Below are 56833 nucleotides of genomic sequence, written 5' to 3'. Positions count from 1 at the left end.
TGCCGACAAGCTGACGGAAGCCGGCGCGGAAACGGTGATTTCCCGCATGGTCGATCTGCCGGCCGTGATTGCCGCCATGGCCGAATGGGAAGGCGCGCTTTAAATAGAGCATCGGACCGAAAAGTGGGAACCGGTTTTCGGAAAAATCCGATGCAAAAACAAAAATCTAGAGCATTGTTCCGATTTCGATTTTCGGCACGATGCTCTAGTGCGGGCCGCATCCATCAGAACGGCCTAACCGCCTGCGGCAGCCTGACCGTGAGCGCCTTTGGCAGAACGGTGATCCGCAACGCCCCCGGCTGGATCACCTCTCCATCCGCCTCCGCCGACAAAGCTGGCACCGTCGTCGGTTCGATCTCGATCACCGTGCCACGATCCATGACCGTTGCCGGCCGATCGCCCTTGCCGGCTCCTGAAAAGGCGGCAAAGGTCGAGAGATTGCCGAGCAGGCCGCGATGGCGGCAAATAACGACCTCAAGCAGGCCGTCATCGAGCATCGCATCGGGCGCTGCCGCAACGCCGGCGCCAAACCAGCCGCCATTGCAGAAAGCCGCAACCAGAACCGGACCGTCATGGATACTGCGGCCGTCGACCGATATCCGCAGGCTGCCACCACGATAGCCGAAAATGCGCTGGAGCGCGATCAACCGGTAGCGCAGCGATGCCGGCAGGCGGGACTTGCCGCGTGAGGCTTCGACGGCCTCGACCATTTCCCCGGACACGCCCGCGCTGGCGATATTGATGAAATGACTGGCGCTGACCGTGCCATCCTGGCCCCGACACTGCAAAAGGCCGACATCGATACGGCGCGGGGTGGCCGTGGAAATCGCCTGCAGGCGCTGTTCGACACTGTCCGGCCAGCGAAAATTACGGGAGAAATCCGATCCGGTGCCGCCGGGCAGGAATGTGAACGGCGTCTGCGGAAAGGACGAGGTCAGCACACCCTCGACCACCTGCCCCACGGTGCCGTCGCCGCCGACCGCCAACACAAGATCGGTGGCGTCAGTGACCGCAGCCCGCGCCTGGGCTGCCGTGCGGCCGCGCTCGGTTTCGACGAGGGCATAGCCGGGAAATACCCGTGCCAGCGCCTCGGCGATCTGCGGCCATGCGCCAGCACCGCCCGCAACAGGATTGCGAATGACCGTGACCTTCACCCCAGACCCCTTACGCCTGCCCTACCCTGCTACAGCGCCGTGCGTTTTATAAAACGCACGAAGGACGCTGTAACACTTTAAATCTGCTGCATAATTTTCTCCATAAATCGATTCCGATTTAAGGAATTATGCAGCAGAACCCGCCCAAGCCCAGATGCGCAAGTCGGCTTTACTTATGCTTCTTAGGCTTGGCAGCGGCCTTCGGCGGGCCTTCATCGAAACCGACGAAGATCTGGGTCGAGGTCGACGGATTGGCGGCTATGCTCACTTCATGGGTGAAGAGGAACTGTGCCGGCTGGTCGGCGCTGGCCAGGTTTGCGGTAAACGGCACCAGTTGCGAGGACACGACCGTGTCGCCGTTCATAACGGCCACCCGGATTGGCAGCGACAGCGAGCCGGCATGACCCTGCGGACCGGCGACAAGCCGGCCGGCCACCTGGACCTTGACGGTCATCGTGCTCTCGTTCTGGGTGCAGGCGCGGGTTGTTTCGGCAAGCGACGCCTGGAACACCACGTCCTGTGGGTCCTTGGAGCCCGGCTTGGCATAGGTGCGATAGTAGGCCGTGCCGTCGCGCAGCGAGATCTGCGGGCATGTCCCCTGCACGACCGCGCCACCCGATGCGGCGGGCGCATTGGCGGTGTTGGCGCCGGACACGGGGGCCGTGGCATTGGAACTGAACAGGCTGCCGCCGGTTGAAGGGCCTGAACCGCTGGTGCTGCAACCAGCCAGAATGACAGCCAGGGAAACAGCGGCCGTGCCGCGCATTAGAGATTGAAACACCAGGTCACACCTTCTGCATCATGACGTCGAACCGCTTGGGCACCGTTGTAGCACCGTTTGGTCATCGGCTGGCCATCGCTGGCTTACTGCCGGATTTCCTGTCGAAAAACTGCTGTAATCAGCCTTTCCTTATCGGTTGGCGATGGTCTATACCAGCGCCGTGGCAAAAAATCGATGCACTGGCGTGGGCTTTGTTGCAATTTTCAGCAAAGCAGCGTCAAGACTTGGGATCATCGATGGCCGCGACCTGTTGCAAGACCGAGGATATTGGCATGGACTTTATTTCCACTCGCGGCGAAGCGCCCGCTCTGACATTCTGCGATGCGCTTCTGGCCGGACTTGCTCGGGACGGCGGTCTTTACCTGCCCCGCGAATGGCCGAAAATGACCAAGCGCGATATCCGGGCGCTGCGCGGCAAGACCTATCAGGAGGTCGCCTTTGCCGTATTGAAACCCTTTGTCGATGGCGAAATCGAAGACGCCGCGTTGAAGGCGATGATCGACGGGGCCTATGCCACTTTCCGCCATCCGGCCGTGGCACCGCTGGTGCAAACCGGGCCGAATGCCTTCATTCTCGAACTGTTCCACGGCACGACGCTGGCCTTCAAAGACGTGGCGATGCAATTGCTCGGCCGGCTGATGGATCATGTGCTGAAAGCCCGTGGCGAACGCGCCACCATCGTCGGCGCCACCTCGGGCGACACAGGCGGTGCCGCCATCGACGCCTTTGCCGGGCTGGACAATGTCGATATCTTCATCCTGTTTCCCAAGGGCAAGGTCTCGCCGGTGCAGCAGCGTCAGATGACCTCGAGCACAGCCGCAAACGTGCGGGCAGTCGCTATCGAAGGCAATTTCGACGATTGCCAGGATCTGGTCAAAGCGATGTTCAACCATGTCAGCTTCCGCGACAGCGTGAAGCTGTCGGGCGTCAATTCGATCAACTGGGCGCGAATCATGGCCCAGGTTGTCTATTATTTCACGGCGGCGCTGGCGCTGGGCGGCCCTGACAGGAAGATCTCGTTCACCGTGCCCACAGGCAATTTCGGCGATATTTTCGCCGGTTACGTCGCGCGCGAAATGGGTCTGCCGATCGACAAGCTGGTCATTGCCACCAATGACAACGACATTCTCGCCCGCACGCTGAAGACCGGGCGCTACGAGATGCGCGGCGTCAAGGCCACCACCTCGCCGTCGATGGATATCCAGATCTCGTCCAATTTCGAGCGGCTGCTGTTTGAAGCCTGCGGCCGCGATGCCGGTGAGATCCGCCGGCAGATGGCCTCGCTGAAGCAGTCGAGCGCCTTCGACATCGGGCCGGAGACGCTGAAAAACATCCGCAAGGTGTTCCGCGCCGGCCGTGCCACCGAAAAGGATGTGGCGAAAACCATCCGCACGACTTTGGCCGAAACCGGCTATCTGCTTGATCCGCATACGGCCTGCGGCGTGGCCGTCGCGGCCAAGTTTGAAAAGCCGCAAAGCCCGATGGTGACGCTGGCGACCGCGCATCCCGCCAAATTCCCGGCAGCGGTAAAATCGGCATCGGGTATTGACCCCGCGCTTCCGACGTGGCTTGCTGATCTTATGGACAGGGAGGAGCGTTTCGACGTCCTGGCCGGCGAGCTCGACGTGGTGGAGGCTTTCATCTCCGCTCATTCGCGCGCTCGTGCATAAGTCCTGAAATCGTTCGCGATTTGAGTGAACATTATGCAGCCGACGAAAGGACGCTATGGGAAACGCGGAAAGACGGACCATGAATGTTGAGTGCACCCGCCTGCCTTCGGGGCTGACGGTCGTTACCGAGAAAATGCCGCATCTGGAAAGCGTCGCGCTGGGTGTCTGGGTCAAGTCAGGCTCGCGCGATGAGACCGCCGAGGAGCATGGCATTGCCCATCTTCTCGAACATATGGCCTTCAAGGGCACCAGGCGGCGCAGCGCTCGCGCGATCGCCGAGGAAATCGAGAATGTCGGCGGCGAGCTGAATGCCGCGACCTCGACGGAGACCACCTCCTATTACGCCCGGGTGCTCAAGGATGACGTGCCGCTGGCCGTCGATATTCTTGCTGACATCCTGACCGATTCGGCCTTTGCCGATGAAGAACTGATACGCGAAAAGCATGTAATTCTGCAGGAAATCGGCGCGGCCTGCGACACGCCTGACGATGTCGTGTTCGACCGCTTTGCCGAAACTGCGTTTCGCGACCAGACGGTCGGGCGCGGCATTCTGGGCACGCCTGAGACCGTCGACGGTTTCACCAGCGACCAGATCCGCTCCTATATGGCGCGCAACTACACCACCGACCGCATGTTCGTGGTGGCCGCCGGCGCCGTCGATCACGACAGTTTCGTGCGCCAGGTCGAAGACCGGTTTTCGACGCTGCGCACCAAGCCAGATGTCTCGCCGCTCGTCACCCCTGCCCGCTATACCGGCGGCGAGGTGCGCGAAAGCCGCGACCTGATGGATACGCAGCTGCTGCTCGGTTTTGAAGGCCGCGCCTATCACGCGCGCGATTTCTATGCCTCGCAGGTCCTGGCCAATATTCTGGGCGGCGGCATGTCGTCCCGGCTGTTCCAGGAAGTGCGCGAATTCCGCGGTCTGTGCTATTCGGTCTATGCCTTCCACTGGGGCTTTTCCGATACCGGTATTTTCGGCATTCATGCCGCCACCGGCGGCGAAAACCTGCCGGAACTGGTGCCTGTGATCATTGAGGAACTGCGCAAGGCTGCTGTCTCGATCGACCAGCAGGAAATCGACCGCTCGCGCGCCCAGATCCGCGCGCAATTGCTGATGGGCCAGGAAAGCCCTGCCGCCCGCGCCGGCCAGATCGCCCGGCAGATGATGCTCTACGGCCGGCCGATCTCCAATCCGGAGCTGATGGAACGGCTGGAAGGCATTACCGTCGAGCGGCTGACCGATCTTGCCGGCCGGCTGTTCTTTGATGGTGGTCCGCCGACTCTGTCGGCTATCGGCCCGCTGGAGCAGTTGGCGCCGATGGACGATATCGTGTCGGCCCTGTCAGGTTCCGGTCTGACGGTGCCAAAGGCGGCACGGCGCTGACGCAGCAAGCGCATTGGGGCTGAGGGTCGAGGCCACTCGGTTGGGGCCATTTGGTGGGGATGACGAATGACGCGGTCAGTGTTCGGGTTTCTCTCGCGTCAGCCGGATCGTCCGGAACTGCGTGATGGCACCCGGCTGCTGCGCCTGCCCCGCAATAGCGATTATAACCAATGGTATCGGCTGCGCTCGGAAAGCCGCGCCTTTCTTCAGCCGTGGGAACCGCTCTGGCGCCCGGACGAGCTGACGGAAAGCGCCTTTCGCGCAAGGGTCATGCGCAATACCCAGGAATATGCCTGCGGGCTGGCGGTGCCGTTTTTTCTGATCCATGAAGCCGACAACCAGCTGATGGGCGGGCTCACCATCGGCCTCATCAGGCGTGGCGTCTCGCAGGCCTGCATGATTGGATATTGGATGGGCGAGCGATTTGCCGGCCAAGGCCATATGTTTGCCGCACTTCAAATGGCAAAACCGTATATCTTCAAGGAACTTGAGTTGCATCGTATCGAGGCGGCCTGTATTCCTGACAATGATAAAAGCATTCGGCTGCTGGAACGGGCAGGTTTTGAACGGGAAGGTCTGTTGCGCGGTTATTTGAACATCAACGGGCAGTGGAGAGATCACGCGATCTACTCGCTTTTGGCAGACGTCGGTCCTACTGCCGGCAAAAATTTCTATTCATGATTATTGTCACATCATCATCCTCTACCGACGCCGCTCCGTTGGTCCGACGCCAGCCGGTATCGTCAGCTTCCGGCGTTGCGCGTTGCGCCGCCATGCTACGACCGCTTCTGATGCTGATTGCGCTGCTGATCGTTGCACCGGTACTGGCCTCCCGCCCGGCGCTGGCAGCAGAGCCGGTGAAGATCTCCCGCGACGACACGGCGCTCGACCTCACTGCAACGACGGAAATTCATCTCAATCAAGGTGAGGCGTTCCAGGTCTCGACCGCCGCTGGTGCCGATGGCATCCGCCGGCGCATTGAAGTGCGCGCTACCTCGCCACAGCACCAGGGCGATTGGGCGGTATTCGCGCTCGCCAATGTCTCGGACGAACAGCTGGAGCGGGTGATCGTCGCGCCGCATTACCGCCTAGTCAATTCCAAGGTGTTCTGGCCGGATCTCGGCTCGCAGCGGATCATTTCGATCACGCCCAGCGAAGGCTTTTCGCTGGACCGGGTGCCGAGCGACGACGCCGACGTGTTCCGCATCACCCTCAATCCGGGCGCTGTCGTGACCTTCGTTGCCGAACTGGCAACCCCGAACCTGCCGCAGATCTATCTGTGGGAGCCGGACGCCTACAAGGACACGATCAATTCCTTCACGCTCTATCGCGGCATCGTGCTCGGTATCTCCGGCCTGCTCGCGGTGTTTCTGACCATTCTCTTCGTAGTGCGCGGCACCTCGATGCTGCCGGCCGCAGCCTCGCTTGCCTGGGCGGTACTGGCCTATATCTGCGTCGATTTCGGCTTTCTCGGCAAGCTGATCAGCATTACCACGACCAGTGAACAGATATGGCGAGCGGGCGCCGAAGTCGGACTTGCCTCCGGCTTCGTGATCTTCCTGTTTACCTATCTCAATCTCAACCGATGGCATGTGCATCTGGGCTATGCGACCTTCGCCTGGATTCTTGGTCTGGCGCTGCTGTTCGGCGTGGCGATCTACGATCCCTCCATTGCCGCCGGTATCGCCCGCCTGTCCTTTGCGCTGACGGCGACCGCCGGTATCGCGCTGATCATCTATCTCGGCTTCAACCGCTACGACCGCGCCATTCTGCTGGTGCCGACCTGGACGCTGATCATCGTCTGGCTGATCGCGGGGTGGATGACCGTGACCGGGCGTCTCTCGAACGACATCATCCAGCCTGCCCATGGCGGCGCGCTGGTGCTGATCGTGCTCTTGATCGGCTTTACCGTCATGCAGCACGCCTTTGCCGGCGGCGGCTATAACCAAGGCCTGTTTTCAGACCTTGAGCGGCAATCGCTGGCGCTGACCGGGGCCGGCGACATCGTTTGGGACTGGGACGTGACCCGCGACCGTGTCGTGACCATGCCCGACATTTCCACCCGTCTCGGTCTGAGCCAGGGCGCCCTGCATGGTGCGGCCCGCAACTGGATTCCGAGCCTGCATCCCGATGACCGCGACCGGTTCCGCGCCACGCTCGACGTGCTCCTGGAGCACAAGCGCGGTCGGCTCAACCACGAATTCCGCATTCGCGCCGATGACGGCCATTTCCACTGGCTGCATATCCGCGCCCGGCCGGTTTTGGGCGCAAATGGCGAAATCATCCGCTGCATCGGCACCATCGCCGATGTGACCGAGCAGAAAAACACCGTCGACCGGCTGTTGCAGGATGCGATCAACGACAACCTGACCGGCCTGCCCAACCGCGAAGTGTTTCTCGACCGGCTGCAGACGCTGCTCACCGTGACCGCCACCGCCGACAGCGTGCGTCCGACTGTCATGATCGTCGACATCGACAATTTCGGCCGGGTCAACGACATGCTCGGCATATCGGCCGGTGACAATATCCTGATCGCGCTGACGCGCCGGCTGCGGCGGCTTTTGAAGCCGCAGGATACGCTGGCGCGGCTGTCCGGCGACCAGTTCGGGTTGATCCTGATTTCCGAGCGCGATCCGGCAAAGGTCGGCGACTTCGCCGATGCGATCAGCAAGGCGATCAAGGTGCCGATCAATTTCGCCAATCGCGAGATCGAACTGACTGCCTCGATCGGCCTCGTCTCCTGGGTCGATCAGCAGGAAAGTGCGGCCGGCCTGCTGTCGGATGCCGAGCTTGCGATGTATAGGGCCAAGCGCGGCGGCGGCAACAAGGTCGAGCCTTTCCGCCCGGCCTTCCGCGGTACCGTGTCTGAAAAGCTGCAGCTGGAAACAGAGCTGGCGCGCGCCGTCGAGCGCGGCGAACTGACCATGGTCTATCAGCCGATCGTAAGGCTGGAAGACGAGGAACTGGCCGGTTTCGAAGCCCTTATGCGCTGGGAACATCCCAAGCGCGGCACGATCTCGCCCAACGAATTCATACCGCTTGCTGAAAGCTGCGACCTGATCATGCCGCTTGGCATGTTCGCGCTCGAGCGGGCCGCCACCGATCTGGTGGAATGGGAAAAGCAGACTGGGGAGGCGCCGATCTTCGTCTCGGTCAACCTGTCGAGCGCCCAGTTGATCAACAACACGCTCTATACCGACATCCGCAGTCTGCTCACGCGCGTGAACTGCAATCCGTCACGGCTGAAACTGGAACTGACGGAATCGGTGGTGGTCGAAAACCCCGAACAGGCGCGTCTGGTGCTGGAAAAACTGAAGGATATCGGGCTTAGCCTCGCACTCGACGATTTCGGCACCGGCTATTCCTCGCTGTCTTACCTCACCCGCTTCCCCTTCGACACGCTGAAGCTCGACCGCGAATTGGTCGCTGGCGACAGCGAAAAGCGCTCGATCCTGCTGCGGTCGGTGATCGCAATGGCCAATGAAATGGGCATGGACGTCGTCGCAGAAGGCGTGGCAACCGAACAGGATGGCGACGACCTTGCCGCAATGGGCTGCCAATTCGGCCAGAGCTTCCTTTATGGCGCTCCAATCGGCCCGGAAGCGGTGCTGCGACTGCTGAAGGATCAGCAGCAGCGGGCGCGGCGGGCGTAAACCGTTACGCCATCCAGTCGCTTGAAAAGCCGAATTGCTCCTGAAGACCGGCCTCGCCGGCGCGGGTGATCCGTAATGCCCGGCTTTGCGGCTGTCGCGACACCCAGGAGAGCGACAGCATGCGCTCCATCAGGGCTGCACCGAGATGGCCTGCCAGATGCGGTCGGCGTTCGCTCCAGTCGAGACAGGTGCGGCACAACGGGCGGCCACGCGGTGACGTCGCAGACAGATCGATGCCGAAATCGCAAAAGAAGCGCTGGCCGGAAGATGTCACGGTCACGGCACCCTCGCCGATAGCGATATGGGCCATGGTCTGCAAACGGTCAGCCAGGGTCACGCCGAGGCGCCCGGCAATGTGGTCGTAACAACTGCGGGCCGAGCGCAATGCCAGATCTTTCGGCCCCACCCTATGCCGCCTTGGCGGTCCATCGGCAGCAAGGGCCATGACGCTTTCGAGTGCTGCGGCCGTGGAAGGACCGGCCAGCCGGAAATAGCGATGTCGGCCCTGCTTTTCGACGGACAGCAGCCGGCCGTCGACCATTTTTGCGAGATGGCCGCTGGCGGTCTGGGCGGTGATCCCGGAATGCCGGGCCAGTTCGCCCGCCGTCAGCGCCTGACCGGCCATCAGGGCAATCAGCATATTGGCGCGGGCGGGATCGCCGATCAGGGCGGCAATTTCGGCCAGGGTATTTGCAGAAGCGATGTTCGACATGAGAAGAGGATAGGCCGATCACTGCGCCCTGTCATCCCGCGACACTTCGGTAAAGGCCGAAGCATCGGTCGCGGCAATCGGTCTAACAGAGGCAGCGATCCCATCATTTTCAGAAAGCCCGCCATGACCTCGCCGACCCTTGCCAAAGACCTCGCCTTGCTGCTGCTGCTCGCCACCGTCTGGGGCGCCGCCTATAGTTTTATCCGTGTCGGGGTCGAGACAATTCCACCGATCACCCTGATTGCGGCCCGTACCCTGCTGGCTGGGGCGCTTCTGCTGGCGATCCTGAAAGGGCGCGGTCTGCGGCTGCCAAGAGACATGGCCACCTGGCGGCGCTTCCTCATCCAGGCCTGCCTGAACAGCGCCCTGCCCTTCACGCTGATCGCCTGGGCGGAATTGCATGTCGAGGCGGGTCTTGCGGTCATCCTCAATGCGCTAACGCCGATCTTCACCTTCTTGATCACCGCCGGTATCACCCGGCATGAAAGCCTCGGCCCCCGCAAGCTGATCGGCGTGGTGCTCGGCATTTCCGGCACCTGCCTGATCATCGGCTTCAACGCCTTCCATTCCGCCGGCACCGACCTCATCGCTCAGCTCGCCGTGGTGCTGGCCTCGGTCTGCTATGCGATGGCCGCGATTTTCGGGCGCAATTTTAGGGGGCTCGATCCGATGATGCCCGCAGCCGGTTCGCTGATCTCAGGCGCGGCGATCCTCATTCCCTTCAGTCTTGTCATCGACAGACCATGGACGCTCTCGGTCTCATTCGCCTCTATTGCCGCCCTGCTGGCGCTATCCGTCTTTTCCACGGCGCTGGCGTTCGTGATCTATTTCAGGCTCGTGCACCGGTTGGGCTCCGTCGCCACCACGTCGCAGGCCTATCTGCGGGTGCCGATCGGGGTCGGAATCGGCGCGGTGTTCCTCGGGGAACGCTTCAGCCCGACCGTTCTCGCCGGTCTGCTGCTGGTCGTCGCAGGCGTCTTTGCCATGAGCGTGCCGGCACCGGTGCGGCTTTCGCAACCTTTGGACTGGCTGCGCGCAAGACGGCACCCTGCCCCCTGATCAACCCCGACCGAAGCCAAGCCCAGATCAGGCGTGGCCAGCTTCCGGCGACAGTGTCGCGGGGCTGATGCCGATAAGAGCCAGCGCCCGGTCGTATTTGTCGTCGAGAACAGGGTCAAAAATCAGGTCTTCCGAAGCCGGGCAGTTCAGCCAGCCGTTATTGGCGATCTCAGCTTCAAGCTGACCGGGTCCCCAGCCGGCATAGCCGAGCAACATGGTAGCGCGGGCCGGGCCGCGTCCGTCGGAAATGGCGCGCACGATATCGAGCGTTGCGGTCAGCGAAATGTCGTCGGTGATCGGGATGCTGCTATCGCTGAGGTAATCGTCGGAATGCAGCACAAAGCCGCGCCCTGTTTCGACCGGACCGCCGGACTGGATGGGAAAGTTGCGGGCGTGGTCCGGCAGCATGATCGCGTCGTTCTGGTCGATCAGGTCGAGATGTAGCAGGATATCGGCGAATTTCACCGGCTGGGTACGGTTGATGATAAAGCCCATGGCGCCAGCACCCGTATGGGCGCAGACATAGACGACACTGCGGGCAAAATTGCCGTCTGCCATGCCAGGCATGGCGATCAGAAACTGGCCGTCGAGGAATCCCCGCTCCCGACCGGAATTCAAAGTCGAAAATGCCATGCTGCCTCCGTTCTGTTCGCTCTGCCGATCGATCGGAAAAGAACATCACACGCCGCGCGCACCGATACCGACACTGTTTGGACGCTTCCGGCTGCGCTGCACATTATCATTTTGCTGTTGTGTCATTCTGCTGCCGGCGCAAGTCAGATGAATAAGATGAGCCATCACCGCCGATCAATCAACCGAAAATGATAAAACTGTAAAAAGCGTGATTGGCAGCGCCCTTACGGCCTGTCTAAATAGCGGGATGATCCAAGCTGTCCTCTCCTTCCGCTCCGGTCCAGCGCTGCGCCCGGCCTTTTGCGCCCTGGCGCTGCTGATTGCAGGCCTCGTGTCGGTGCTTGCGCCCGATGGCGCCCATGCGGCCACCTCGGCCTGGGCGGTGAGCGATGGCGGCCGGATGCGGCTGGTGGTGCTGCCGCCAGCACCCGACGGCAGCCGCCAGGCCGGTTTGCAGATCGAGCCGAACGATGGATGGTTCACCTATTGGCGCGAGCCTGGCGACAGTGGCATCCCACCGCAACTGACCGTCTCCGACGATGCAGGCTTTACCGCTTCGCCGCTGACCTTTCCGGTGCCCAAGCGCATGGATATCGGCAGCGTGCGCGATGTCGGCTACGACCATGCCGTGGTCTTTCCCTTCACCTTGCGCAGCCATGGCGAGACCTGGCAGAACCCGCTGAGGCTGATGGCCTTCATCGGCATGTGCCGCAATATCTGTATTCCGTTCCAGGCCGAACTCAACATCGATCTCGGACACGAGGAAACCACCGATGTCAGCGAAGTGAAGCTGATCGAAAAGGCGAAGTCCAAGCTTCCGGCCTCGGCATCGGACGATTTTCATGTCGATGATTTTCACATGGCCCAAGACCTCTCCAGCCTCGATGTCTCGCTTGTCGTGCCCGATGGCTCCAAGGACGAACCGCGCATTCTGGTGACCGGGCCGGAAGGCTATTTGTTTACGGAATACACCGTGCTGTCGAACAAGGGCAATCAGCGGTCGCTGCGCGTTACCCTGCCGAAACTGCCGCGCAATTATACCGTGGATGGCAAGACCTGGCATATTCTTGTCGCCGCCGGCAACAAGCGGGCGATGGAAGCACCGCTTGCCTTCGCAACAAGCCGCCCTATAGTGCAGCCCTGACAGCCTCCCCCTCCCAGACCGCTGGCGGCCCCTGGGATTCGAGGAGGCTTCGACAGGATCCATCAGGAGGACGATTTTATGACGATTGCAATTGGCGAGACAATTCCGGCTGCCACGTTCAAAGAAAAGACGGCCGACGGCCCAGTAGAAATTTCCACCGAAACCCTGTTCAAAGGCAAGAAGGTCGTCTTGTTTGCCGTACCTGGCGCCTTTACGCCCACCTGCACGCTCAACCACCTGCCCGGCTACCTCGAACACCGTGATGCGCTCCTCGCCAAGGGTGTGGACGACGTTGCCGTCGTCTCCGTCAACGACTGGCACGTCATGGGCGCCTGGGCGCAGCAGAGCGGCGGCATGGGCAAGATCCATTTCCTCGCCGACTGGGATGCGAGCTTCTCCAAGGCGCTCGGCCTCGACATGGACCTGTCCGCCGGCGGTCTCGGCGTGCGCTCCAAGCGCTATTCCATGCTGGTCGAAGACGGCGTGGTGAAGAGCCTTGATATCGAGGAAAACCCCGGCCAGGCGACCGTATCTTCGGCCGAAGCCATGCTGGAACGGCTGTAAGCTTTTCTTCATCGCCGGCATTACCCGCCCCGGAGGCTAGAGTCTGTCAGGTTCATATTGAACCACACAGACTCTAGCTTCTTTTGTTTTCGTTTGTCTTTTCGGGAAAACCGGTTTCCACTTTTCCCTGACAAACTCCAGGCTTCCGGGGCTTTTTGTTGCCGATCATTATTGCATGCACCCTTTCAAGAAGCCCTTGCCATCGTTTCGCCGTTATTGTTATATCGTTACACGTAACGTTATTACATATGAACTTGATGGAGTGAGGTCTTGCAGGATGACGATCCGATCTTTCCAAGTTTGCTGGCGCGGTCTGCCGCCATGCGTCTTGGTTTTGCCGTCGTGCTGATCGGCGGTACCTGGCTTGCCATCCAATGGGCGGTGGCGCTGCCATGACGGCCAAGACAGCGAGCGGCGACATGACCGGCTCGATCATCCGACTCGACAATCTGACCGTGGCCTATGACCGGCACCCGGCCGTGCATCACGTCAACGGCGTGATTGCGCCCGGCAGCCTGACGGCGATTGCCGGACCAAACGGTGCGGGAAAATCGACCCTGCTGAAGACGATCATCGGCGAGTTGCGCCCGGCCGAGGGCAGTGTCCAACATCAGTTGAAGCGAACAGAGTTCGGCTATCTGCCGCAGGCGGCCGAGATCAACCGGCGCTTTCCAATCAGCGTGTTCGACACCGTATTGCTCGGCGCCTGGAGCCGCAGCGGCGCATTCGGCAGCGTCTCCAAAGCCGATCGGGAGCGCGCCCGTGAGGCGCTGCAGACGGTCGGGCTCGAAGGCTTCGAAAAGCGCTCCATCGGCGCGCTGTCGGCTGGCCAGTTCCAGCGGGTGCTGTTTGCCCGGCTGCTGCTACAGGATGCCAAGGTGATCCTGCTCGATGAACCCTTCACCGCCATCGACGCCCGCACCACCCGCGACCTGATCGACATTGTCGGCACCTGGCACGGCGACGGCCGCACTGTGATTGCCGTGTTGCATGATTTCGATCAGGTGCGCAGTCATTTCCCGCAGACCCTGCTGCTGGCCCGTGAGCTGGTCAGTTGGGGTCCGACCGAAGAGGCGCTGTCGCCCGCCAATCTGCTGAAGGCGCGGGCCATGGCCGAGCGCTGGGACGAGGATGCAGAGACCTGCCAGCCTGCGGATCGCAAGACGGCGAGGCCAGCGGCATGACAGCCTATGACCTGCTGATTGCACCCTTTGCCGATTACGGCTTTATGCGCCGGGCGCTTGTCGCTGCCGTTTGCCTTGGTCTCGGCTCCGGCCCGATCGGCGTGTTCCTGATGCTGCGGCGCATGAGCCTGATGGGCGATGCCATGAGCCACGCGGTCTTGCCGGGAGCTGCCATCGGCTACCTCGTCGCGGGATCGCTGTCTCTCACCGCCATGGGGCTCGGCGGGCTGATCGCCGGCCTGTCCGTCGCGCTGCTTTCAGGCTTTGTCAGCCGCTCCACCGTGCTGCAGGAAGACGCGAGCTTTGCCAGCTTCTACCTCACGTCACTGGCGCTTGGCGTGCTGATCGTATCGCTGCGCGGTTCCAATATCGACCTTCTGCATGTGCTGTTCGGCACTATACTCGCCATCGACGGCGATTCCCTCGTGCAGATCGGCGCGATTGCGTCCTTCTCCCTGCTGGCGCTTGCCGTGATCTACCGACCTCTCGTTGCGGAATGCCTCGACCCGGGCTTCTTACGCGCCATCGGCGGGCGCGGGCCGGTCTATCATTTCCTCTTCCTGTTTCTGGTCGTGCTCAATCTGGTCGCCAGCTTCCAGGCGCTCGGCACTCTCATGGCCGTCGGGCTGATGATGCTGCCAGCGGCGATTGCCCAGCTTTGGTGCCGCAGCCTGCCCGGCATGATGGTTGTGTCTGCGGCGAGCGGCATTGTCGCCAGCTATCTCGGCCTGATCGGCTCCTACCATCTGGAGCTTGCCTCCGGTCCGACGATCATTCTCGTTGCCGCGATCTTTTACGGCCTTTCCATTCTGTTTTCCCCGTCCGGACTTATCCGGCAGCTTCTTCCCAGCCCCCATCTCAAAGCCTGATTCAAAGCTTTCTTCCCAGGAGACACGCATGAACCGCAAACTACTGTTTTCCGCCGCCCTGCCGCTGCTGATGGCCGTCACGTCCGCCCCGGCCTTTGCCGAAACGCTGAAGGTGGTCGCCTCCTTCACGGTTCTGGCCGATGTCGTCAAGCAGGTTGGCGGCGACCATGTCACCGTCTCCAGCCTGGTCGGACCTGATGGCGACCCCCATGAATTCGAGCCGTCGCCTGCCAATGCCAAGGCGCTGAAGGCAGCCGATGTCACCTTCGTATCCGGCGAAGGCCTGGAAGGCTGGATGGACCGGCTGATCACCGCGTCGGGCTACAAGGGCAAGCCGGTCGTTGCCTCCGAGGACATCAGCACACGCACCATGGAAGAGGACGGCAAGACCGTTACCGATCCGCATGTCTGGAACAGCCCGGTCAATGTGAAGGTCTGGGTCGGCAATATCGAAAAGGCGCTTGCGGCCGCAGATCCCGCCGATGCCGAAGCCTTTAAGGCCAATGCGGCGGCCTATGACAAGAAGCTCGACGAGCTGAATGCCTATGCCCACTCGAAATTCGATGCCATTCCGGAAGCCGACCGCAAGGTCCTGACCAGCCACGACGCCTTTGGCTATTTCGGCCGCGAATACAAGGTCAGCTTCCTGTCGCCGCTGGGTCTCTCGACCGAGAGCGAAGCCTCGGCTGCCGATGTCGGCAAGCTGATCGAGCAGATCAAGGCCGAGAAGGTGAAGACCTATTTCTTCGAAAATTCCAACGATCCGCGTCTGGTCAAGCAGATCGCCAAGGCGACCGGCGCAACCTCGGGCGGTGAGCTGTATGTCGAGGCGCTGTCCAAGGCCAAGGGCCCGGCCGCGACCTATGAGAAGATGTTCCGCTACAACGTCGACAAGCTGGCTGATGCCATGCGCAAATCAAGCTGACCTCACCACAGTCAGTCTTGACGGGCCGCCTCAGACCCGTCGCCGGCAGGGAGCTCCCCCAGTTACCAGCCCGGCGGCAGGATCTGAACGGACCGTGGGCCGCCCCGATACCCTACAATATCCGGGGCGGCCCGCCTCCTATTCCTGTCAATCACGATTCCAGGTTGAAAATTAAAACGCCCGACAAGCCGCCATCGACGGCGGCGATGATGCGATCTGCAACCGACACATGGTCCGGATGCTTGATGTAGTAATCGCGCACTTGGGGATTTTCAAAGGTGATGATGATCCCGTCGGCAAAGCCACCATTCAGCCCCTCGGGCGAAACATCCGGACCGCAATTCACATCCAGCATGCCCGGCACGACATCTTTCAGGGCGGCAATCGCGTCATAGATCGACTGCTTTTCAGCGTCGGTGACAGAGGCCTTGAAACGCAGCAAAACGCAGTGATGGATCATCGGGAGACTCCTGTTTTCCGCATTTCCACGCGGAAACCCTGTTCCCACTTGCCTTGGAAATGCTCTGGTCGTGTTGGTCTATTTCATTTGCCGCGAAACCGCGATGCGTCTGCGGCAGATATCACCATCTATCACAGCCGGTCGCTCGCTAATGTCAGGGATCAGGCGCGCAGGCTGGCGCCGAGACTGCCCTTTTTGAAGGGCTCCATGCCCTTGCGCGCCAGTTCGTCGGCCCGCTCGTTTTCGGGATGACCAGCATGGCCCTTGACCCAGTGCCAGGTCACCTTGTGACGCTGGTTGGCGGCATCGAGCTGCTGCCAAAGCTCGCCATTCTTGACCGGCTTCTTGTCGGCAGTCTTCCAGCCGTTTTTCTTCCAGCCGAAGATCCACTTGGAAATGCCGTCCATCACATATTTGCTGTCGGTGTGCAGATCCACTTCGCAGGGGCTCTTCAAAGCATTCAGCGCCGTGATCGCAGCCAACAGTTCCATGCGGTTGTTGGTGGTATCCGCCTCGCCGCCGCAGAGTTCCTTTTCCGTCTCGCCATAGCGCAGCACCGCGCCCCAGCCGCCGGGACCGGGATTGCCGGAACAGGCGCCGTCGGTGAAGATGTCGACATGTTTCATTGCGGCCATCCGTATTCACCCGCCGTGATCACGGCCTGGTGGAAGCGCAGCTTGCGCAGATATTCGAGCGGGTCTTTCTTGACCACAAGGGCACCGGCTGGCGTTGTCAGCCAGTCATACAGCCGGGTCAGCAGGAAGCGTAGCGCCGAACCGCGGCAGAGCACCGGCAGAGCCGCGACTTCCGCCTCCGACAGGGACCGCACCGAGAGATAGCCCTCGATCATCGCCTTGCCCTTGGTGATGTTGTAGCTGCCGTCCTTCTCGAAGCACCATGCATTAAGGCAGATCGACAGGTCATAGGCATAGGCGTCATTGCAGGCGAAATAGAAATCGATCAGGCCCGAGACGGCATCGCCGAGAAAGAAGACATTGTCGGGAAACAGATCGGCATGAATGACGCCTTCCGGCAGATGCTGCGGCCAGCAAGTGACGAGATGCGCAAGCTCGGCGTCGATCTCGGCCTGCAGACCGGGGGAGACCTCGTCGGCACGCGCGCGCGCCTTGGCCCAAAGCGACTGCCAGCCAGGGAGATCGAGCGCGTTGCGGCGGGTGAGTTCGAAGCCCTCGCCAGCAAGATGCAGCGCCGCCGCCGCTTCGCCCACGGCCCGGCAATGCACCGCCTCCGGCTTGCGCAGCCACATGCCTTCCAGAAAGGAAATCAGTGCCGCCGGCCGGCCAGCGAGTTCGCCCAGCAAGGCGCCATCCTTGCGCGGCAGCGGCAGCGGGCAGCTCAGCCCCTTATCAGAGAGATGATGCATCAAGCCGAGGAAAAACGGCAGATCGCCCTTCTCCACCCGTTTCTCGTAGAGCGTCAGGATCAGCGCGCCCTTGTCGGTATGCAGCAGAAAATTGGAGTTTTCCACCCCCTCGGCAATGCCCTTGAAGGACAACAGCGCGCCGGTGTCGTACTCGGCCAGAAAGGCCTTCAGCTCGACCTCGTTGATATCGGTATAGACTGCCACAGATCAGGTCCGCGTTGGGTGAATGGTTCCGCAGGGATACAATGGCAAGCCAGCCAGTGCCAGCCCCGGAATGGGGCGAGGCACAGAAATTCGGTAGCACCGATAAACGGGTTATGCCACGTTGTGGGGTGTCAGAGGACCATGGGCGGGACGTTTGACAAACGCCAACAACACAAGACCAAACAGCGCAGCATAAAAAGTAAGCCAGAAGCCATCGATATAGGACAGCACATTGGCTTGCGCCTGAACGCGCTGGGTAAGCGACGTCAAGCCTCTCATCTGGGCCGTCGCCTGCCCAAAGGCCTGAAATTTATGGGTCAAGGCCGCCAGTGCCGATGTTGTGGTCTCTGTTCCGCGCTCGACGTTGAGGCCGGTCAAAAACGAGTGCAGTTGCTCGCGCTTTCGCAGGAAGGTCGTCATCAGCGCATTGGCCACTTCGCTCCCCAACAGGCGCACCACTTGGATATAGGCAGCAAGGGCTGCGGCCTGCTTGGGGTCGCCGCTGGCAACGATCATGGTGATGATCGGCAGGAATGTTAGAATATGGCCAGCCCCCTGCAACACAGCAATGGTATGGAAATCGTCACCGCTCCATTGAGAGGTCAAGCTGGTCCCCAGCAGAGCCGCAATTGCAAAGCAGCAGAGACCTATCATCAACACCCACCGGCCATCAGTTCGGTGCAATGCCCAGACGGCAACCGGGGTGATGATGATCAAGGGAACACAGCACCAGAGCACCAATGTCGCACCAATCTGCTCCGGCCGCAAAGCGACAATATTGGTCAGGTAATTCGGAATCAGCGCGCTGTTGGATTGGGAGGTGAACAGATAGAAACAGGCGATCAACAGCAGCAGCACAACATTGCGTGCACCAATGGCACTGACATGCGCCCAAGGAAACTCCACCCGGTATTCATTGATCACGAAGGCGACCAGCAAGACACCGCCGCCCACAAGGCATGAGACCACAAAACTGCTCGCCATCCAATCAAGACGATTGCCCTGATCGATGCCCGTAAACAGCATAGCCATGCCACAGCCCAAGAGCAGCATGCCGCCCCAATCGGCTCGACGCACGAAATCCTGATTGACGCGCTCATGCGGTGCGCCAAGGATGGCAAACACCGCCATCAGCGGAGCCAGCACCACATCCTGCCAGTATAGAAATTCCCAACCGACATGCTGAACATAAAAATCCAGCAATGCCGTTCCGGAATTGACCGTGAACGCCGAGCGGAACGCATAGACGGCAATGGCAGAAATCCACCATTTGGGGGGCAGATTGCGAAAGATAATCATCAAGGTGGCAGGCACGAAAATGCCCAACAGCGTCCCGTGGATGATATGCAGCACGGCCAGCACATCCAGCGACAGCTGAAACGGGATGATCAAAGACACACCGGCATAAATCAGGGCAGGCACCACAGTCACCCGGCGAACACCATAGGTTGCAACCAGCCAGGCAACGCAGGGAGCCACAAGAATTTGCGGCGCGGTGGACAGTGTATTGATCCAGGAGGATTCATCCACGCTCAAGCCAAAAGCCCCACGCAGATCAACCAAGCCAATACCAAACATGCGGCTGTGAAAGCCAACAATAAAGGGGCCAAGCAGCACCGCGAATACCGCGAAAATCGGATGATGACTGCGCCTGCCTGTGCCCTGCAGCGAGAAATCGGCGGTAGCGGTGTTCATGGTTATTCTTTCCCGGCGCCCGAAGCCGACACAGAAACAGACACCACGGCCGACATGCCCGCAACCAGATCATCAAGAGCGTTGCGATCATCAAAATCCAGCCGAATGGGAACCCGCTGGACAACCTTGGTGAAATTGCCCGTGGCGTTATCAGCTGGCAGCAAAGCAAATTGTGAGCCGGAAGCAGGCGCTAGGCGGCTCAAATGGGCTTTGAAGGCTCTGCCGGGCAGAGCATCAACCGTTACCGTTGCGCTCTGGCCTTCCTTCATCCGACCAATCTGCGTCTCCTTGAAATTGGCGATCATGTAAACGTCGGGCAGCGGCACAATGGTAATCACATTGGTGCCGGTCGTGACGTAATCACCCGCCTGCACCTGTCTCTCACTGACCACACCATCAAAAGGTGCCAGAATTTTCGTATAGGATACCGACAAATCGGCAGATTCCAGTGCAGCCTTTGCTGAGGCGACATTGGCAGCCAATTGATCCACCTGCCCATCGACAACATCCAGCTGCGCTCTGGCCGAGTTGGCAGCCGCCTGAGCAGACTGAAGCGACGCAGCCGTGGTTCTGACCTGAGAAACGGCCTGATCGTATTTCTGCGCCGTTGTACTGCCCGAGGTGAGGAGCGATTGTTGGCGCGTCACTTCCTGGGTGGCCAGCAAGGCATTGGCTTCGGCAACTGCAGTTTGCGCATCAGCCTGACGGATGGAAGCCTGCTGCGCTTTTTGCTGATTGGAGACATTGACCAATTGCGCCACGGCATACCGAAGCGATGCCGCAGCCTGGGCCTGCTTTGCCAGATAATCGGCCTGTTCGATCTCCACCAGCTCTTGCCCGGCTTTTACCCGTTGAAAATCATTGACCATGACTTTGCTGATATTGCCCGCAACTCTGGCGCTGAGGCGGCTGATATTAGCGCGGATATAGGCATTGTTGGTGGTTTGTAAATCCGCACCCGCCTGCCATTCGTCCCACCGGCTCGAGCTGATGCCCACAAGGACACAAACGGCACCAACCACCATGATCGGCACCAAAAGCTTGGTATAATCACGGTTTCTTGTCTCCATCCCTTCGCCAAGCTTATCCTTGAGGGCGGCGGTATCATGAACAGTGGGGAGGGTTTTGTGCAACATGTCTCTCAATCCTTTTGCAGACACAAAACCACGGACTGTGTTATCATTTCCAATCGTTTGTTTTTCTCTATTAATCACCAGGAATGATTAGTGTGACCACTAACTCCCGTCGACCGCCGATTGAGCTTCGCCATCTGCGCTATTTTATTGCGGTGGCGGAAGAGCTACACTTTGGGCGCGCGGCGTTGCGGCTCAATATTGTGCAGCCGGCATTGACGGCACAGATCAAGTCGCTGGAGCAATTGATCGGCGTGACCCTGCTGGAGCGCACAAAGCGCCGGGTGGAACTGACCGATGCCGGTCATCAACTGCTGCTGGAAAGCCTCAATGCGCTTGGCCAGATCGACATCGCTATCGAGACTGTCAAGGATGTCGCCGAAGGTATCACCGGCACACTGCGGTTAGGATATGGTGCCAACGCCGCCGCAACCGGGGTCATCCCAGCAGATGTACGCCGGTTCAAGGCCAATTGGCCAACGGTGAATGTGGAACTGAAAGAAATGGCCGGAAGCGAAGTTTCTACAGCATTGGTCAAAGGCGAGATTGACGTCGGCTATGCCGCCGCAACATCCATCACAGCGCAGGATGCTTTGCACATTCGCCTGATTGGCGCGTGGCCCTGGATGGTGAGTGTCTCAGACGATCACCCTTTGGCAGAAGCAAAATCTGCCACGTTTGAAGACATTGCGCGTGACCGCCTTGCGGTTTACGCAGAAGCCGAAGGTCGCCTGGATATGTCCAGCCTGATGGCCGCCGTTCCAAATCTGACTCCACATCGCGTGCATCAAAGCAGCCATATCGTTAATTTGATGACCTATGTGGCAACCGGGCTTGCCGTTGCCTTCGTGCCTGCGCCTATTGCCAAACTGGCGTTTCCGGGGGTGCGCTTCCTCACTGTAGACGGAAGTATGCCCGACTTGCAGATGAACATGCTTTGGCCCAAACGGACCACCTCACCCGTCGTACGGAACTTCCTGGCCAGCGTTGAGCAATGACCCGTTGCGTTTCACCCGTTCACAAACGCCATGTCCTCGGCGGTCAGCTCAATGCTGCGCAACTCCCTGTTGACCAGGAAATTCTCGTTTTCGATGGAGAATTCCGCAAGCTCGATCGTGGCGTCGAAGCGGGTCTTGAAGGCTTCGATGATCTCGTTGACCACCACTTCAGGAGCGGAGGCGCCGGCGGACAGGCCGAGCGTGCCGATATCGCCAATAGCGTCCCAGTCGAGTTCGCTGGCGCGCTGCACGAGGATGGAGCGTTTGGCGCCGGCCTTCAGCGCCACTTCCACCAGGCGCTTGGAATTTGACGAATTCGGCGCTCCCACCGTGACGAACAGGTCACAGCCGGGTGCTGCCTGCTTGACGGCTTCCTGGCGGTTGGTGGTGGCGTAGCAGATGCTGTCGGCAGCCGGTGCCTTCAGCTCTGGAAAGCGCTCCTGCAGCCTGGCGATCACGCCGGCGGTATCATCCACCGACAGCGTCGTCTGGGTGACGAAGCCGAGATTGTTGGGATCTTCAGGCTCGTAACGACCGGCATCTTCGACCGTCTCGATCAGCGATACCGTACCTTCGGGCAATTGCCCCATGGTGCCGATCACTTCCGGATGGCCGGCATGGCCGATGAGGATCACATGGCGGCCAAGGCGCTGATGGCGCATTGCCTGCTTGTGAACCTTGGAGACCAGCGGACAGGTGGCGTCGAGATAGAAGAGATTGCGCTTTTCGGCATCCTCGGGCACGGATTTCGGCACACCATGGGCGGAAAACACCACGGGCTGCTGGCGGTGCTCGGCGGGGATTTCATCGAGTTCCTCGACAAAGACGGCACCCTTGGCCTCCAGCCCCTCAACGACGAAGCGATTGTGGACGATTTCGTGGCGGACGTAGACCGGCGCGCCGTAACCTTTGAGTGCGAGCACGACGATCTGGATGGCCCGATCAACGCCAGCGCAGAAACCACGTGGGCCGCAGAGCCGGATCGTCAGTTTCGGCCGGCTCTCCAAGACCGTCTCGTCCATCGCAATCGTCATGTTCATCCCGAAAATAGCACCAGAACCAGGGCCGTTGCCGCCGGAGCGGCTTGCGCGAAGAAGATCTTTCGCGACACGGTCTTGCCTCCATATAGGCCAGCAAGCACGACAGCGCCAAGAAAAAATACCTGCAGCTGCAGCGCCACGCCTGGCTGCGGATGAACAAGACCCCAAAACAGGCCGGCCGCCAGAAAGCCGTTATAGAGGCCCTGGTTGGCAGCCATCACGCGGGTCATCTCTGCGCCCTGCAGGCTCTTGCGGAAGATCCTGCGGCTGCGCGGCGTGGTCCACAAGAACATTTCCAGCGCCAATATATAGACATGTTCAAGCATGACCAAAGCAACCGCTATGGTCGCGATCACGGATATCGTCATATCTCTCACCCCCGTTCGAGATCGTGATAGTGGTAAAATCCGGTAAGCGGAGACAGGAAACCGGGACTATAACGCCTGATATACTCGAGTTAAAATTGTAAACTCGTCGGCTTACGCATACCATTACGATAGATTCTTGCCTTTATCGAGTGGCAAAACACCTGCGGCATCTTATGGCTGCATATGCTGTCCTTAAACCGATTCGAGTTTAAGGAATACTGCAAGTATTAACCGGAAAGACGATTCTGGGAATAAGCTCAATTCTTCTTTCTGAAGAACGAGAACAGCACAACGCCACAGAGCGCGAGCGCCAAACCATACCAGGTCAGGGCATATTGCAGGTGGTTGTTGGGCAGGTCGATGATTGTCACGCCGCCCACCGGCAGACCGCCGGGCACTGGCGCCGGGCCGGCATCGAGGAAGAAAGGCAGTACGCCAGCCGGATCGAGGCCGGTGCTTGTCGCCATGGCGTCGAGGTCCTTCCAGTAGAAGATATTTTTTGCCACGTCGTTTTCGGGCACGATCCAGGATGGTTTTTCCGGCAGTTTCGCGCGGGCGAGCCCCGTGACCTGCTGGGGTCCCGGCACTTCGCCGGCAGCACGCGTCGACGGGTCTTTCTTCGCCTCAGGCACGAAGCCGCGATTGACAAGCAGGATGCGGCCATCGGCAAGCTGCAGCGGCGTATAAATGTTGAAGCCAGCATCGCCATCATGGGTGGCGAGGAAGCGGCGCTCCTTGTCATGCAGGAATGTGCCGGAGGCGGTCATGGCGCGGTAGTCGACATCGCCGCCGCTTCTTGCCAGGGCGTCGATCTCGGCCACGCTTGCCGGGGCCTGGTTCCGGCGCGCCTCGATTTCGGCGATCAGGCCCTCTTTCCAGGCCAGCCGCTGCATCTGCCAGGTGCCGAGCCCCACCAGCAAGACCAGCGCCACCAGCGTCAGAACACCACCCGCGATACGCCGCACCCGAATAGCCATTACCGTCCCCACGGCCCTATCCACGGTCGATCTGACCTTGATGGGCGTTATGGCGATATTGCAGGGCGATCAGCAGCGCCTTGATGGTGCGCAGCAGCCAGAGCGATAGGCCGATGGCGAGCGGCCCGAAGACCAGGAAATGCACCCAGAGCCCGGGCGAATAGACAACCTGCACATAGAGCGCCAAACCGATTACCAGGAAGTCGGCAATCAGGATCACGAAGATGGAGGCACCATCGCCGGGGTCCATCTTCGAATAATCGAAGCCGCAGGCGCTACAGGCCGGCTTCAGCTTGGTCAGGCCTTGAAACAGCTTGCCGTTGCCGCAGCGTGGGCAGGAGGCCGATAGCGCTACGCGCACGGGCTCAACTGGTGGAAAATCGGCATTGCTGGCCATGGCATCGATCCTTCCCATCATCGTCTTCGCCGGTTCCGCTATTGCGGCCCCGCTGCAAATGACAAAGCGGCGCTCTCACGCCGCTTTGCCTTTTTCATTGAACGAGTGCATCAACCATGCGCCAAGGGCGCGCCCCATCCACCCCAGATATAGATGGTGAAGAACAGGAACAGCCAGACCACGTCCACGAAGTGCCAGTACCAAGCCGCCGCCTCAAAGCCGAAATGCTGCTTCGAGGTGAAATCGCCCTTCAGCGACCGGAACAGGCAGACCAGCAGGAAGATCGTGCCGACGAGAACGTGGAAGCCGTGGAAGCCCGTCGCCATGAAGAAGGTGGCGCCATAGATCGAGCTTTTGAACGCGAAAGGCGCGTGCATATACTCGTAGCCCTGGACGAAAGAGAACAGCGCGCCGAGCAGAACCGTCAGCGTCAGGCCAGTGATCAGGCCCTTGCGGTCATTGTGCAGGAGGGCATGATGCGCCCAGGTGACGCAGGTGCCGGACAGCAGCAGAATAACGGTGTTGTAGAGCGGCAGATGCCAGGGATCGAGGACCTCGATGCCCTTCGGCGGCCATTGCCCGCCGGTAAATTCAACGCGCGAGGCCTGGATGGCTTCATGCGGAAACAGGCTGGCATCGAAGAAGGCCCAGAACCAGGCGACGAAGAACATCACTTCCGACGCGATGAACATGATCATGCCATAGCGCAGATGCAGCGACACGACGCGGGTATGGTTGCCCTCGTGAGCTTCCTTGATCGTATCCGCCCACCAGCCGAACATGGTGAACAGGATGATCGCCAGGCCAATGAAGAACAGCCACGGATGCGCCAACTCCATGCCGAACAGCTTGAACGAGCCGCCATGCAGGTAGCGCATATAGCCCACCCCGCCGAAGGTCAGGATGAATGCGCCGATTGACGCCAGGATCGGCCATGGGCTCGGGTCGATGATGTGATAGTCGTGATGTTTCTGATGGGCGTCGGCCATGTCAGCAATCCCCGCTTGAAAACTCTCCTCAAGTGATCCGCAGCGTGGCCGCGAACCCCCTTATCCCTTTTTCTGTCCGCTTCCTTGCGCCGGATGGCCGGTGGAACGGTGGCGGCAGCGCCGCCTCATTTCAAACTTGCATTTACAGCTTCGGCTGAGCCGATGTCTTGTCCGGCGCAATGCCTGCCACCGGCTTTTCGTCGCCATGCGGATAGAATGTATAGGACAGGGTCACCGTTCCGATATTCTTCGTTTCCGGCTGCTTGGTAATGTCAGGGTCGATATAGAAGACGACAGGCATTTCCAGCGTCTGGCCCGGCTGCAATACGGTCTCGGTAAAGCAGAAGCATTCGATCTTGTTGAAGTAGACGGCGGCTTCCATTGGCGTCACATTGAAGACCGCCTGGCCCTTGGTCGGATAGGGCGAGCGGTTGGTCACCTTGTAATTCGCCTGGATGGCTTCACCGATCCGGGGCGACATGGATGCCTGCATCGGCTTGAAGTCCCAATTCAGCCCGGTCGACACATTTGCGTCGAAGGTGACGGTCATCTTGCGATCGAGAATGACGGACGAAGGCTGCTCGGCCCGCTGGGTGGTGCCGTTATAGCCAGTCAGCTGGCAATACATCCGGTAGAAGGGGGCTGCCGCAAAGCTCATGGCCGTCACACCGCCCACAAAAGCCAGGCAGGCGAAGAAGACGCTGAAATCCTTGACCCTGCGGCGCCGTGGCACCGACGGACCGGCTGCGGCACCCATTTCGGCCGGACCGGCAACACCGTGATCCGTCACGGTGTGACCCGTTGCGTCCCGGTCTGCTCCTCCCTGGTCTGCCATGGCTCGTTCCTCCCGTGCCGTGTCTTGCCTGTCTCTAAATCAGTCTGCGTCTGCCAGTCCCGATACCTAATATATTCTGCTCACTGGCCCATGCCGCTGATCTTCACCAGCGTAATGGCATAAAACAGCACCACCAACCCGGCCAGCACCAGGCCAAGCGCGATATTGCGGCCGCGGCGCGACTTCTTCTGGGCGTCCGTCAGTTTCACCGTTTCCATCACAGGCCTCCTGCAACGGTCATCAGGGCCGTGACATAATGATCGACCAGCAAAGCCGAGAAAATTGCAAAGAGATAGAAGATCGAATATGCGAACATCTTGCGGGCCGGCGCCATGCGCTCGTCACCATCAGGCATGCGCCAAACTGCCACTGACGAAGCGATGAAGCCGATGCTCAGCACCGCCGCAACGAGGCCGTAGCCGACGGAAGCAAGACCGGTGAAGGCCGGCGCGACGGCCGAAAGGCCAGTCAGCACGGCATAGACGAACATCTGGCGCTTGGTGGAGGTCTCGCCGGCGACATTCGGCATCATAGGCACGCCGACGGAACCGTAGTCGCGCATCTTGTAGAGGGCCAGCGCCCAGAAATGCGCCGGCGTCCACATGAAGATCACCAGAAACAGGATGACGCTGTCCAGCGACACGCCGCCGGTCACGCAGGCCCAACCAATCATCGGCGGGAACGCGCCGGACGCGCCGCCGATGACGATGTTCTGCGGGGTCGAGCGCTTCAGCCACATCGTGTAGACGACGGCATAGAAAAGGATGGTGAAGGCCAGAAAGCCGGCCGCGAACCAGTTGACCGCAAGGCCGAGAATGGCAACCGAAAACACCGAGAGCGTGATGCCGAAGGCCAGCGCTTCCTGCGGCCGGATGCGCCCGGCAGGAATGGGGCGGCGCGCAGTGCGGGTCATGACCGCATCGATATCGGCATCGTACCACATGTTGAGCGCGCCGGACGCACCTGCCCCAACTGCGATGCAGAGCACGGCGATGACGCCGAGAACCGGATTGATCGTGCCCGGTGCGAGCACCATACCGGCAAAGGCGGTGAAGACCACAAGCGACATCACCCGCGGCTTCAACAGCGCGAAGAAATCCTTCGCGCCCGCTTCGGACAGACAGATCTCTCCGTCGTGACCGATGATGTTGCTCGTCTCTATGGCTGCCATCTGCTGTCCTGACTTTTCATTTTCCCAACGCCGCAGCGGCTTCATCTGCGGCGTTGATGGCTTTTTTGTATCTTATTTGATGCGCGGGAGCTGTTCCCACTGGTGGTATGGCGGCGGCGAAGACAGCTGCCATTCCAGCGTGGTTGCACCCTCGCCCCAGGGATTATCGCCGGCCACGCGCTTCTTGGCGAAGGCTTCGAACACGCCGACCAGGAAGATCAGCACGGCGACAGCCGAGATATAGGAGCCATAGGACGAGATCCGGTTCCAGTCGGCGAACGCATCGGGATAATCGATGTAGCGACGCGGCATGCCGGCGAGCCCGAGGAAATGCTGCGGGAAGAACACCATGTTCACGCCGACGAACATGACCCAGAAATGCAGCTTACCGATGAACTCGTTATACATATAGCCCGACATTTTCGGGAACCAGTAATACCAGGCCGCGAAAATTGCAAACACGGCACCCAGCGACAGCACGTAGTGGAAATGGGCCACGACGTAATAGGTGTCATGCAGCGAACGGTCGAGACCGGCATTGGCGAGTTGCACGCCGGTGACGCCACCGACGGTGAACAGGAAGATGAAGCCGATTGCCCAGACCATCGGAGTGCGGAACGATAGCGATCCGCCCCACATCGTCGCGATCCAGGAGAAGATCTTGATGCCTGTCGGCACTGCGATGACCATGGTTGCGAAAACGAAGTAACGCTGGGCGGCCAAGGACAGACCGACCGTATACATGTGATGCGCCCAGACCACGAAGCCGACGGCGCCGATGGCGACCATGGCATAGGCCATGCCGAGATAGCCGAAGACCGGCTTTTTCGAGAAGGTCGAGATGATGTGGCTGACGATGCCGAAGCCGGGCAGGATCAGAATATAGACTTCCGGGTGGCCGAAGAACCAGAACAGGTGCTGGTAGAGGATCGGGTCGCCGCCGCCTTCAGGCGCGAAGAAGGTCGTGCCGAAATTGCGGTCGGTGAGCAGCATGGTAATGCCGCCGGCCAGAACCGGGAGCGACAGCAGCAGCAGGAAGGCAGTGACCAGCACCGACCAGGCAAACAGCGGCATCTTGTGCAGGGTCATGCCCGGCGCGCGCATGTTGAGGATGGTGGTGATGAAGTTGATCGCACCCAGGATCGACGATGCGCCAGAGACGTGCAGCGCAAAGATCGCGAGATCCACCGCCGGTCCGGGTTGGCCCGAGGTCGATAGCGGCGGATACATCGTCCAGCCGCCGCCCACACCGTAGGCACCCGCCGGACCCTCGACGAACATCGACAGGATCAGCAGCAGGAAGGCCGGAACGATCAGCCAGAAGCTGATGTTGTTGAGGCGCGGGAAGGCCATGTCGGGCGCGCCGATCATGATCGGGATCATCCAGTTGGCGAAACCGCCGATCAATGCCGGCATGACCATGAAGAAGATCATGATCAGAGCATGCGCGGTGGTGAACACGTTATACATGTGCTTGCCACCGTCGATGGCAGCGTCACCTTCGAAACCGTAGACCATGGCGGCCAGACCGTGGAAGATCTGGATGCCCGGTTCCTGCAGTTCCATGCGCATGGCGACCGATAGTGCGCCGCCGACGATGCCCGCGATGATCGCGAAGATCAGATAAAGCGTGCCGATGTCCTTGTGATTGGTCGAAAACAGCCAGCGGGCGGCGAAGCCCGGCTTATGGTCGTGTGAATGATGTGCATGTTCGGGTGCATGAGTGCCCCCGGCGGTAGGTCCGGCCATTGTCCTCACTCCCCTCAGTTCGAAACGGTCTTCAACGAAATATTCTGCGCCAGCTGATTGTCAGCCGACGGGCGGTCCGTCGCGGCCATCAGCGCCTTGTTGGCAGCGCCGAGATCGCCGGTCGCAGCCGCCATCCAGGACTTGTACTTGTCCTCGGACACTACGCGGATGGCGATCGGCATGAAACCGTGATCCTTGCCGCAGAGTTCCGAGCACTGACCATAGAACAGGCCTTCGCGATCGACGCGGAACCAGGTTTCGTTCAAGCGGCCCGGCACGGCATCGATCTTGACGCCGAAGGAGGGCATGGCAAACGAATGAATCACGTCGGTCGGCGCTGACGTCACCAGCACGCGCACCGTCTTGCCGACGGGCAGAACCAGTTCATTATCCACGGCCAGCAGGCGCGGATAGATCTTGCGATCTTCCTTGCCGGCAGCAGCCCGGTCCTGGTCCTTCAGCAAATAGCTGTCGAAGGCCAGCTGCTTTTCGCCGCCCTCATATTCGTAGTTCCACTGCCACTGAGTCGCGGTCGCCTTGATGGTCATGTCAGGCTTTTCCGGGATGGTCAGTTCGTAGGTCAGCAAGTTGAAGGACGGGATGGCGAGGAAGAACAGGATCAGCACAGGGCCGAGCGTCCATACGATCTCGATAACCGTATTGTGACTGGTGCGCGACGGCACCGGATTGGCGCTGGCGCGAAACCGCACGACCACGATGACCAGCAAAGCCAGAACCAGCAGCGTCACCGGCACAATGAACCACAATGTATAGTGGTTGAACCAGCGGATCTGCTCCATGACGGGACTGGCATGGGGCTGAAGATCCATCTGCCATTCCTGCGGCTGGTCAGCCAGCGCACCGGTGGCTGCCATCAAACAGAGAGCCATTGCCGTCGACGCCATGCCTGCCAGCGCAGCGGCCCGATCAGCCATAGCCTTGAAAAGAGTTGTTATCACGGTTGCCTCTCCCTCCCGCGTTTGACCCAAATCAATGGCAAACGCACAATCCCTGATATGATACTAATTTAAAATCACAATTTTGCCAATTTCGCAACAACCGTGCGTGGATGACGCTGCGGCATTTTTGCTCATCCACACTCCATAGTCTCAAACTCACGCACCGCAACCGAAGCATAGCTGCGGGCCAGGGGCATCTTCATTGCGGGCAGGCCAACCCCAATTATGCCGCACTCAGCTGGGAAGGAAGCAATTCTCGGGCGCATGCGCTGGTGAAAGCGGCATTCACCGCAGATTGGATTTGTTTCGAGGATCGTCGCGGGCTACAGGAAGCTATGCGGCGGGGTCGGTAACCAGTCCAGGTCTTCGATCGATCCCTTGCCCTCAACCTTCTTGATCCTTTGATCTTGATCGCGGGGCGAGCGCAGGCGAGAATGTACAGAGTGAACAGAATTCCAGAGGTTTCCATGGGTTTCCAGAGAATGTTGCGGGCTCGGTTTGTCGCGGCGGGGCTCGTTGCGGCAGGGTTTGCAACAGCATTGCAGGCAGGCACGGCCTTGGCACAGCAGCCGCAGCCCGGCACGGTGCGGTCCAATCACGGCGCCTGGTCGATCATTTGCGATACGCCAGCCGGCACGTCGCAGGAGCAATGCGCCCTGATGCAGAACGTGATCGCCGAGGACCGTCCCGAAGTCGGGCTATCGGTCGTCGTGCTGAAAACCGCCGATCGCAAGGCTCGTATTCTGCGCATCCTGGCGCCGCTCGGCGTTCTCCTCAAGGACGGGATGGAGCTTTACGTCGATAACAACAATGTCGGCCGCGCTTTCTTCACCCGCTGCTTTGCCGAGGGCTGCTATGTGGAAGTCGAAATCGACGATCAGCTGATGAAGGTGCTGCGCTCGGGCAAAAGCGCCGTCTTTGCCGTGCGCGAGTCCTCCGATCAGGACCGGGTCGGCATCCCCGTCGAGCTGAACGGCTTTGCCGAGGGCTATGACGCCCTGCCCTGATGGCTTGGGGGACGGCTCGGCCTCACGGCAATAGCTGCTCCCCTTGTTCCATCGACCGCGCCCGATTACATGATCCTGGCCACGTCCAAGGAGAAACCGATGACATCAGATCTCAGCAGCCTGTTCGATTGCGACGAGCGCACCCTGTCGAAAGCCGTGGCTGAGGCGCTGGCCGGCTCCGACGATGGCGAGCTTTATATCGAACATGCCCAGGCCGAATCACTGGCCTTCGACAATGGCCGCCTGAAGGGCGGCAGTTTCAACACCGACCAGGGTTTTGGCCTGCGCGCCGTGGCCGGCGAGGCTGTCGGCTATGCCCATTCCGGCGAATTGTCACTCGCCGCCCTCAACCGCGCTGCCGATGCCGTCAAGGCCGTCACCCATGGCTATAGCGGCTCCTATGCCAGCGCGCCGCAGCGCACCAATGCCAAGCTTTACGGCGACGACAACCCTATCGGCAGCCCGAGCTTTGAAGAAAAAGTGACGTTGCTGTCTGAGATCGACGCCTATCTGCGCGCCAAGGACGCCAAAGTGCGGCAGGTTTCCGCGTCGATCGCCGCCAGCTGGCAGGTCGTGGAAATCCTGCGCGCCGATGGTCACCGCGTGCGCGACGTGCGGCCGATGACCCGCATGAATATATCCGTGATCACCGGCCAGGGCGAACGCCAGGAGTCCGGCTCCTTTGGTGTCGGCGGGCGGATGTCATTTACCGATTTTCTCAGCGAAGACAGCTGGAAGGCAGGCGCCGACGAGGCACTGCGGCAGGCGCTGGTCAATCTGGAAGCCATTGAAGCGCCGGCGGGCAGCATGGACGTGGTGCTCGGCAATGGCTGGCCGGGCGTGATGCTGCATGAGGCCGTCGGCCATGGGCTGGAAGGCGATTTCAACCGTAAGAAGACCTCGGCCTTTGCCGGCCTGCTCGGCGAAATGGTCGCAGCGCCCGGCGTGACCGTAGTCGACGACGGCACGATCAACAACCGCCGAGGCTCGATCACCGTCGATGACGAAGGCACGCCATCCGCCTATAACGTGCTGATCGAAAACGGCAAACTGGTCGGCTATATGCAGGACCGACAGAATGCCCGGCTGATGGGCATGGCACCAACAGGCAATGGCAGGCGCCAGGGCTATGCCCACCAGCCGATGCCGCGCATGACCAATACCTATATGCTCTCGGGCGACAAAAGCCCCGAGGAAATCATCGCTTCGGTGAAGCGCGGCATCTATGCCGTCTCCTTCGGCGGCGGTCAGGTGGATATCACCTCGGGCAAATTCGTGTTCGGCTGCACCGAGGCCTACATGATCGAGGACGGCAAGATCGGCGCGCCGGTCAAGGGCGCCATGCTGATCGGCAACGGCCCCGAGGCCATGAAGCGCGTGTCGATGATCGGCAACGACATGAAGCTCGACACCGGCATCGGCAATTGCGGCAAGGCCGGCCAATGGGTCCCGGTCGGTGTCGGCCAACCGCATCTGCGGATGGACCAGGTGACTGTCGGCGGTACGCGGACTTGATGCGATATGCCGACGCCGGTGCTGCTCGAAGGCTATGATACAGCCTGGCCTCGTCATTTCGAAAAGGCCGCAGATGAGCTGTGCCAGCTTCTCGGGCTTCCAGTCTCGGCGGTGGAGCATGTGGGAAGCACTGCTGTTGCGGGCCTCAATGCCAAGCCGCTTATCGATATCGACATAACCCTTCCAGAGGGCGTTGACATCACTGGGATGGCTGCTCTGCTAGAAAGCGCCGGCTACACGCCGCGCGGGTCGCGCCATGGCGACGGCGTGTTTGCCTTTGTCATGCGCGGCAATCCAGGCAGGCGGGTTTATCTTTGCCCTAAAGGGAGCCAAACTCACGCTGACCGTATCGCGTTTCGCAATGCCTTGCGGCAGAACGCGGATCTCTCTTTCGCCTACGGCTTGCTAAAGCAGGAATTGGCCGCGCTTTATCCTCAGGACGGGGATAGATATACCCAGGCGAAGGGCCGGTTCATTCAAAGCGTTACGCGCGCCCACGTCACAAAGGACGTTGCGCTTGTTCCGGAATTCGCTGTGACCGATTGGCAGATAAGCCGGGCTTTCTATACGTGGCTGCTCGGTTTCTCCATTGCCTATGAGCGGCCCGAAGAAGGCTTCAGCTATCTGACATTGGGCAGCGCCGAACTTATGATCGACCAGATCGGTATTGGCCGCACATTCGAGATCGCAGGCGCAGCAATGGAACGACCGTTCGGGCGCGGGTTGAATGTCCAGATCCTCGTCGAGGATGTCGACGCTATTCTGCAGCGGCTTGCGGAAGCTGGCATTGCGCTTTATCTGCCGCTCGAAGAAAAATGGTATCGCAAGGATGGTATGGAGCTCGGCAACCGGCAATTTGTCGTGGCCGATCCCGATGGTTATCTGTTGCGCCTCTTCGAGGATCTTGGCGCACGGCCGGTGGGATCCGCATGAGGCTGCGGATGTTTTCCCTCAGCATCTGCGCCAGGACTGGCGAAGTTCCTGTAATTGAGACGACATAAGAAATGGACCAGATGCTCATGCTTCCCCGCCGACCCAAAGCCGTTGTCTTCGACATGGACGGAATCATTCTCGACAGCGAGATCCTCTATCGCAAGTCGGTGATTTCCGCCGGCGTTGCGGCGGGGCTTGTGGTCGGCCCCTCGGTCTATGAAGGCATGCTGGGCAGGCCCTGGGACGGGATTGTCGGGCTGCTGAAGGATCATTATGGCCAGGATTTCGACACGGACGCCTTCCGCAAGGTCTGGCTCGAGCATTTCGACCTGCTGATCGCGCTGGAGCTGAAGCTGAAGACGGGTGTCGTGGCCCTGCTCGACACGCTCGATGCCCACAATATCCCTCGCGCCATCTGCACCTCGTCAGATCATTCGCAAGTCGAGGATCATCTTGCCGGCTTTGGCATCCGCGAGCGCTTCCATGAGGTGATTGCCAAGGGCGACTATGTCAACGGCAAGCCGGCGCCGGACCCCTATCTTCTGGCCGCTAGACGGCTCGGTATCGATCCTGCCGACTGTCTGGCCCTGGAAGATTCCCACAATGGCATCCGCTCGGCCGCAGGTGCCGGCATGATGGCCGTCATGGTGCCCGATCTCCTACCGCCGAACGATGAGATCCGCTCGATTGCAACGCTTGTCATCGACGATCTGCATCAATGTCAGGCGTTCTTTTCGTAAGTCTTGCACGGATATTGGCAAGACGTTTGCGCCGATCCGAGAGACTTTGCTGTCGCAACTGTCTAACGGCATTGATTGCGGCAACCTCGCGAAGCGTAACTGCTTGATAGCTCTGGGCGATACTTTGCAACTGTCTTTTTGGAGCCGAAAATCTTCAAGCCACAGACAAGCTTCTCACTTTAGACAACTGGCAATAGCATCGGGCTTTCGCGCGGTGCGATTACGGCTTTTCTCTTGCCAGGAGTTCAATCTGTGCACACCGTCGTTCTTGCCCGCTACCAGGAAGACTTGGACTGGATCGTCCAGATCCCCAGCCAGTTTGAGATTTTTATCTACAACAAGGGCGACGAGATCACCTCGCCGGCGGTGCTGGAGCGCGCCAACCACATCATCGCACGCCCGAATGTCGGACGAGAGTCAGAGACCTATCTCTACCACATGATGAACCAGCGCCAGCGCGACCACAGTTTTACTGTGTTTTCGCAAGGCGATCCCTTCAGTCACAGCCCTGACTTCATCCACCTTCTCCACGACTGGATCGACTGGAAAAAAATTCAGCCGCTGTCCTGGCAATGGCTCGAAGACAAAAATACGCCGCCGCAGCTGTTCCTGGACCAGTACAAGCCACAGCTGAAGGGCCGCCCGCGGGTGCGCCCCGAATTCTTCTCGCTCAATACCTGGGGACCGATCGACTTTATCGATCCTGGCGCGATGGGCATGGGCACGGTCTACCGCATCGTCAGCGGCGGGCTGCCGGATCACTGCAATATCGCAGCACACCTCCTGCGGCGCGTACGGCTTGATACTTACGCCGAGGAAGCCGAACAGCACATGCTGGGCACCTTCTCCTATGGTGCGATCTTCGCGGTGCGCAACGATCTTGTCGCCTCCGTGTCACCCGATACCTATGCCCGGCTCTACGACTTCGCCACGACGCCGATCGCTGCCCATGGCTATATCCTGGAGCGCATGTGGCTGCATTTCTTCGGTGAGCCCTTTACGCTTCGCCGGCCGTAAACCAAGCAGACATACGTCGCAATGATTTTACCGCAGCCGGTCCGTCTCAAGGATCGGCTGTGACTTTTCGGGGATCGAACCGCCACTTGCGGGCAATCGCCTCCTCCAGGTCCAGGCTGTGATGCCGGGCAAACAGCAGGACATGGCCGAGAAGATCGGCGGTTTCGTCGGCAAGCAGCTGCCGGCGCTCCGCCTCGCCCATCCCCTTGGCCCGGCTTCGGCCGCTCAACCGATTGGCTGCCTGCGTCACCTCTCCCGCCTCTTCGATCAGCTTCAGCAGGAACCAGTCAGGGTCGCGCGTGATGCCGTTTGCGTTAGCGTAGACGGCCGATGCGGCCTCGAACTGCTCCATCAATTTTGAAAACATAGAGTTCTCCTTTTGTTCTTGACTTTGTCGCCCGAATTGGCAAGATTGTCCAGACGGAAACAAGAGATCACGAGCATAGACATGAGAATCCGGCCATCGGGTTTGCAGGCGAGAAAGATAGAGGACTGAGGCACCGTGACCATACGGACGTTCGCCGGACCGTATAAAACAAAACGCCGCCCCTCTTTCGAGGAACGGCGTGAGATATGATAGTTATTAAATCCCAGGCCAGTTCGGCCAGGAACACTTAGCTGCGGGCGGGCATCAGGACGCAGTCATAGCTGCTTTTGACCAAGCGTTCGCAGGCATTCTGTGCATCGTCCTTGCTCGGAAAGCCGGTGAAGCGAGCGCGGTAGACGGTCGAGCCATTGCGGGTGACGGCTTCGGTATAGATGTCGCGGTCAGCCAGGGGGCCGCCGATCTTGTCGCGCACCATTTGCAACAGGCTCATGGCTTCCTCGGCGCTGGCAGCGGCAGCGATCTGGATCTGCCAGGTTCCATCGCGATGCAACGGAATTGGCTTCAATGGCCGGGGATGGGCGCCCGCAATCAGGGCTTCGGTAGCAGCAGCCGCATTGTTTGCGCCGCCGCCGGCATAGGCATTGCCGAAGCGAGCGCCGAGCACTGGCACGTCGGGCGAAGCGCTGGCGGTGTCGACCTGGCCGGGAACCTTGGCACCCGGTGCACTGCTGCGGCCAAGCGGCTCGCTGCGGTCGGTCGGCAGCGGAATGCTGCCGGTGGTTTCGGCAACGACGATCGGGGCCGTCGGAGCAGCGCTGGCGATCAGCGAATTGCCGTCGGAGGCCTTGCCGATATTTCTGGTGATCAGTTGCGCCATCAGATTGTCACGGCTGGCGCCGCTGCGACCGCCCATGATCACGCCGATCACGCGGCGCTTTCCATCGGCGACGGCGCTGACGAGATTATAGCCGGAGGCGTCGGTATAGCCGGTCTTGATGCCGTCCATGCCCTTGAACCGGTACATGAGATTGTTGTGGCCATTGATGGTGCGGCCACGAAAGGCAAAGCTACGGGTGGAAAACAGCTGGTAGTCGCGCGGGAAGTCGCGCAGCAGGGCAACGCCGAGGGTCGACATGTCACGCGCCGTGGTGATCTGGCGGTCGTCGGGCAGGCCCGAGGCATTGACGAATGTCGTGTTAGGCATGCCGAGCTGGCGGGCCTTGGCGGTCATCATCGCCGCGAAATTCTGCTCGGTGCCACCGATCTTTTCCGCAATGGCGGCGGCGGCATCATTGGCCGACAGCGTGACCATGCCCAGCACGGCTTCGCGCACGGTGATCTGTTCGCCGGGCTTCAGGCGCAGCTTGGTCGGTGGGCGCGACGAGGCATATTTGGAAAAGGGAACAGGGCTGTCCCAGCTGAGCGTGCCACGACGGATCGCGTCGAAGGTCATGTAGATGGTCATCATCTTGGTCAGCGACGCCGGATGATTCGGGGCGTCCGGATTTTCCGAAGCGATGACCCTGCCGCTGCGCGCATCCAGAAGAAGCTGGGCGCTGCCTGCAAAAGCCGAGTTTGCCGTCATGCTGATCGTCACAAATAACGCAAGCGCGATCAGGATCCTGCTCATTCGGCCTCCATACTGGTTACAATGCAAGTTCAGATGCCGGTCACGCGGCAAATTCACGGGCAAATTCACGAAAACGTCCTCGAAGACTTCACCTGTCGACGCGAGGACGCGTCGGCAGTAGCCCCAAAATGAGGCAGGAAATTGTGCAACGCCTTCATCTTGCCCAATATTGTTAACGAAGCGTTGCTCAATTATGGCAAACCTGTGGATTCTGCAGGATTGCTCGCAGAATTGATAACAGTTTCATGAAGGAGTACAGCCCCCTCCCCCCGCTCTGCCGCTATATCCTGGGGATTGAAGATGCTGCAATGCGTCATCGACAGGCAACCGCAGCCGATACAGCCGTCCAGATCGTCCCGCAGTTTGGTCAGCATCGCGATTCGCCGATCAAGAGTTTCGGCCCAGCGCGCGCCGATCTGCCGCCAGTCTTCGCGGGTGGGAACATGTCCGTGCGGCAGATCCGCCAACAGCGCACCGACCTCCTTGAGGGGGATACCGAGCGCCAGCGCCGCGCGGATAATCGCTACCCGGCGCAACACGTCGCGGTCGTAGCGCCGCTGATTGCCGCCGGTGCGGTGAGACCGGATCAGACCCTTGCGTTCGTAGAAATGGAGCGCCGAGACAGCAATGCCGCTGCGACCGGCCAATTCGCCGACAGAAAGATCGCCCATCTTCGATTTTCCCTCTTTACCTCAACTTTGGTTGAGGTTGTAGCGTCCCCGCCATCGATTGACCAGCAGCAAAGCATGAGGACGAAAAAATGAGCGAAATTCAAAGCGTTGATCTGGACGTGCCCACAGATCCCGAACCCTCCGTAGCTTCGTCCGATGATGCCGGCTGGGGAGAGCTGCTGGCACCTGGCCTGCGCGCGCCGCTGGCGATGGTCAGCCTTGGCATCGGCTTGCATGCTTTCAATGCGTTTCTCGCTGCAACAGCACTGCCCTTTGCCGTCAGTGAACTTGGCGGCGCGCAATGGTTGCCATGGTCAAGCACGCTTTATCTTACCGGCTCAATCGTGGCCGGGGCGAGCACGGCGGGGTTCAAGGCGCGGTTCGGCATGCGCCTTGCTCTTGTTCTTGCAACACTCGTCTTTCTCCTGGGCAGCACGATGGCTGGTCTGGCCGGGACCATGGGCGGCGTCATCTTCGGCAGACTGCTGCAGGGGTTGAGCGAAGGTGCGGTGCTGGCGCTCTGCTATATGCTGATCTCGACGTTTTTCCCCCAGAGGTTGATGGCGCGGGTGTTTGGCATAGAGGCTGCCGTCTGGGCGGTTTCTGCCTTTGGAGGCCCGGTTCTTGCGGGTCTGGTGACTGAGGCAATTTCGTGGCGGGCGGCCTTCCTGATCAATATTCCAGCAGGTCTGGTCTTCCTGCTCCTGGCTGTTCTCACCCTCGGATCCGGGCAGGAAAATGGCGATCTCGGGGCAGGCGCAGGCAGCGTCCCAGCCGGGCGGCTAACGCTGCTGATCTTTGGTCTCGTCATGCTTTTGGCCACCAATCTGACGACACTCGACCTGGCGCGCCACACGATGATCGGCCTTGCGTTCGTCGCTTTCCTGCTGTTTGCCACAGTCGATCGGCAAAGCCTGCAGCCCATCCTGCCAAGCGGTGCCTTTTCTATCACAAGCCCCGTGGGGCTCGGCCTGTGGCTCGTCCTGCTGATGCCGCTCTGCCAGGCGGCCAGTGGCGTCTATCTCGTCTATGCGCTGAAACATGTCTGGAACATGGGGCCGCTCACCGCCAGCGCCATCGGCGCACTCACAGCCGTCAGTTGGAGCCTCGTGGCCGTCACCAGCGCCCATGTCTCGACGGCCAGCGCCCGCAAATGGCTGATCATGACGGGGGTGTTGATGGAGACCTGCGGGCTCGGCGGCATTGCCCTTGCCATATCCCATGGCTCGCTGCCAGGGCTGATGCTGGCGCTTGTGATGACTGGCGCCGCCTTCGGCCTTGCCTGGGCAGCGATAAACCAGATGGTGCTTGTGGCAAGCTCGGATGAGGATCGCGACAGAAGTTCGGCGCTGCTGCCGACGCTGCAGTCCTTCGGCTATGGCATGGGTGCGGCCTTGGCCGGGCTGGTCGCCAATCAGGCGGGATTTTCCAGCACGGCCTCGTCCGACGTGATCGGCAAGGCAGTCGCCTCAAGCTTTCTGTTCGGCTTTGCAGTCATGCTGGTGGCCGTCGTCATCGCTTTCGGCCTGATGAGACGCCTACGGGCGCTGCAATAATCCAGAAGCGCGCCCGCGTTGTCCACAGCCTGCTGTTCCAAATAGATACACTGGATAATTCGTTAAATCGGTGCGATTAAAATGGAACATGCCAGGCCGGTCTCCGGCTCTGGATGGATGGCGTGCGGCTTACCGGCCAGCTCCATCTAAAGTGTTACGGCGTCTGATGCGTGTTCTATAAGACGCGGGGCGCTGTATCCCCTCTGGATGTCGATGCGGGAACGCGGCGCATGAATGGCAAGAGTTTCAGGCATGGGCTGATTGCGGCCGGGCTAACCGCAGCCGAAGTATTGCGGCGGCTTGGCGTGATGCCCGACGCGCGCGGCCTCGGCGCGATTTTCACGCTGCACCAAGTCCGGCCCTATCGTCCATGCGCGCCTGATCCCAACCGTCATCTGGAGATCACGCCCAAATTTCTTGATACGGCGCTCAGGGCACTGTGGCGGGAAAACTACGAGTTCGTTCGACTGGAGGACGTGCCGGACCGGCTGATGAGACCCACGGGACGGCCCTTTGCTGCCTTTACCCTCGATGACGCCTATCGCAACAGCCGCGATTTTGCGCTGCCGGTGTTCGAGCGCTTCGAGGCGCCCTTCACCGTCTTCGTCTGCCAGGGCCTTAGCGAGCGCAGCCATGGCCTGTGGTGGGAGACGCTGGCCGCGCTGGTGCGAAAGGTCGACCGGCTGGAATTTGAAATCGACGGTCGCCAGCATGTTCTGCCGGCCGATACCGTTGCCCGCAAGGCGTCGATCTTTGCGCGGATCGCAAGCCGCATCGCCGCTGGCGACGAGACGGCGGCCATCGCCTGGCTGGACCGGGTGGCGCTTGGCGAAGGCATCGACAGCGCGCATCTGGTTGACGATGCAATTTTATCATCCAGCGAGCTTGCGGACTTTGCCGCCCATCCGCTGGTCAGCCTCGGAGCCCATACGATCAGCCATCGCGGGCTGGTGCGGCTCAGTCCTTTCACCGTGCGCCAGGAACTGGAGCAGCCGGCCGATTATCTGGAAAAACTGACCGGCCGACGCCCGGTGACTTTCGCCTATCCCTATGGCGATCATCGCAGCGTCGACGAACGGATCGTCGCGCAGGTGGGCGAAGCTGGCTTTCGCGTCGCTGTCACCACCCGGCCCTCGACACTCTTTCCCGGGCATGGCGGGGCGCTGCACGCCCTGCCGCGGATTTCTTTGAACGGTCACTTCCAGACGGCGACGGCGGTGCGCACGCTCGCATCCGGCATTCCCTTCCGGCTGTCTTCCCGGCATCCGGCCTGAACGACCGGACACCTGCTATACATCAGGGATACATGCGTACCTTGGACCAGGTTTCGCCGACCGCGCTCCTGCGGAACTCCATGCGGTCATGCAGGCGGAACTTGCCGTCCCGCCAGAATTCGATGGTCAGCGGCTTGATGCGGAAGCCGGACCAGTGGTCCGGGCGCGGAATGGTGCCGATCGCATAGCGCGCCGTATATTCCGCCACTGCTTTTTCAAGCGCAAACCGGCTTTCCAGCGGCCGCGACTGTTTCGAGGCCCAGGCGCCGATGCGGCTGCCGAGCGGCCGTGTCTGGTAATAGGCGTCGGCTTCGGCGTCGGATACCACCTCCACTTCACCGCGCAGCCTGACCTGCCGGCGCAAGGATTTCCAATGGAAGCACATGGCGGCTTTCTTTTGGGAGAGAATCTCCGTACCCTTCTGGCTCTCGAAGTTCGTATAGAAGACGAAGCCGTTTTGATCGAAATCCTTCAACAGCACCATACGCACGTTCGGCATGCCACTTTCGTCGACTGTCGCCAATGCGACAGCATTGGGATCGTTGATCTCGGACGCCTTTGCCTCGCTCAGCCACGTTTCGAACAAGCCAAAGGGTTCATGCTCTTCGGTAAAGTCACCGGTTGTTAACTCATTTTGCGACATATTATGTTAAATGCTCCGCATATTGGCGCGTCTCAACCGACGCCTGAAGGACAGGACAGGTCTTGACAGACATAGCAAAGCCGGATCGATGCAGAAAGGGACGCGGGCGCGCCAGCGGTCGTTTTGTCGCAATGGCGGCGCTTTGTCTCATGCCCGGCTTCATGCTCACCGGCTGCGTTGGTGGTGTCATGGACTTCAGCGGCCAGTCGCCGAAGGTGGATCGGTCGATTTCCACAGGTACCATTCAGACGGAGCCTGAAAAGCGCTCCGACCAGGATACGGTGCGCAATGCGGTATCCTCCGCCGATCTGCAGAAAGTCGGCCAAAGCCCCATTCCCTGGGCCAATACCTCCACCGGAAGCGCCGGCGTGATCAGCTCGATATCTGAAGACCGCAGCAACGGCACCGTCTGCCGCATCTTCACCACAAGCCGCCATGCCTATGACGGAGTGGCCAAGTTCTACGGCCGCACCTGCCTGGCCGGCGACGGCCAGTGGCAGCTGGTGAATTTCGACCAGCAGAGCTGACAATCCACCTCCGCATGTTGCTCAAGATAGAGCGCAACGGCACGGCTAGTGTCCTGGCGGCACAGCGCCTAACGGCGTAATTCCATAATCGACTGGAATTTCAGGGCTAAGCCGTAGGCGCAGGCTGTGTACTAAAATCGTACATTTCTTGAATTGCTTGTAAGGGGTAACCTCTGGTTAGCATCTCGTTCTTAATATAGCGATGTCCCACGGCAGTTTGGATAGCAACAATTCTTGCCGCTGATGTTTGTGAATGATTCACCTTTCTGCGGAGATTCTCAGGCAGCCCTCTTTTGCCTTGAATGATCTGCATCAGATTGGAAGTGTTACGGCAGTTCGCGAACCGTTTTGGCCGCATATCCGTTTCCCGGACAGATCTCTGTTGAACCGCTTTTGTATTTGGTTGGTGGTAAAATGCGTGATCCCTACTCCATTCTCGGCGTCCAGCGCGATGCCGGCGCCGAAGAAATCAAGGCAGCCTGGCGCGCCAAGGCGAAGTCCTCCCATCCCGACCAGAACCGGGAGGACCCGACCGCGACTCAGAGGTTTGCCGAGATCGGTCAGGCCTATGACCTGCTGAAGGATCCCAGCAAGCGCAGCCGCTATGACCAGCAACGCTCGAAAATGGACGCCATGAAACGCGAACAGACGATTATGCAGCAGCGCGAAGAAGCCCGTGCCGCCGCCGAACGCGCCCGCCAGGCCAAAGCGAATGCCGAGCGGGTCATGGCTGAACTAGCCCGGATCGAAGCGGAAAAGGCCAAGGCGGAAAAAGCTGCGGAAGTGCTGAACACCAAGGTGGAGGCGGCGCGCGCGCGGGCCAAATCGGCCGAAGCCCAGGCCGCTGACGCCTCTGCGGACGCAACCAAGGCGCAGGCGAGCACAAGGCCGGCTTCGGCTTCCACGTCTCCTTCCGCCAGACCGGATCAGACCAAGACTGCGCCCGAGAGCAGCGGTCAGGCCCAAAGCCAAGCTCAGACTCAAAACCAAAGTCAGCCGCAGAGCCAACCTCAAGCTCAGCCGGCTGGTCCTGACGCGGCCGAAGACGCGGCCGCCAAGATTTTTGCCGCCCAGGAGGCGCGGCGCGAGGAAGAGCATGCAGATGAAGGCAATCGCTCTCGGGGCTTTGCCATTCCGGTTCTCGGTCTGATCAGTTCGCTGGTGCGACGCATCCGCAAGCCGGCGCCTGTCCTGGAGAAGGCGCCCGACATCATGGTGGAAGCCACCATCGCCATCGATGACCTTTTGCAGCAAAATATCATTACGGTGCAGCTCAGCGACGGACGCGAAGTGCGCGTGTGGCTGGAACCGGGCCATACCGATGGCAGCATTGCCCGGCTATCCGGCAAGGGGCTGAAAGTGCCGAACATGCAGACCGGCGATGTGCTGGTAACGCTGCGCGTTTTGAAAAGCCCCACATTCAGCGTGGACGGCTACGACATTCATTGTGTGGCGCCGGTCAAGCTGGAAGATGCCGTGCTCGGCTGCGAAACCACGATCGAGGGGCCGCGCGGGCCGCTGACCTTCACGGTCCCAGCCTGGACCGGCTCGGACCAGAGCATCCGAATCGAGGGCGAAGGCCTGCCGAGCGGGCCAGACGAGTGCGGCGCGCTTGTGGTGGAAATTCGCGTCGTGCTCTGGGAAAAACCAGACGAAAAGGTCACCGATCTGATGAAAGTCATGAAGCACGGGCTTTTCCTGTAGCGCTTGAAGCACTGACAGAGGCAGGCTTGCCAGGACGCTGACATGCTGGCGCGACGCAGCAAGACCGGTCAATGTCGGAAGTGAACCGAAAGGCCTGAGGATTTCGCCCCCCGGAAAATTGACGGGGAAAGCCAATTTCTCCAGCAATCACACGGCGATAGCCACACCCTTTGTTACGGTTCCTAACAGTATTTGTTGCCCTGCACCCACCAAGACAGGTGGGGCACAGCTTGAACCGCGCATCGGCCTATGCGATAGGCAGGTTCAAGTTAAGTCTCAGGGAGCAAATAATGGCTCATATTTCGGGCCTCATGGCAGGCAAACGTGGCATCATCATGGGTGTTGCCAACAATCGTTCGATCGCATGGGGTATTGCGAAGGCCTGCCGGGATGCCGGGGCCGAAATCGCGCTGACATGGCAGGGTGACGCGTTGAAGAAGCGGGTCGAACCGCTGGTGCAGGAACTCGACGGCTTTTTGGCTGGCGATTGCGACGTCACCGATCTCGACAGCGTCGACGCCGTTTTCAAGAATGTCGAGGACAAGTGGGGCAAGATCGACTTCGTCGTGCATGCCATCGCCTTCTCGGACAAGGATGAGCTGACCGGCCGCTATCTCGACACCACCCGCGAAAATTTCGCCCGGACCATGGATATCTCGGTCTACTCGTTCACTGCGATCGCCAAGCGCGCGGAAGCCATCCTGAACGACGGCGGATCGCTGCTGACCCTGACCTATTACGGCGCTGAAAAGGTCATGCCGAATTACAACGTCATGGGCGTGGCCAAGGCAGCGCTCGAAGCGAGCGTTCGTTACCTCGCCGTCGACATGGGCAAGCGCGGCATCCGCGTCAATGCCATCTCGGCCGGTCCGGTCAAGACGCTGGCCGCCTCCGGCATCGGCGATTTCCGCTATATCCTGAAGTGGAACGAGTATAACTCGCCGCTGAAGCGCAACGTATCGATCGGTGAAGTCGGCACATCCGGCCTCTATCTGCTGTCGGACCTGTCCAGCGGCGTCACCGGCGAAGTTCATCATGTCGATTGCGGTTATCACACCGTCGGCATGAAGTCCGTCGACGCCCCCGATATTTCGGTGGTCAAGGACTAAATCGCATTCAGGAGGGTTCGTCTGCCGTGGTGTTATACGTCATTCGTCACGGGCAGACGGACTGGAATGCCGAAGGCCGCTTCCAGGGCCAGACTGACATTCCCCTGAACGCAACTGGCCGTGGCCAGGCGATGCGCAATGGCGAAACGCTTGCCCATGTGCTCGGGGATACCGTTTCCAGCTTCGACTTTGTCGCCTCCCCGCTTGGGCGGACCCGCGAAACCATGCAGCGGGTGCGCACAGAAATGGGTCTCGATCCCGAGGCTTACCGGACCGACGATCGGCTGAAGGAAATCTGTTTCGGCGACTGGGAAGGTCATACCACCGCGGAGTTGAAACAACTGTTTCCCGACCGGGTCAAGCAACGCTCCAGGGGCAAGTGGGATTTCATCGCTCCCGGGCAAAATGCAGAAAGCTACGAGATTTTGTCCTGGCGCACTGGCGCCTGGCTTGCTTCGGTCAATCGGCCGACCGTTGCCGTCACCCATGGCGGCATCATTCGCAGCCTGTTTCGTCTGGTCGGCAATGTCGACGTAGAGGAGGCTGCAACCATGGGCGTTCCGCAAGACCGCATTCTGCTCGTCGATGTCGAGAACAATCAACTGACGTGGCTGTAAGCCTTTCCCATCATGATATGAAACACAGATCCGCGCGTTTTTGCTGTGGCGAAGCGTTCAGGCAGCACAGCCGCGAAGCAATCTTGCCAGAACCGTCTAGTTGACGACCTGTAGATCGTCCACCACCCGCTTGCCATCGACAACCGTGTAATAAACGACGACCTTTACGCCCGGGGTCAAACCATCGAAGTTGAACTCGGCGGGAACCGAGTAGGTTTTACCATCGTCAAGCGTCACGGTCAGCTTTTCCGTGCTGACGGCCTTGATGGTCGACTCGACGTCGTCGCTCTGGGCAAAGGCATTGATCGGCGCAAACAGGCTGATTGCCGTCATCAGCATTGCGATCAGGAAACCCATGATTCCTACCCTCATTCTCGTTCCAGAATCGACACCTGTCTGCAAGTAAGCCTCCGAATGTGGCGGAATTTTCCCCGCACACCTCATTTCCATCGATAACGTCGATGTTGGCCGGTTTCCCCCCGCCGATCAAGACGCACCGAGGCAGAATCGGCCCTCTCTTCCCAGCCTTAAGTGGGTCATCCCCGTTAAACGGCAGGTTAGATCCCTTCGTCATCCTTTGTTGACGATATCGACCGAAAACGGGACCGCCACGAAGTGCATAAATGCTAAATTAATATGCACAAGAATAACTTGGGCTCGGGGTATTGCATCCGGCTCCGGCAAAAAGACGCCGGATTGGGCGGTTGTCGGAGCACGTGGCCCCATTATCGCGTTCGTCCGGCAACCTCGCTCCATCATTGGGGCGACTGGCGGCTGATGATCGCGATGGGGATTTTGGCGGGGACGGGTAAACGTGCTGAAACAGATGACATTGGACGTGATGGGACACGCAACCGGCCAAGCGGGCCGACCGCATCGATGGCTTGTCACTCTTTTGAGCCTGGCCTTCGTGTTTTTGACCTGCCTGTTTGCCTATATCGGCTATCTCAATTTCGCCAACCACCGCGTTGCGCTGCGCCAGGAGGTGCGGGCGGATCTGCAGGAACTGCGGGTGTTGATGGCCCACAGAACCCAGGAGGATTTCCAGACATTGCGCCATCTGGCCGATGCACTGAGGCCAATGCCCAACGCGCTTGCCTCGGCCCAGACGGAAGGGCTGATCCGCGGCATTCTGCAGGAAAAGCCGGAATTCAAATCCATTGCCTTGGCGCGCGGTGCTGCCGTCGAACAGGTCTGGACGCCGCAGGGACTTTCAGCCTCAAGCGGCATGTCCATCGATCTCGATGGCGAAACCCAGGTAAAATTGCTCGATAACGGCCATTTACAGCTGGACCTGGAAGTTCATGATGCGGCCGGACCGGAGCCGATCCAGGTTCATGCCGTGCTCGACACCGGCAAATTCATCGAGTCGGCCCTCTCCGACAGTCTGAACCTTCCGAAGGCGGCGGGTTCTACCACCGATTTCTTCGTCACCGCCAAGACCGCAACCGGCAGCTATCCGATCTTCGGCAATCCCGGCGTCATCCGTTACGGGCCGGAAATATCGACGCTTGCATTCGATTCCGGCTCGCTGCAAATTTTCGGCCATCCGAAGGCGGGTTGGCGGCAATTGCCGCCGGATTTCGGCAGTTTCGTCCTGGCTCTCGTGGCTGCCGATCTGGCTTTTGCGGCGCCGCTTGCCGGCATGGCAGTGCTGGTCCTGTCACGGGCACGGCGGCTGCGGCAATTGCGGGCGAGCGAGGACAAATATCAGGCGCTGACGCGGCGTTTCCAACTGGCAATGGACAATTCCAAGATCGGCATGTGGGAGCTGGAAGACAGCGACGACAGGATCAAGCTGGACGGACGCGCAGCACGGTTGCACGGATCATACCAGCGAGACACCCTTGACCAGTCCGTCGAGGATTGGCTGGCGTCTATCCATCCTGATGACCGAGCCAGTGTTGTCGCACATATCGACGCATGCCGGCAGGGCGAGCACAGCCATGATTATCGGGTGATGATCGAAGGCGGCGCGGTACGTCACGTACGCTCGGTCGGCAGCAGGCTGGATGGAGCGGCAAACGAAGGCGACGAGGCCCAGCCATTGCCGGGAAGCCCCGTGATCGGCCTGGTCTGGAACATCACCGCTGACATCGCCATGCGGGACGATCTGCGTGCCGCCAAGGAAAGTTCCGACATCAAGAATGCCGAACTGGAACTGGCGCTGGACGAACTTTCGACCCGCGAACAGCAGCTGGAAAGCCTGTCCTACCGGTTTGAACTGGCACTCGATTCCTATGGATGCGGCATTTGGGAGCATGATTTCGTCACTGGCAGGACGATTTGGGATGAGCGCATGCGCCAGCTCTACAACGTGCATGATCTAAGCGAAGGCGAAGCTGGCTTGAAGTTGATGAGCCACGTTCACGACGACGATCGCGCTCTTGTCATCGCCGCATCCCGGGAGGCAATCGAGCAGCAAACCCGGCTGAACGTCACCGTCAGGGTTCTGCTGGAAAATGGCACCTTCCGCTGGGTGCGCTCTGTCGGCCAGGTTCATAGCGACCGGTCCGGGCAGAAGAAACTGGTCGGTGTCAGCTTCGACGTAACGGCCGATGTGTTGATGACCGAGGAATTGCGCAAGGCGAAAGCCGAGGCCGAAGCACGCAATATCGAGTTGGAATTGACCAAGAACCGCGTCGAGTTCAACGCCCTGCACGACCCGTTGACCGGCCTTGCCAACCGGCGCCAGCTGGATGTGGCGCTGGATGGATTGACCGTACTGGCGCAAACCAGCCGGCCGCTTTTCACCATACTGCATCTCGACCTCGACCGTTTCAAGGAGATCAACGATACGCTCGGCCACGCGGCAGGCGATGCCATGCTGGAGCATGTCGCGCGGGTGCTGAAACGCCGTGTCGGGATCGACGATCTCGTGGCGCGGATCGGTGGAGACGAGTTCGTCGTGCTGCTGCGCGATTACGCCGACACGGGTACGATCGCCGCGCTGGCCGATGCGATCATCCGCGATGTCAATGTTCCCGTCGCGTTCGAGGGCACGGTCTGCCGCTGTGGCGTTTCGATCGGCATTGCCAAAGCGCGCGAAACCGGCACCGATGCGCGCAAGCTGCTGATCAATGCCGACCTGGCGCTCTACGAGGCAAAGCGCCAGGGCCGCAACTGTTTCGAATTCTTTACCGACAAACTGCAGGCCAATATCCTCAGATCCAAACGCACCGCCGACGAATTGCTCAACGCACTCGACAACGACGAGATCACCGCCTGGTATCAGCCGCAGTTCTGTGCCAATAGCATGGAGCTTGTTGGCGCAGAGGCGCTGGTGCGCTGGCAGCATCCGGTTCACGGCGTCTTGCCCTCCAACAGCTTCCTGAAAGTGGCCGAAGATCTCAACGTCATGGCGCGGATCGACCAGATCGTCCTGGAACAGGCGCTGAAGGACAAGATGCGCTGGGCGGCGATCGGCCTCAAGATCCCGAAGATCTCGGTCAATGTATCCTCGCGCCGGCTGCATGATACGGGTTTGATCAACACGCTGGAAAGCCTCAGTATTTCGCCCGGCGAAATCTCGTTCGAGCTGGTCGAATCGATCTTCCTCGACGAAAGCGAGGAAATTGCCACCAGCAATATCGAACGTATCAAGGCGCTCGGCATCGAGATCGAAATCGACGATTTCGGCACCGGTCATACGTCGATCATAAGCCTCTTGAAATTGCAGCCCAAGCGACTGAAGATCGACCGGCAGCTGGTCATGCCCATTCTCGAATCCAATCGGGAACGGGCCATGGTGCGCTCGATCATCGACATCGCCCGCTCGCTTGGTGTCGCCACCGTCGCCGAAGGTGTGGAAAGTGCCGCCCATGCCCAAATCCTGCGCGATCTCGGCTGTGACCTGCTGCAGGGCTATGCCTTCGCCAAGCCCCTGCCCTTCGACGAATTCAGCCGCTTCGCCCTCGATCGCCGGCAGCAGATGGCGGGGTAACGCCACAGCGCGCACGTCTTAAAAACCGCGCAACACACACGGTAACAACTCAATCCGAGGTATAATCCTATCTGGCTTTCAGGATGATCCCTTGTAGAGGCTCATCGAAAAAAGTGATGCCGGTTCCATTGAGCGGTGAGACATTATAGGCTTATGTCTGCGGTCACGGCGGCACGGCTGTAAGGGGTCGCGCATGTCGCGACGCAAGGTCGCTGCTGTATCCGAGCTTTTGAAGAGCCAGGCAATCGGACTTTGCCGCACGCCAACCTGCATGGACGTTCACCTGGATCAGGTAGAGAACAATGTATGTGAACAGCAATGCCCTTGCCCAGGTACTTCTGGTGCTGATGATCCTGCTGACGGTCGGCGTCATCGGCCTGATCTCTCATGCCGTCTGGATCGCCCGGCTGTCACTATCGCTCGAACTTGAAGCCCTCCCTCCATTGAAACGGACTCTGCTGGTGCTTGCTGCACTGCTCACGCCCTTCGTGAGCTTCTATGCCGTGCAGATATACCTTTTGGTCAAGCAACCGCAAACGGGCAGTCGTCCCGCCATCAAAGGACCTATCATTGCGCTTGTGACCGGAGTGCTCTGCCTATGTCTCTCCAGTGCCCTTCGGGTTGAAATGAGCAGTGAACAAGGGGCGTTTCACTGGTCACATTTCCTCGAGCTTTTTAAGGGTCAGTTGATGATTTTAACGATCGGTTTCGCTCTGATCATCATGACCGTACACGTCTTCGGCGGCCGTCATCTCTGGCTCTATGGCGTCGCCATTCTCGCTTTTATCCTCGCTATCGTCTGTCTGACCTTATAACGGCGGCGACATCAACTTTGCCGCCGGGGACTTCTCCCGCCTCAGCAGTGCAAAACAACGAAACATGCGCCGGCCGCCTCTCAGCAAAGCTTTTCCCGATTTCGCCGCCTTGCCGCAAAGAAAGGCTTTTCAGCTCCAAGGCTTTTCCACTAAGAGTGGGCCTGAAAGGCGGGGTTGCCCCGCGCGCAAGCAAACCGGTTTCAGCCTATGTCGCATAACAGTTTCGGTCACCTTTTCCGCGTCACCACCTGGGGCGAAAGCCATGGGCCGGCGCTTGGCGCTGTGGTGGATGGCTGCCCGCCCGGGCTGCGCTTTACCCTCGAGGACATCCAGGTGTGGCTCGACAAGCGCAAGCCGGGCCAGTCCCGCTTCGTCACCCAGCGCCGCGAGGACGATCTGGTCAAGGTTCTCTCCGGCGTCATGCCGCAGGAGGACGGGTCGATGATCACCACAGGCACGCCGATTTCGCTGATGATCGAAAACACCGACCAGCGCTCGAAGGATTACGGCGAAATCGCCCATCAATACCGGCCCGGTCATGCCGATTATACCTATGACGTCAAATACGGCATTCGCGACTATCGCGGCGGCGGGCGCTCCTCGGCACGCGAGACGGCGGCCCGGGTTGCGGCCGGCGGCATTGCCCGGCTCGTCATGCCCGGCGTGACCATTCGTGGCGCGCTGGTGCAGATCGGCACCCACAAGATCGACCGCAACAATTGGGACTGGGCCGAGGTCGGCAACAATCCGTTCTTTGCGCCCGACCCGAAGATCGTGCCTGTCTGGGAAGAGTATCTCGACGGCATCCGCAAGGCCGGTTCATCGGTCGGCGCCGTGGTGGAAGTGGTCGCCGAAGGCGTGCCTGCCGGGCTCGGCGCTCCCATCTATGCCAAGCTCGACCAGGACATCGCCTCGCTGCTGATGTCGATCAATGCCGTCAAGGGCGTGGAAATCGGCAATGGTTTCGGCGCTGCCGAAATCACCGGCGAGGAAAATGCCGACCAGATGCGGATGGGCAATGACGGCAAGCCGCTGTTTCTCTCCAACCATGCCGGCGGCATTCTCGGTGGCATTTCCACTGGCGAGCCGATCGTGGCGCGCTTTGCCATCAAGCCGACATCGTCGATCCTGACCGAGCGTCAGTCAATCGACGCCGAAGGCCGCAATGTCGATATCCGCACCAAGGGCCGTCACGACCCCTGCGTCGGCATTCGCGCCGTGCCTGTTGGCGAAGCCATGCTGGCCTGCGCGCTGGCCGATCACTATCTGCGCGACCGGGGCCAGACCGGACGCCAGAGGGAACGTTGAAGTAAGGGATTTTATCATGACCTATGACCAGAGCCGCGTCGTTGACGCCATCAGGGCTTTCGAGGCCGGCGAAATCGTCATCGTCACCGATGACGACGACCGCGAGAACGAAGGCGACCTGATCGTTGCCGCCGTGCACTGCACGCCGGAAAAGATGGCCTTCATCATCCGCCACACCTCGGGCATCGTCTGCGCGCCCATGCCGAAGGAAGAGGCCAAGCGCCTCAATCTCTCGGCCATGGTTGCCGAAAACGACAGCGCTCATACGACGGCCTTCACCGTCAGCGTCGATTTCAAGCATGGCACCACGACCGGCATTTCGTCCGACGACCGCAATCTGACAGTGCGCAATCTCGCCAACCCAAATGTCGGCGCTGCCGATTTCGTCCGTCCCGGCCACATCTTCCCGCTGGTCGCGCGCGAAGGCGGTGTCCTGATGCGCTCGGGCCATACGGAAGCCGCGGTCGATCTCTGCCGCCTGGCCAATCTACCGCCCATTGGCGTGATCTCAGAAATGGTCAATGACGACGGCACCGTCATGCGCGGCCCGCAGGTCGCGACCTTTGCGCAGCAGCACAATCTCAAGCAGATTTCGGTAGCCGACCTGATCGCTTACCGCCAGCGCAAGGAAACGCTGATCCAGTCGATGTCGACTTTCGACATTCAGACCCCCTACGGCCCGGCCAAGGCGCATGCCTATTCCCTGCCCTGGGACCCGATGCAGCATCTCGCCGTGGTCTTCGGCGATATCCGCGACGGCGTCGATATCCCGGTGCGCCTGCATCTGGAAAATGTCGGATCTGACGTCTTCGGCGGCGCGCGCCACATCGACACGCTGATGAAGCGGATCTCCGAAAAGGGCCGCGGCGTGATCGTCTATCTGCGCGAGGGATCTGTTGGGGTCGGAGCCTCCACCACGGCACGCGCCGGCAAACAAGACCGCGAAGCCCATCAGGAAGCACAGGCCCGCGACAGCGAATGGCTGGAAATCGGCCTGGGTGCCCAGATCCTGAAGGACCTCGGCGTCACCTCGATCCGCCTGCTGGCCTCGCGCGAGCGCCACTATGTCGGGCTCGAAGGTTTTGGGATCAAGATTTCGCAGACAGAGATCGTTTAGAGCATTTTCACGAAAAGTGGGAAACGGTTTTGCCTCGGGGAATGCGTAGAAACAAAGAACTGAGGCTTCTAAGCGCTCAATCCTTTGGATAGACGCAGAAACCGGCTACCGTTTCACACCATTTTGGTGACAGGTAAGAGTTAGGGCCGTTGGTATAAAGCCTGCGGCCCTTTTTCTTGCCCGGAGCCCATCATGCCGCTGAAACTCTATCTTGCCGGTCCCGAAGTGTTTCTGCCCGACGCCCGCGAGGTGCTGGACACCAAGGCCGAGATGACCCGTGCCTATGGGTTCGAGCCGATCTGCCCGGGTGACATCTCCATCGAGCCGGCCCCGACCCTGCATGAATTCGGGCTGAAAATCAGCGGCGTCGACGAGGACATGATGAACCGGGCGGATGGCGTGATTGCCAATCTCACCCCATTTCGCGGCATTGCCGCCGATCCCGGCACCGCCTTCGAGCTTGGCTATATGTGCGCCCAGGGCAAGCTGGTCGCCGCCTATACCAATATCGTCGACAATCACTTCGCCCGCACATCCGACTTCTATCAGGGCCAGGTGACGGAAGGCGAGGACGGGCGCAAGCGCGGACCGGATGGATTGTCGCTCGAGGACTTCGACATGATCGAGAACCTGATGCTGCATGGCGGCGTCGAACGGCGCGGCGGGCCGATTTTTGCCCATAGGGCACCAGCAGACCGGCTTTATTCCGATCTCACCGCCTTCGAACAGTGCCTGAAGGCTTTGGCCAGCAAAGCTTGATACGACGATCATTTAAAAAAGAGGCGAGTCCTGGTGCCGGCTGAGCTGTCAACCAAGGTCTGCCTTCTCACGGGCCATGGATTTTCTTTGTTTAGACGTCCAGTAACCTTTGTGCTTTGTCATTTTGCACCGCAAACTACTGACCCTCCCGAAAAATTCACTTATTCTTCAGTAGAAATAATTGATAAAACTACATCTAGAGATTTCGGCCACCCACCCCACTATTGCTCGCCAGACCTTAAAAACACGCAAGCCTCGCGCAAGCTTCAATGGTTAAAAATACCTTAACGAAGCGAACAGAAAGGGCCTGCGATGAGGATCGACAGCAGCCTTGGCAATTCACAGTATCAGAACCGGTATGTCTACGGCACCTCAAGTGTCGAGGACGTTGCCGTAGAGCCTGCGACCACGCCCCGTTCGCGCTCTGCCGGAGGAAATTCTACCAGCACGCTATTGTCCGCCTCCCTGGCCAATGCGCTCTGGAGCCTGGATTCCACCAAAAAGACCGCGGCCCTGAAGACTAGCCCCTCCTCCACATCAGTGGACGAGGCCCAGGCAGCATCTCCGACCCAGCAGGTCGAGGCACGCTACATGGAATATATGGATACGGACGAGGAGTAGCCACAGCCAGCCTGTGACTACGCGAAAGAGGGGCGTGTGGCGGCACGCCCCTTTTTGCGTTTCTGGTCTTTCCGGCCATTCGGCCTCGGCCTCTAATGCCCCATCGACACCTTGCCACCCAATTTGACATTGCGCAGCGTCAGGGCCAGCGGGATGGCGCAGAGCGAAATCAGCGTCAGCACCCAGAAGGCATCCATATAGGCGAGGAATGACGCCTGGCTTTGCACCTGGTTGTTGATCCAGGCCAGCGCCTGCTGCTGGGCCGTGCCCTGGGAACTGCCCTGCCCCATGAAATAATTGGTCACCTGGCTCAAGGTCTGCTGATACGCCTGGCTGGAGGGGATGACATGTTCGATCAGGCGGCTTTGATGGGTCTGTTCGTGGTGGCTGATGATGTTTGAAATCAGCGAAACCCCAATCGACCCGCCGGTATTGCGGGCAGCATTGAGCAGTGCAGACGCCTGGTCGGTCTTGCTGGGCGGCAGGCCATAGTAGGAAGCCGAGGTGATCGGCAGGAAGATCAGCGGCAGGCCGAGCCCCTGCACCATGCGAGCCTTGGCCAGATACCAGAAACCGGTATCGCCATAGGCTTTCGTGACCAGATACATGGCGAGTGCCACGAAACCGGCACCTGCGGCAATCAGATATTTCGGCTGGACCCGCGATGACAGCATACCAACGACGAACATCATCGACATCGTGACCATGCCGCCCGGCGACAGCATCAACCCGGCCCAGGTGGCGGTATAGCCCAGATTTTCCTGTACGAATTGCGGCAGATACTGGGTGGTGGCCAGAAGCAGCGCGCCCGTTGCCATCATCACCAAGAAACAGGCCCCGAATTGCCGGCTTGCCAACATACGGACGTCAACCGCCGGGTTCTTGTGCTTGAGCTCCCAGGGAATGGTCAGCGCAAAGGCAAGTACGCAGATGACGCTGGCGATAATAATGAAGTCGGAGGCGAACCAATCGTCTTCCAGGCCCCGGTCGAGCACCAGTTCCAGCGTGCCGAGAAAGGTGGCGACGAGGCCAAAGCCGATCCAGTCAAAACCGCCATGCTCCTTACGGGCCTTGGCGCGTTCATCGGCGCTGCCTTCGGGATCGCGGATCAGCATGGCCACGGCAAACAGCGTTAGCGCGCCGACCGGGCCGTTGATCAGGAAGCACCAGTGCCAGGAGAAATTATCCGAAAGCCAACCGCCCAGCGTCGGGCCGACCACCGGCGCCACCACGACGGCGACGCCGAAAAGGGCAAAGCCCTGGCCGCGTTTTTCCGGTGGAAAGCTGTCGGCCAGGATAGACTGCGCCACCGGCACCATGCCGCCGCCACCGATGCCCTGCAGAACACGCGCAATCAACAGGACCTGCAGATTGGGTGCAAAGCCGCACAGCACGGAACTGACGGTAAACAGCGCCAGACAGCCGAGGAAGAAGGTCTTGCGGCCAAGCACCCGCACCATATAGCTGGTTGCCGTAACGATGACGGCGTTGGCGACGAGATAGGTGGTTACCACCCAGGATGCCTCGTCCTGACTGACGCCGAGGCCGCCCGAAATATAGTTCAAGGCAACATTGGCAATGGTTGTGTCAAGCACTTCCATGAAACTGGCAAGCGCCACGACCACGGCAATGATCCAGGGATTGACCGCAGGGCGGCCAGCCGGCCGGGCGTTCATAACTTGCTCCTCATGCGTTCATAGAGCGAGGGGCTGGGGTCGACGCGCACGGTAGGCTCCACCGACATGCCGGGGCCGAGCGTCACATCACTGGGCACATCGTCAAGCACGATCTTGACCGGCACGCGCTGGACGATCTTCACGTAATTGCCCGTAGCGTTTTCGGCCGGCAGCAGCGAGAAAGCCGTGCCGGAGCCGGGCTGGACGCTATCGACATGGCCGCGGATTTCCCGGCCCGGGTAAGCGTCAAAAGTGACGGTCACAGGCTGGCCAGGCCGCATCAGGTTCAGCTGGGTTTCCTTGAAGTTGGCGGTGATCCACAGCTTGTCGGGCACGAACATCGCCACATTGGTGCCGGCCTGAACGTACTGGCCCTCACCGGAAGACAGCTGCACGACGCGGCCCGGCTGGACGGCCGAGATGACAGTGTAAGACAAGTTGAGCTTTGCCTGCTCAAGCGCCGCCTCGTCCTGCTTCACCGTTGCCTGCGCGCTGGAGATCTGGAACTGATAGGCATCGAGCTGCCGCTGGGCGGCAACCAAGGCGGCCTGGTCTGTGGTCAGCGTCGCCTGCTGCTGATGCAATTGCGATTCATATTGTTGGGCGCTCTGCGTGGTGCCGGACCCGTTCTGCATCAAGGTCTGATACCGGTCATACTGCTGCTGGGCGAAAATCAGGTTGGCCTTGGCCTGTTCGATCTGGGCTTTTTCCTCTTCCACCGTCGCCTGCTGCACGGTCCTCTGCGCCTCGGTATTCTGCAAACTGGCGCGAGCCTGCTCGACCTGCGCCTGCGATTGGGCAAGCGATGTCTGGTAGTCGCGGTCATCGATGCGGGCGATGACGTCCCCGGGCTTCACATGCTGATTGTCGGTGACGGGAACGGCGGTGACATAGCCCGCAACCCGCGTGGCAATGGCGAATTGCCGAGCGGCGATGAAGGCATCATCAGTGCTTTCATAGCGGTTGCTGTCATCCCAATAAATATAAGCGCCGACGGCGACGACAGCGAGCAGGCTGGCGCCGATCAGCAAGCGGCGCCGGCGGCGCGACTTGCGGCCGGGTTTGTCTTCACTCTGGGCATGGCCTTTATCCTGCTGGTCAGCACCTGGTTCGGCCTGCTGCGTCTCAGCGGGTTCGGTCTTTGGAGCGTCCTCCTGGTCGTGGCGTGCCGTCTCCGCTGACTGGTCATCCTCTCCCACTGATCTTCCCACTGGCCCTCCCGCTGGTCTTCC

At 60.1% G+C, this 56833-nt stretch carries 56 protein-coding genes and 1 pseudogene (1 of these 57 running past the window's edge); 31 read left to right on the top strand and 26 right to left on the bottom strand.

Annotation, left to right across the window (positions count from 1 at the left end; translation table 11 throughout):
* Positions 1 to 103, top strand: partial view of an HAD family hydrolase gene (locus BJF91_RS03095; protein WP_075613005.1) — the 3' end only. It extends 587 nt beyond the left edge of the window; 103 of the gene's 690 nt are visible here — the last part of the coding sequence; its start codon lies beyond the left edge, outside the window; the stop codon is at positions 101 to 103.
* A 121-nt stretch (positions 104 to 224) separates the two neighbouring features.
* Here the strand turns inward: BJF91_RS03095 and BJF91_RS03090 are convergent, their stop codons facing one another.
* Both BJF91_RS03090 and BJF91_RS03085 read right to left on the bottom strand, forming a co-directional pair.
* Positions 225 to 1154 carry a diacylglycerol/lipid kinase family protein gene (locus BJF91_RS03090; RefSeq protein WP_075613004.1) on the bottom strand — a complete coding sequence of 310 codons (930 nt, stop codon included), beginning with the start codon at positions 1152 to 1154 and terminating at the stop codon, positions 225 to 227.
* Positions 1155 to 1323: 169 nt separating this feature from the next.
* Positions 1324 to 1935, bottom strand: a complete 612-nt coding sequence (locus BJF91_RS03085; protein WP_075613003.1) for a hypothetical protein — start codon at positions 1933 to 1935, stop codon at positions 1324 to 1326.
* Positions 1936 to 2207: 272 nt separating this feature from the next.
* Here BJF91_RS03085 and thrC point away from each other — a divergent pair, with 272 nt between their 5' ends.
* The 4 genes from thrC (at position 2208) to BJF91_RS03065 (ending at position 8642) form a co-directional block, all read left to right on the top strand.
* Positions 2208 to 3605 (top strand): threonine synthase, encoded by a 1398-nt coding sequence (gene thrC, locus BJF91_RS03080; RefSeq protein ID WP_075613104.1) that lies wholly within the window; start codon positions 2208 to 2210, stop codon positions 3603 to 3605.
* A 79-nt stretch (positions 3606 to 3684) separates the two neighbouring features.
* A complete protein-coding gene (locus BJF91_RS03075) occupies positions 3685 to 4989 on the top strand; it encodes a M16 family metallopeptidase (RefSeq protein ID WP_075613002.1) in 1305 nt (434 codons plus the stop codon).
* 66 nt (positions 4990 to 5055) lie between these two features.
* Positions 5056 to 5670, top strand: a complete 615-nt coding sequence (locus tag BJF91_RS03070; RefSeq protein WP_075613001.1) for a GNAT family N-acetyltransferase — start codon at positions 5056 to 5058, stop codon at positions 5668 to 5670.
* 110 nt (positions 5671 to 5780) lie between these two features.
* Positions 5781 to 8642 (top strand): EAL domain-containing protein, encoded by a 2862-nt coding sequence (locus tag BJF91_RS03065; protein WP_234801532.1) that lies wholly within the window; start codon positions 5781 to 5783, stop codon positions 8640 to 8642.
* Positions 8643 to 8646: 4 nt separating this feature from the next.
* Here BJF91_RS03065 and BJF91_RS03060 read toward each other — a convergent pair whose 3' ends face one another.
* Positions 8647 to 9354, bottom strand: coding sequence for an ArsR/SmtB family transcription factor (locus tag BJF91_RS03060; RefSeq protein ID WP_075613000.1), 708 nt, complete (start codon positions 9352 to 9354; stop codon positions 8647 to 8649).
* 123 nt (positions 9355 to 9477) lie between these two features.
* Between BJF91_RS03060 and BJF91_RS03055 the strand changes: the two genes are divergently transcribed.
* A complete protein-coding gene (locus BJF91_RS03055; protein WP_075612999.1) occupies positions 9478 to 10413 on the top strand; it encodes a DMT family transporter in 936 nt (311 codons plus the stop codon).
* 27 nt (positions 10414 to 10440) lie between these two features.
* On the opposite strand, the gene BJF91_RS03050 is transcribed toward BJF91_RS03055, so the two are convergent.
* Positions 10441 to 11046 (bottom strand): YqgE/AlgH family protein, encoded by a 606-nt coding sequence (locus tag BJF91_RS03050; RefSeq protein ID WP_075612998.1) that lies wholly within the window; start codon positions 11044 to 11046, stop codon positions 10441 to 10443.
* A 247-nt stretch (positions 11047 to 11293) separates the two neighbouring features.
* Between BJF91_RS03050 and BJF91_RS03045 the strand changes: the two genes are divergently transcribed.
* The 6 genes from BJF91_RS03045 to BJF91_RS03025 all read left to right on the top strand — a co-directional run bounded on the left by BJF91_RS03045 (position 11294) and on the right by BJF91_RS03025 (position 15732).
* The gene (locus BJF91_RS03045) at positions 11294 to 12190 is read left to right on the top strand and encodes a protein-disulfide reductase DsbD domain-containing protein (protein ID WP_075612997.1); all 897 of its coding nucleotides are present in this window, start codon (positions 11294 to 11296) and stop codon (positions 12188 to 12190) included.
* Between the two features lie 78 nt (positions 12191 to 12268).
* Complete coding sequence (locus BJF91_RS03040; RefSeq protein WP_075612996.1) at positions 12269 to 12754, top strand: peroxiredoxin; 486 nt, start codon at positions 12269 to 12271, stop codon at positions 12752 to 12754.
* 270 nt (positions 12755 to 13024) lie between these two features.
* On the top strand, positions 13025 to 13150 hold the full coding sequence (locus BJF91_RS25425) for a hypothetical protein (protein ID WP_267890135.1): 126 nt from the start codon (positions 13025 to 13027) through the stop codon (positions 13148 to 13150).
* 23 nt (positions 13151 to 13173) lie between these two features.
* Positions 13174 to 13938: a metal ABC transporter ATP-binding protein gene (locus BJF91_RS03035; RefSeq protein ID WP_075613102.1), complete on the top strand. Its 765-nt coding sequence runs from the start codon at positions 13174 to 13176 to the stop codon at positions 13936 to 13938.
* Positions 13935 to 14807, top strand: coding sequence for a metal ABC transporter permease (locus BJF91_RS03030; protein ID WP_075612995.1), 873 nt, complete (start codon positions 13935 to 13937; stop codon positions 14805 to 14807). The genes BJF91_RS03035 and BJF91_RS03030 overlap by 4 nt, the downstream gene beginning before the upstream one ends.
* Before the next feature lie 28 nt (positions 14808 to 14835).
* On the top strand, positions 14836 to 15732 hold the full coding sequence (locus tag BJF91_RS03025) for a metal ABC transporter solute-binding protein, Zn/Mn family (protein WP_075612994.1): 897 nt from the start codon (positions 14836 to 14838) through the stop codon (positions 15730 to 15732).
* 151 nt (positions 15733 to 15883) lie between these two features.
* Here the strand turns inward: BJF91_RS03025 and BJF91_RS03020 are convergent, their stop codons facing one another.
* The 5 genes from BJF91_RS03020 to BJF91_RS03000 all read right to left on the bottom strand — a co-directional run bounded on the left by BJF91_RS03020 (position 15884) and on the right by BJF91_RS03000 (position 20611).
* Complete coding sequence (locus tag BJF91_RS03020) at positions 15884 to 16192, bottom strand: Dabb family protein (protein ID WP_075612993.1); 309 nt, start codon at positions 16190 to 16192, stop codon at positions 15884 to 15886.
* A 161-nt stretch (positions 16193 to 16353) separates the two neighbouring features.
* Entirely contained in the window at positions 16354 to 16818 is a 465-nt protein-coding gene (rnhA, locus tag BJF91_RS03015; protein ID WP_075612992.1) for a ribonuclease HI, read from the bottom strand.
* On the bottom strand, positions 16815 to 17780 hold the full coding sequence (gene thrB / locus BJF91_RS03010) for a homoserine kinase (RefSeq protein ID WP_075612991.1): 966 nt from the start codon (positions 17778 to 17780) through the stop codon (positions 16815 to 16817). The genes rnhA and thrB overlap by 4 nt, the downstream gene beginning before the upstream one ends.
* 111 nt (positions 17781 to 17891) lie before the next feature.
* Positions 17892 to 19475: an MFS transporter gene (locus BJF91_RS03005; protein ID WP_075612990.1), complete on the bottom strand. Its 1584-nt coding sequence runs from the start codon at positions 19473 to 19475 to the stop codon at positions 17892 to 17894.
* Between the two features lie 2 nt (positions 19476 to 19477).
* The gene (locus BJF91_RS03000) at positions 19478 to 20611 is read right to left on the bottom strand and encodes an HlyD family secretion protein (RefSeq protein ID WP_075612989.1); all 1134 of its coding nucleotides are present in this window, start codon (positions 20609 to 20611) and stop codon (positions 19478 to 19480) included.
* A gap of 83 nt (positions 20612 to 20694) precedes the next feature.
* On the opposite strand from BJF91_RS03000, the gene BJF91_RS02995 reads away from it, so the two are divergent.
* Positions 20695 to 21606: a LysR family transcriptional regulator gene (locus BJF91_RS02995; protein WP_083943075.1), complete on the top strand. Its 912-nt coding sequence runs from the start codon at positions 20695 to 20697 to the stop codon at positions 21604 to 21606.
* Between the two features lie 11 nt (positions 21607 to 21617).
* Here BJF91_RS02995 and ispH read toward each other — a convergent pair whose 3' ends face one another.
* From ispH to coxB, 10 genes are all read right to left on the bottom strand, one after another.
* A complete protein-coding gene (gene ispH / locus BJF91_RS02990; RefSeq protein WP_075613099.1) occupies positions 21618 to 22628 on the bottom strand; it encodes a 4-hydroxy-3-methylbut-2-enyl diphosphate reductase in 1011 nt (336 codons plus the stop codon).
* A 14-nt stretch (positions 22629 to 22642) separates the two neighbouring features.
* Positions 22643 to 23014 carry a DUF1304 domain-containing protein gene (locus BJF91_RS02985; RefSeq protein WP_184412736.1) on the bottom strand — a complete coding sequence of 124 codons (372 nt, stop codon included), beginning with the start codon at positions 23012 to 23014 and terminating at the stop codon, positions 22643 to 22645.
* Between the two features lie 257 nt (positions 23015 to 23271).
* Positions 23272 to 23991 carry an SURF1 family protein gene (locus BJF91_RS02980; RefSeq protein WP_075612988.1) on the bottom strand — a complete coding sequence of 240 codons (720 nt, stop codon included), beginning with the start codon at positions 23989 to 23991 and terminating at the stop codon, positions 23272 to 23274.
* A 16-nt stretch (positions 23992 to 24007) separates the two neighbouring features.
* A complete protein-coding gene (locus BJF91_RS02975) occupies positions 24008 to 24409 on the bottom strand; it encodes a DUF983 domain-containing protein (protein WP_234801528.1) in 402 nt (133 codons plus the stop codon).
* 89 nt (positions 24410 to 24498) lie between these two features.
* A complete protein-coding gene (locus BJF91_RS02970; RefSeq protein ID WP_075612987.1) occupies positions 24499 to 25377 on the bottom strand; it encodes a cytochrome c oxidase subunit 3 in 879 nt (292 codons plus the stop codon).
* Between the two features lie 142 nt (positions 25378 to 25519).
* Positions 25520 to 26134: a cytochrome c oxidase assembly protein gene (locus tag BJF91_RS02965; protein WP_075613097.1), complete on the bottom strand. Its 615-nt coding sequence runs from the start codon at positions 26132 to 26134 to the stop codon at positions 25520 to 25522.
* 158 nt (positions 26135 to 26292) lie between these two features.
* Positions 26293 to 26430, bottom strand: a complete 138-nt coding sequence (locus BJF91_RS24695; protein WP_139310563.1) for a hypothetical protein — start codon at positions 26428 to 26430, stop codon at positions 26293 to 26295.
* Positions 26430 to 27383 (bottom strand): heme o synthase, encoded by a 954-nt coding sequence (locus BJF91_RS02960; protein WP_075613096.1) that lies wholly within the window; start codon positions 27381 to 27383, stop codon positions 26430 to 26432. The genes BJF91_RS24695 and BJF91_RS02960 overlap by 1 nt, the downstream gene beginning before the upstream one ends.
* Before the next feature lie 72 nt (positions 27384 to 27455).
* Positions 27456 to 29132 (bottom strand): cytochrome c oxidase subunit I, encoded by a 1677-nt coding sequence (gene ctaD / locus BJF91_RS02955; protein ID WP_075612986.1) that lies wholly within the window; start codon positions 29130 to 29132, stop codon positions 27456 to 27458.
* A 14-nt stretch (positions 29133 to 29146) separates the two neighbouring features.
* Complete coding sequence (gene coxB / locus BJF91_RS02950) at positions 29147 to 30037, bottom strand: cytochrome c oxidase subunit II (protein ID WP_407639855.1); 891 nt, start codon at positions 30035 to 30037, stop codon at positions 29147 to 29149.
* Between the two features lie 521 nt (positions 30038 to 30558).
* Between coxB and BJF91_RS02945 the strand changes: the two genes are divergently transcribed.
* From BJF91_RS02945 to BJF91_RS02925, 6 genes and pseudogenes are all read left to right on the top strand, one after another.
* Positions 30559 to 31098 carry an invasion associated locus B family protein gene (locus BJF91_RS02945; RefSeq protein ID WP_234801527.1) on the top strand — a complete coding sequence of 180 codons (540 nt, stop codon included), beginning with the start codon at positions 30559 to 30561 and terminating at the stop codon, positions 31096 to 31098.
* A gap of 99 nt (positions 31099 to 31197) precedes the next feature.
* Positions 31198 to 32613 (top strand): metalloprotease TldD, encoded by a 1416-nt coding sequence (gene tldD, locus BJF91_RS02940; RefSeq protein ID WP_075612983.1) that lies wholly within the window; start codon positions 31198 to 31200, stop codon positions 32611 to 32613.
* A 6-nt stretch (positions 32614 to 32619) separates the two neighbouring features.
* Positions 32620 to 33093 (top strand): annotated as a pseudogene (locus tag BJF91_RS24690) (GrpB family protein); the annotation flags it as partial.
* Positions 33088 to 33546, top strand: a complete 459-nt coding sequence (locus BJF91_RS02935) for a bleomycin resistance protein (RefSeq protein WP_075613095.1) — start codon at positions 33088 to 33090, stop codon at positions 33544 to 33546. The pseudogene BJF91_RS24690 and the gene BJF91_RS02935, both read left to right, overlap by 6 nt.
* Positions 33547 to 33626: 80 nt before the next feature.
* Entirely contained in the window at positions 33627 to 34286 is a 660-nt protein-coding gene (locus tag BJF91_RS02930; RefSeq protein ID WP_234801526.1) for an HAD family hydrolase, read from the top strand.
* Between the two features lie 252 nt (positions 34287 to 34538).
* Positions 34539 to 35303: a hypothetical protein gene (locus BJF91_RS02925; RefSeq protein WP_075612982.1), complete on the top strand. Its 765-nt coding sequence runs from the start codon at positions 34539 to 34541 to the stop codon at positions 35301 to 35303.
* 46 nt (positions 35304 to 35349) lie between these two features.
* Here BJF91_RS02925 and BJF91_RS02920 read toward each other — a convergent pair whose 3' ends face one another.
* From BJF91_RS02920 to soxR, 3 genes are all read right to left on the bottom strand, one after another.
* Positions 35350 to 35670, bottom strand: a complete 321-nt coding sequence (locus BJF91_RS02920; protein WP_075612981.1) for a MazG nucleotide pyrophosphohydrolase domain-containing protein — start codon at positions 35668 to 35670, stop codon at positions 35350 to 35352.
* Between the two features lie 247 nt (positions 35671 to 35917).
* Positions 35918 to 37261 carry a D-alanyl-D-alanine carboxypeptidase gene (locus BJF91_RS02915; RefSeq protein ID WP_075612980.1) on the bottom strand — a complete coding sequence of 448 codons (1344 nt, stop codon included), beginning with the start codon at positions 37259 to 37261 and terminating at the stop codon, positions 35918 to 35920.
* Between the two features lie 191 nt (positions 37262 to 37452).
* Positions 37453 to 37932 (bottom strand): redox-sensitive transcriptional activator SoxR, encoded by a 480-nt coding sequence (gene soxR, locus BJF91_RS02910; protein WP_075612979.1) that lies wholly within the window; start codon positions 37930 to 37932, stop codon positions 37453 to 37455.
* Between the two features lie 89 nt (positions 37933 to 38021).
* On the opposite strand from soxR, the gene BJF91_RS02905 reads away from it, so the two are divergent.
* Entirely contained in the window at positions 38022 to 39488 is a 1467-nt protein-coding gene (locus BJF91_RS02905; RefSeq protein ID WP_083943071.1) for an MFS transporter, read from the top strand.
* A 230-nt stretch (positions 39489 to 39718) separates the two neighbouring features.
* Positions 39719 to 40762 carry a polysaccharide deacetylase family protein gene (locus BJF91_RS02900; protein ID WP_075612978.1) on the top strand — a complete coding sequence of 348 codons (1044 nt, stop codon included), beginning with the start codon at positions 39719 to 39721 and terminating at the stop codon, positions 40760 to 40762.
* 22 nt (positions 40763 to 40784) lie between these two features.
* Here BJF91_RS02900 and pdxH read toward each other — a convergent pair whose 3' ends face one another.
* Positions 40785 to 41405, bottom strand: coding sequence for a pyridoxamine 5'-phosphate oxidase (gene pdxH, locus BJF91_RS02895; protein WP_075612977.1), 621 nt, complete (start codon positions 41403 to 41405; stop codon positions 40785 to 40787).
* Between the two features lie 62 nt (positions 41406 to 41467).
* On the opposite strand from pdxH, the gene BJF91_RS02890 reads away from it, so the two are divergent.
* The 4 genes from BJF91_RS02890 (at position 41468) to BJF91_RS02875 (ending at position 45362) form a co-directional block, all read left to right on the top strand.
* Positions 41468 to 41932, top strand: a complete 465-nt coding sequence (locus BJF91_RS02890; RefSeq protein ID WP_267890134.1) for an RT0821/Lpp0805 family surface protein — start codon at positions 41468 to 41470, stop codon at positions 41930 to 41932.
* A gap of 414 nt (positions 41933 to 42346) precedes the next feature.
* Entirely contained in the window at positions 42347 to 43636 is a 1290-nt protein-coding gene (locus BJF91_RS02885) for a DnaJ C-terminal domain-containing protein (RefSeq protein ID WP_075612976.1), read from the top strand.
* 290 nt (positions 43637 to 43926) lie between these two features.
* Complete coding sequence (gene fabI / locus BJF91_RS02880; protein WP_075612975.1) at positions 43927 to 44745, top strand: enoyl-ACP reductase FabI; 819 nt, start codon at positions 43927 to 43929, stop codon at positions 44743 to 44745.
* 26 nt (positions 44746 to 44771) lie between these two features.
* Positions 44772 to 45362, top strand: a complete 591-nt coding sequence (locus BJF91_RS02875; protein WP_075612974.1) for a histidine phosphatase family protein — start codon at positions 44772 to 44774, stop codon at positions 45360 to 45362.
* Positions 45363 to 45458: 96 nt separating this feature from the next.
* On the opposite strand, the gene BJF91_RS02870 is transcribed toward BJF91_RS02875, so the two are convergent.
* On the bottom strand, positions 45459 to 45719 hold the full coding sequence (locus BJF91_RS02870; RefSeq protein WP_075612973.1) for a DUF1344 domain-containing protein: 261 nt from the start codon (positions 45717 to 45719) through the stop codon (positions 45459 to 45461).
* Between the two features lie 484 nt (positions 45720 to 46203).
* Between BJF91_RS02870 and BJF91_RS02865 the strand changes: the two genes are divergently transcribed.
* The 6 genes from BJF91_RS02865 (at position 46204) to BJF91_RS02840 (ending at position 53925) form a co-directional block, all read left to right on the top strand.
* Positions 46204 to 49305 (top strand): putative bifunctional diguanylate cyclase/phosphodiesterase, encoded by a 3102-nt coding sequence (locus BJF91_RS02865; RefSeq protein WP_075612972.1) that lies wholly within the window; start codon positions 46204 to 46206, stop codon positions 49303 to 49305.
* A 302-nt stretch (positions 49306 to 49607) separates the two neighbouring features.
* Positions 49608 to 50120 (top strand): hypothetical protein, encoded by a 513-nt coding sequence (locus BJF91_RS02860; RefSeq protein WP_075612971.1) that lies wholly within the window; start codon positions 49608 to 49610, stop codon positions 50118 to 50120.
* A 207-nt stretch (positions 50121 to 50327) separates the two neighbouring features.
* Complete coding sequence (gene aroC / locus BJF91_RS02855) at positions 50328 to 51428, top strand: chorismate synthase (protein WP_075612970.1); 1101 nt, start codon at positions 50328 to 50330, stop codon at positions 51426 to 51428.
* A 16-nt stretch (positions 51429 to 51444) separates the two neighbouring features.
* Positions 51445 to 52545 (top strand): 3,4-dihydroxy-2-butanone-4-phosphate synthase, encoded by a 1101-nt coding sequence (gene ribB, locus BJF91_RS02850; protein WP_075612969.1) that lies wholly within the window; start codon positions 51445 to 51447, stop codon positions 52543 to 52545.
* 192 nt (positions 52546 to 52737) lie between these two features.
* The gene (locus BJF91_RS02845; RefSeq protein WP_075612968.1) at positions 52738 to 53304 is read left to right on the top strand and encodes a nucleoside 2-deoxyribosyltransferase; all 567 of its coding nucleotides are present in this window, start codon (positions 52738 to 52740) and stop codon (positions 53302 to 53304) included.
* A 312-nt stretch (positions 53305 to 53616) separates the two neighbouring features.
* Positions 53617 to 53925 carry a hypothetical protein gene (locus tag BJF91_RS02840; RefSeq protein WP_075612967.1) on the top strand — a complete coding sequence of 103 codons (309 nt, stop codon included), beginning with the start codon at positions 53617 to 53619 and terminating at the stop codon, positions 53923 to 53925.
* A 92-nt stretch (positions 53926 to 54017) separates the two neighbouring features.
* Here BJF91_RS02840 and BJF91_RS02835 read toward each other — a convergent pair whose 3' ends face one another.
* Together BJF91_RS02835 and BJF91_RS02830 are read right to left on the bottom strand one after the other, a co-directional pair.
* A complete protein-coding gene (locus BJF91_RS02835) occupies positions 54018 to 55601 on the bottom strand; it encodes a DHA2 family efflux MFS transporter permease subunit (RefSeq protein WP_075612966.1) in 1584 nt (527 codons plus the stop codon).
* Positions 55598 to 56812, bottom strand: a complete 1215-nt coding sequence (locus tag BJF91_RS02830) for an HlyD family secretion protein (protein WP_075612965.1) — start codon at positions 56810 to 56812, stop codon at positions 55598 to 55600. The genes BJF91_RS02835 and BJF91_RS02830 overlap by 4 nt, the downstream gene beginning before the upstream one ends.
* Positions 56813 to 56833: the final 21 nt, after the last annotated feature.

The organism is Gillisella taibaishanensis (genome assembly GCF_001938985.1).
GTDB classification, from domain to species: domain Bacteria; phylum Pseudomonadota; class Alphaproteobacteria; order Rhizobiales; family Rhizobiaceae; genus Allorhizobium; species Allorhizobium taibaishanense.
This window is presented reverse-complemented; position numbering and strand designations above follow the sequence as displayed.

Bases quoted from the DNA above. Each gene is read 5' to 3' on its own strand.
- thrC (WP_075613104.1), top strand. From the start codon at position 2,208: ATGGACTTTATTTCCACTCGCGGCGAAGCGCCCGCTCTGACATTCTGC.
- BJF91_RS03075 (WP_075613002.1), top strand. From the start codon at position 3,685: ATGAATGTTGAGTGCACCCGCCTGCCTTCGGGGCTGACGGTCGTTACC.
- BJF91_RS03070 (WP_075613001.1), top strand. From the start codon at position 5,056: ATGACGCGGTCAGTGTTCGGGTTTCTCTCGCGTCAGCCGGATCGTCCG.
- BJF91_RS03065 (WP_234801532.1), top strand. From the start codon at position 5,781: ATGCTGATTGCGCTGCTGATCGTTGCACCGGTACTGGCCTCCCGCCCG.
- BJF91_RS03060 (WP_075613000.1), bottom strand. From the start codon at position 9,354: ATGTCGAACATCGCTTCTGCAAATACCCTGGCCGAAATTGCCGCCCTG.
- BJF91_RS03055 (WP_075612999.1), top strand. From the start codon at position 9,478: ATGACCTCGCCGACCCTTGCCAAAGACCTCGCCTTGCTGCTGCTGCTC.
- BJF91_RS03050 (WP_075612998.1), bottom strand. From the start codon at position 11,046: ATGGCATTTTCGACTTTGAATTCCGGTCGGGAGCGGGGATTCCTCGAC.
- BJF91_RS03045 (WP_075612997.1), top strand. From the start codon at position 11,294: ATGATCCAAGCTGTCCTCTCCTTCCGCTCCGGTCCAGCGCTGCGCCCG.
- BJF91_RS03040 (WP_075612996.1), top strand. From the start codon at position 12,269: ATGACGATTGCAATTGGCGAGACAATTCCGGCTGCCACGTTCAAAGAA.
- BJF91_RS03035 (WP_075613102.1), top strand. From the start codon at position 13,174: ATGACCGGCTCGATCATCCGACTCGACAATCTGACCGTGGCCTATGAC.
- BJF91_RS03030 (WP_075612995.1), top strand. From the start codon at position 13,935: ATGACAGCCTATGACCTGCTGATTGCACCCTTTGCCGATTACGGCTTT.
- BJF91_RS03025 (WP_075612994.1), top strand. From the start codon at position 14,836: ATGAACCGCAAACTACTGTTTTCCGCCGCCCTGCCGCTGCTGATGGCC.
- BJF91_RS03020 (WP_075612993.1), bottom strand. From the start codon at position 16,192: ATGATCCATCACTGCGTTTTGCTGCGTTTCAAGGCCTCTGTCACCGAC.
- rnhA (WP_075612992.1), bottom strand. From the start codon at position 16,818: ATGAAACATGTCGACATCTTCACCGACGGCGCCTGTTCCGGCAATCCC.
- BJF91_RS03005 (WP_075612990.1), bottom strand. From the start codon at position 19,475: ATGAACACCGCTACCGCCGATTTCTCGCTGCAGGGCACAGGCAGGCGC.
- BJF91_RS03000 (WP_075612989.1), bottom strand. From the start codon at position 20,611: ATGTTGCACAAAACCCTCCCCACTGTTCATGATACCGCCGCCCTCAAG.
- BJF91_RS02995 (WP_083943075.1), top strand. From the start codon at position 20,695: ATGATTAGTGTGACCACTAACTCCCGTCGACCGCCGATTGAGCTTCGC.
- ispH (WP_075613099.1), bottom strand. From the start codon at position 22,628: ATGGACGAGACGGTCTTGGAGAGCCGGCCGAAACTGACGATCCGGCTC.
- BJF91_RS02985 (WP_184412736.1), bottom strand. From the start codon at position 23,014: ATGACGATATCCGTGATCGCGACCATAGCGGTTGCTTTGGTCATGCTT.
- BJF91_RS02980 (WP_075612988.1), bottom strand. From the start codon at position 23,991: ATGGCTATTCGGGTGCGGCGTATCGCGGGTGGTGTTCTGACGCTGGTG.
- BJF91_RS02975 (WP_234801528.1), bottom strand. From the start codon at position 24,409: ATGATGGGAAGGATCGATGCCATGGCCAGCAATGCCGATTTTCCACCA.
- BJF91_RS02970 (WP_075612987.1), bottom strand. From the start codon at position 25,377: ATGGCCGACGCCCATCAGAAACATCACGACTATCACATCATCGACCCG.
- BJF91_RS02965 (WP_075613097.1), bottom strand. From the start codon at position 26,134: ATGGGTGCCGCAGCCGGTCCGTCGGTGCCACGGCGCCGCAGGGTCAAG.
- BJF91_RS24695 (WP_139310563.1), bottom strand. From the start codon at position 26,430: ATGGAAACGGTGAAACTGACGGACGCCCAGAAGAAGTCGCGCCGCGGC.
- BJF91_RS02960 (WP_075613096.1), bottom strand. From the start codon at position 27,383: ATGGCAGCCATAGAGACGAGCAACATCATCGGTCACGACGGAGAGATC.
- ctaD (WP_075612986.1), bottom strand. From the start codon at position 29,132: ATGGCCGGACCTACCGCCGGGGGCACTCATGCACCCGAACATGCACAT.
- coxB (WP_407639855.1), bottom strand. From the start codon at position 30,037: ATGGCGTCGACGGCAATGGCTCTCTGTTTGATGGCAGCCACCGGTGCG.
- BJF91_RS02945 (WP_234801527.1), top strand. From the start codon at position 30,559: ATGGGTTTCCAGAGAATGTTGCGGGCTCGGTTTGTCGCGGCGGGGCTC.
- tldD (WP_075612983.1), top strand. From the start codon at position 31,198: ATGACATCAGATCTCAGCAGCCTGTTCGATTGCGACGAGCGCACCCTG.
- BJF91_RS02930 (WP_234801526.1), top strand. From the start codon at position 33,627: ATGCTCATGCTTCCCCGCCGACCCAAAGCCGTTGTCTTCGACATGGAC.
- BJF91_RS02920 (WP_075612981.1), bottom strand. From the start codon at position 35,670: ATGTTTTCAAAATTGATGGAGCAGTTCGAGGCCGCATCGGCCGTCTAC.
- BJF91_RS02915 (WP_075612980.1), bottom strand. From the start codon at position 37,261: ATGAGCAGGATCCTGATCGCGCTTGCGTTATTTGTGACGATCAGCATG.
- soxR (WP_075612979.1), bottom strand. From the start codon at position 37,932: ATGGGCGATCTTTCTGTCGGCGAATTGGCCGGTCGCAGCGGCATTGCT.
- BJF91_RS02905 (WP_083943071.1), top strand. From the start codon at position 38,022: ATGAGCGAAATTCAAAGCGTTGATCTGGACGTGCCCACAGATCCCGAA.
- BJF91_RS02900 (WP_075612978.1), top strand. From the start codon at position 39,719: ATGAATGGCAAGAGTTTCAGGCATGGGCTGATTGCGGCCGGGCTAACC.
- pdxH (WP_075612977.1), bottom strand. From the start codon at position 41,405: ATGTCGCAAAATGAGTTAACAACCGGTGACTTTACCGAAGAGCATGAA.
- BJF91_RS02885 (WP_075612976.1), top strand. From the start codon at position 42,347: ATGCGTGATCCCTACTCCATTCTCGGCGTCCAGCGCGATGCCGGCGCC.
- fabI (WP_075612975.1), top strand. From the start codon at position 43,927: ATGGCTCATATTTCGGGCCTCATGGCAGGCAAACGTGGCATCATCATG.
- BJF91_RS02870 (WP_075612973.1), bottom strand. From the start codon at position 45,719: ATGGGTTTCCTGATCGCAATGCTGATGACGGCAATCAGCCTGTTTGCG.
- BJF91_RS02865 (WP_075612972.1), top strand. From the start codon at position 46,204: ATGGGACACGCAACCGGCCAAGCGGGCCGACCGCATCGATGGCTTGTC.
- BJF91_RS02860 (WP_075612971.1), top strand. From the start codon at position 49,608: ATGTATGTGAACAGCAATGCCCTTGCCCAGGTACTTCTGGTGCTGATG.
- aroC (WP_075612970.1), top strand. From the start codon at position 50,328: ATGTCGCATAACAGTTTCGGTCACCTTTTCCGCGTCACCACCTGGGGC.
- ribB (WP_075612969.1), top strand. From the start codon at position 51,445: ATGACCTATGACCAGAGCCGCGTCGTTGACGCCATCAGGGCTTTCGAG.
- BJF91_RS02845 (WP_075612968.1), top strand. From the start codon at position 52,738: ATGCCGCTGAAACTCTATCTTGCCGGTCCCGAAGTGTTTCTGCCCGAC.
- BJF91_RS02840 (WP_075612967.1), top strand. From the start codon at position 53,617: ATGAGGATCGACAGCAGCCTTGGCAATTCACAGTATCAGAACCGGTAT.
- BJF91_RS02835 (WP_075612966.1), bottom strand. From the start codon at position 55,601: ATGAACGCCCGGCCGGCTGGCCGCCCTGCGGTCAATCCCTGGATCATT.